The sequence below is a fragment of the Blastococcus sp. SYSU DS0619 genome, assembly GCF_054051035.1.
In genome coordinates this window covers 1-57,097 of record NZ_JBJHAM010000007.1, presented here as the reverse complement: position 1 = coordinate 57,097, position 57,097 = coordinate 1, and the positions used below count along the sequence as shown (strand labels likewise).

General features: G+C 74.7%; 50 protein-coding genes (1 of these 50 cut by a window edge). 15 read left to right on the top strand and 35 right to left on the bottom strand.

The genetic code is table 11. The features are described 5' to 3' along the window. Window positions 1-878, bottom strand: the 5' portion of a protein-coding gene (locus tag ACI79T_RS10940) for an MsnO8 family LLM class oxidoreductase (RefSeq protein ID WP_456610088.1). 112 nt of this gene lie to the left of the window's left edge; the window shows 878 of its 990 coding nt (coding positions 1-878); its start codon is at window positions 876-878; its stop codon lies off the left edge, out of view. A gap of 357 nt (window positions 879-1,235) precedes the next feature. Between ACI79T_RS10940 and ACI79T_RS10935 the strand changes: the two genes are divergently transcribed. The 3 genes from ACI79T_RS10935 to ACI79T_RS10925 all read left to right on the top strand — a co-directional run bounded on the left by ACI79T_RS10935 (window position 1,236) and on the right by ACI79T_RS10925 (window position 4,646). Continuing rightward, complete coding sequence (locus tag ACI79T_RS10935) at window positions 1,236-3,362, top strand: DEAD/DEAH box helicase (protein WP_456610087.1); 2,127 nt, start codon at window positions 1,236-1,238, stop codon at window positions 3,360-3,362. Between the two features lie 130 nt (window positions 3,363-3,492). Further along, window positions 3,493-4,230, top strand: coding sequence for an HpcH/HpaI aldolase family protein (locus ACI79T_RS10930; RefSeq protein WP_456610086.1), 738 nt, complete (start codon window positions 3,493-3,495; stop codon window positions 4,228-4,230). Between the two features lie 107 nt (window positions 4,231-4,337). Next, window positions 4,338-4,646, top strand: coding sequence for a hypothetical protein (locus ACI79T_RS10925; RefSeq protein ID WP_456610085.1), 309 nt, complete (start codon window positions 4,338-4,340; stop codon window positions 4,644-4,646). Window positions 4,647-4,671: 25 nt separating this feature from the next. Here ACI79T_RS10925 and ACI79T_RS10920 read toward each other — a convergent pair whose 3' ends face one another. From ACI79T_RS10920 to ACI79T_RS10895, 6 genes are all read right to left on the bottom strand, one after another. Continuing rightward, window positions 4,672-5,970: a D-arabinono-1,4-lactone oxidase gene (locus ACI79T_RS10920; RefSeq protein ID WP_456610084.1), complete on the bottom strand. Its 1,299-nt coding sequence runs from the start codon at window positions 5,968-5,970 to the stop codon at window positions 4,672-4,674. A 794-nt stretch (window positions 5,971-6,764) separates the two neighbouring features. Further along, window positions 6,765-8,342 carry a fibronectin type III domain-containing protein gene (locus tag ACI79T_RS10915; protein WP_456610083.1) on the bottom strand — a complete coding sequence of 526 codons (1,578 nt, stop codon included), beginning with the start codon at window positions 8,340-8,342 and terminating at the stop codon, window positions 6,765-6,767. 194 nt (window positions 8,343-8,536) lie between these two features. Further along, the gene (locus tag ACI79T_RS10910; RefSeq protein ID WP_456610082.1) at window positions 8,537-9,199 is read right to left on the bottom strand and encodes a hypothetical protein; all 663 of its coding nucleotides are present in this window, start codon (window positions 9,197-9,199) and stop codon (window positions 8,537-8,539) included. Continuing rightward, entirely contained in the window at window positions 9,196-11,172 is a 1,977-nt protein-coding gene (locus tag ACI79T_RS10905; protein ID WP_456610081.1) for a multicopper oxidase domain-containing protein, read from the bottom strand. Before ACI79T_RS10905 ends, ACI79T_RS10910 begins: the two co-directional genes overlap by 4 nt. 447 nt (window positions 11,173-11,619) lie before the next feature. Next, the gene (locus tag ACI79T_RS10900; RefSeq protein WP_456610080.1) at window positions 11,620-13,221 is read right to left on the bottom strand and encodes a hypothetical protein; all 1,602 of its coding nucleotides are present in this window, start codon (window positions 13,219-13,221) and stop codon (window positions 11,620-11,622) included. A gap of 49 nt (window positions 13,222-13,270) precedes the next feature. After that, entirely contained in the window at window positions 13,271-14,794 is a 1,524-nt protein-coding gene (locus tag ACI79T_RS10895) for a sugar transferase (RefSeq protein ID WP_456610079.1), read from the bottom strand. A 149-nt stretch (window positions 14,795-14,943) separates the two neighbouring features. Between ACI79T_RS10895 and ACI79T_RS10890 the strand changes: the two genes are divergently transcribed. Beyond that, a complete protein-coding gene (locus tag ACI79T_RS10890; protein ID WP_456610078.1) occupies window positions 14,944-15,864 on the top strand; it encodes a sulfotransferase family protein in 921 nt (306 codons plus the stop codon). Beyond that, entirely contained in the window at window positions 15,828-17,111 is a 1,284-nt protein-coding gene (locus ACI79T_RS10885) for a glycosyltransferase (protein ID WP_456610077.1), read from the top strand. The genes ACI79T_RS10890 and ACI79T_RS10885 overlap by 37 nt, the downstream gene beginning before the upstream one ends. Here ACI79T_RS10885 and ACI79T_RS10880 read toward each other — a convergent pair. From ACI79T_RS10880 to ACI79T_RS10865, 4 genes are read right to left on the bottom strand one after another with little or no spacing between them, the layout of a single operon-like run. Further along, complete coding sequence (locus ACI79T_RS10880; protein WP_456610076.1) at window positions 17,041-18,291, bottom strand: glycosyltransferase family 4 protein; 1,251 nt, start codon at window positions 18,289-18,291, stop codon at window positions 17,041-17,043. The two genes, ACI79T_RS10885 and ACI79T_RS10880, sit on opposite strands and share 71 nt — an antisense overlap. Then, window positions 18,252-19,178 carry a sulfotransferase family protein gene (locus tag ACI79T_RS10875; RefSeq protein WP_456610075.1) on the bottom strand — a complete coding sequence of 309 codons (927 nt, stop codon included), beginning with the start codon at window positions 19,176-19,178 and terminating at the stop codon, window positions 18,252-18,254. Before ACI79T_RS10875 ends, ACI79T_RS10880 begins: the two co-directional genes overlap by 40 nt. Before the next feature lie 3 nt (window positions 19,179-19,181). Further along, a complete protein-coding gene (locus ACI79T_RS10870) occupies window positions 19,182-20,579 on the bottom strand; it encodes a lipopolysaccharide biosynthesis protein (RefSeq protein ID WP_456610074.1) in 1,398 nt (465 codons plus the stop codon). Further along, window positions 20,576-21,985, bottom strand: a complete 1,410-nt coding sequence (locus tag ACI79T_RS10865; RefSeq protein ID WP_456610073.1) for a hypothetical protein — start codon at window positions 21,983-21,985, stop codon at window positions 20,576-20,578. Before ACI79T_RS10865 ends, ACI79T_RS10870 begins: the two co-directional genes overlap by 4 nt. Before the next feature lie 154 nt (window positions 21,986-22,139). Between ACI79T_RS10865 and ACI79T_RS10860 the strand changes: the two genes are divergently transcribed. Continuing rightward, window positions 22,140-23,018 carry a sulfotransferase domain-containing protein gene (locus tag ACI79T_RS10860; protein WP_456610072.1) on the top strand — a complete coding sequence of 293 codons (879 nt, stop codon included), beginning with the start codon at window positions 22,140-22,142 and terminating at the stop codon, window positions 23,016-23,018. 48 nt (window positions 23,019-23,066) lie between these two features. Then, complete coding sequence (locus ACI79T_RS10855) at window positions 23,067-23,984, top strand: hypothetical protein (RefSeq protein WP_456610071.1); 918 nt, start codon at window positions 23,067-23,069, stop codon at window positions 23,982-23,984. Between the two features lie 21 nt (window positions 23,985-24,005). Here ACI79T_RS10855 and ACI79T_RS10850 read toward each other — a convergent pair whose 3' ends face one another. Together ACI79T_RS10850 and ACI79T_RS10845 are read right to left on the bottom strand one after the other, a co-directional pair. Then, complete coding sequence (locus tag ACI79T_RS10850) at window positions 24,006-24,959, bottom strand: UDP-glucuronic acid decarboxylase family protein (RefSeq protein WP_456610070.1); 954 nt, start codon at window positions 24,957-24,959, stop codon at window positions 24,006-24,008. Window positions 24,960-25,089: 130 nt separating this feature from the next. Beyond that, window positions 25,090-26,805: a peroxidase family protein gene (locus tag ACI79T_RS10845; RefSeq protein WP_456610179.1), complete on the bottom strand. Its 1,716-nt coding sequence runs from the start codon at window positions 26,803-26,805 to the stop codon at window positions 25,090-25,092. A gap of 239 nt (window positions 26,806-27,044) precedes the next feature. Between ACI79T_RS10845 and ACI79T_RS10840 the strand changes: the two genes are divergently transcribed. After that, window positions 27,045-27,353, top strand: a complete 309-nt coding sequence (locus tag ACI79T_RS10840) for a GNAT family N-acetyltransferase (protein WP_456610069.1) — start codon at window positions 27,045-27,047, stop codon at window positions 27,351-27,353. A 15-nt stretch (window positions 27,354-27,368) separates the two neighbouring features. Here the strand turns inward: ACI79T_RS10840 and ACI79T_RS10835 are convergent, their stop codons facing one another. Continuing rightward, window positions 27,369-28,361, bottom strand: coding sequence for a YihY/virulence factor BrkB family protein (locus ACI79T_RS10835; protein ID WP_456610068.1), 993 nt, complete (start codon window positions 28,359-28,361; stop codon window positions 27,369-27,371). Window positions 28,362-28,568: 207 nt separating this feature from the next. Between ACI79T_RS10835 and ACI79T_RS10830 the strand changes: the two genes are divergently transcribed. Beyond that, entirely contained in the window at window positions 28,569-29,243 is a 675-nt protein-coding gene (locus ACI79T_RS10830) for a response regulator (RefSeq protein WP_456610067.1), read from the top strand. Window positions 29,244-29,258: 15 nt separating this feature from the next. Here the strand turns inward: ACI79T_RS10830 and ACI79T_RS10825 are convergent, their stop codons facing one another. Next, window positions 29,259-30,920: a GAF domain-containing protein gene (locus ACI79T_RS10825; RefSeq protein WP_456610066.1), complete on the bottom strand. Its 1,662-nt coding sequence runs from the start codon at window positions 30,918-30,920 to the stop codon at window positions 29,259-29,261. A gap of 324 nt (window positions 30,921-31,244) precedes the next feature. Then, window positions 31,245-31,676, bottom strand: a complete 432-nt coding sequence (locus ACI79T_RS10820; RefSeq protein WP_456610065.1) for a flavodoxin domain-containing protein — start codon at window positions 31,674-31,676, stop codon at window positions 31,245-31,247. A gap of 287 nt (window positions 31,677-31,963) precedes the next feature. Here ACI79T_RS10820 and ACI79T_RS10815 point away from each other — a divergent pair, with 287 nt between their 5' ends. The 3 genes from ACI79T_RS10815 to ACI79T_RS10805 all read left to right on the top strand — a co-directional run bounded on the left by ACI79T_RS10815 (window position 31,964) and on the right by ACI79T_RS10805 (window position 35,460). Beyond that, window positions 31,964-32,953, top strand: coding sequence for an ATP-binding cassette domain-containing protein (locus tag ACI79T_RS10815; RefSeq protein ID WP_456610064.1), 990 nt, complete (start codon window positions 31,964-31,966; stop codon window positions 32,951-32,953). Next, on the top strand, window positions 32,950-33,786 hold the full coding sequence (locus tag ACI79T_RS10810; RefSeq protein ID WP_456610063.1) for an ABC transporter permease: 837 nt from the start codon (window positions 32,950-32,952) through the stop codon (window positions 33,784-33,786). Before ACI79T_RS10815 ends, ACI79T_RS10810 begins: the two co-directional genes overlap by 4 nt. Window positions 33,787-33,882: 96 nt before the next feature. Next, on the top strand, window positions 33,883-35,460 hold the full coding sequence (locus ACI79T_RS10805) for a phospholipase D-like domain-containing protein (RefSeq protein WP_456610178.1): 1,578 nt from the start codon (window positions 33,883-33,885) through the stop codon (window positions 35,458-35,460). An 89-nt stretch (window positions 35,461-35,549) separates the two neighbouring features. On the opposite strand, the gene ACI79T_RS10800 is transcribed toward ACI79T_RS10805, so the two are convergent. Next, window positions 35,550-36,218, bottom strand: coding sequence for a cysteine hydrolase family protein (locus ACI79T_RS10800; protein ID WP_456610062.1), 669 nt, complete (start codon window positions 36,216-36,218; stop codon window positions 35,550-35,552). Between the two features lie 179 nt (window positions 36,219-36,397). On the opposite strand from ACI79T_RS10800, the gene ACI79T_RS10795 reads away from it, so the two are divergent. The 3 genes from ACI79T_RS10795 to ACI79T_RS10785 all read left to right on the top strand — a co-directional run bounded on the left by ACI79T_RS10795 (window position 36,398) and on the right by ACI79T_RS10785 (window position 39,876). Then, window positions 36,398-37,258 (top strand): fumarylacetoacetate hydrolase family protein, encoded by an 861-nt coding sequence (locus ACI79T_RS10795; RefSeq protein ID WP_456610061.1) that lies wholly within the window; start codon window positions 36,398-36,400, stop codon window positions 37,256-37,258. Window positions 37,259-37,343: 85 nt separating this feature from the next. Then, a complete protein-coding gene (locus ACI79T_RS10790) occupies window positions 37,344-38,930 on the top strand; it encodes a Na+/H+ antiporter NhaC family protein (RefSeq protein ID WP_456610060.1) in 1,587 nt (528 codons plus the stop codon). A 154-nt stretch (window positions 38,931-39,084) separates the two neighbouring features. After that, window positions 39,085-39,876 (top strand): SRPBCC family protein, encoded by a 792-nt coding sequence (locus ACI79T_RS10785; RefSeq protein ID WP_456610059.1) that lies wholly within the window; start codon window positions 39,085-39,087, stop codon window positions 39,874-39,876. 119 nt (window positions 39,877-39,995) lie between these two features. Here the strand turns inward: ACI79T_RS10785 and ACI79T_RS10780 are convergent, their stop codons facing one another. The 18 genes from ACI79T_RS10780 to uraD form a co-directional block, all read right to left on the bottom strand. Further along, a complete protein-coding gene (locus tag ACI79T_RS10780) occupies window positions 39,996-40,202 on the bottom strand; it encodes a hypothetical protein (protein WP_456610058.1) in 207 nt (68 codons plus the stop codon). A 23-nt stretch (window positions 40,203-40,225) separates the two neighbouring features. Beyond that, window positions 40,226-40,681 (bottom strand): hypothetical protein, encoded by a 456-nt coding sequence (locus tag ACI79T_RS10775; RefSeq protein ID WP_456610057.1) that lies wholly within the window; start codon window positions 40,679-40,681, stop codon window positions 40,226-40,228. A 49-nt stretch (window positions 40,682-40,730) separates the two neighbouring features. Beyond that, on the bottom strand, window positions 40,731-41,774 hold the full coding sequence (locus ACI79T_RS10770) for an isopenicillin N synthase family dioxygenase (protein ID WP_456610056.1): 1,044 nt from the start codon (window positions 41,772-41,774) through the stop codon (window positions 40,731-40,733). Then, complete coding sequence (add, locus tag ACI79T_RS10765; protein ID WP_456610055.1) at window positions 41,771-42,826, bottom strand: adenosine deaminase; 1,056 nt, start codon at window positions 42,824-42,826, stop codon at window positions 41,771-41,773. Before add ends, ACI79T_RS10770 begins: the two co-directional genes overlap by 4 nt. A gap of 74 nt (window positions 42,827-42,900) precedes the next feature. Further along, on the bottom strand, window positions 42,901-43,755 hold the full coding sequence (locus ACI79T_RS10760) for an ABC transporter permease (protein ID WP_456610054.1): 855 nt from the start codon (window positions 43,753-43,755) through the stop codon (window positions 42,901-42,903). Beyond that, a complete protein-coding gene (locus ACI79T_RS10755) occupies window positions 43,752-44,543 on the bottom strand; it encodes an ABC transporter permease (protein WP_456610053.1) in 792 nt (263 codons plus the stop codon). The genes ACI79T_RS10760 and ACI79T_RS10755 overlap by 4 nt, the downstream gene beginning before the upstream one ends. Beyond that, on the bottom strand, window positions 44,540-45,367 hold the full coding sequence (locus ACI79T_RS10750; RefSeq protein WP_456610052.1) for an ABC transporter ATP-binding protein: 828 nt from the start codon (window positions 45,365-45,367) through the stop codon (window positions 44,540-44,542). The genes ACI79T_RS10755 and ACI79T_RS10750 overlap by 4 nt, the downstream gene beginning before the upstream one ends. 34 nt (window positions 45,368-45,401) lie before the next feature. Continuing rightward, window positions 45,402-46,460, bottom strand: a complete 1,059-nt coding sequence (locus ACI79T_RS10745; RefSeq protein ID WP_456610051.1) for an ABC transporter substrate-binding protein — start codon at window positions 46,458-46,460, stop codon at window positions 45,402-45,404. A 179-nt stretch (window positions 46,461-46,639) separates the two neighbouring features. Then, window positions 46,640-47,116, bottom strand: coding sequence for a nucleoside deaminase (locus ACI79T_RS10740; RefSeq protein WP_456610050.1), 477 nt, complete (start codon window positions 47,114-47,116; stop codon window positions 46,640-46,642). Further along, a complete protein-coding gene (locus tag ACI79T_RS10735; RefSeq protein WP_456610049.1) occupies window positions 47,113-49,776 on the bottom strand; it encodes a molybdopterin-dependent oxidoreductase in 2,664 nt (887 codons plus the stop codon). The genes ACI79T_RS10740 and ACI79T_RS10735 overlap by 4 nt, the downstream gene beginning before the upstream one ends. Beyond that, window positions 49,773-50,588: an FAD binding domain-containing protein gene (locus tag ACI79T_RS10730; protein ID WP_456610048.1), complete on the bottom strand. Its 816-nt coding sequence runs from the start codon at window positions 50,586-50,588 to the stop codon at window positions 49,773-49,775. The genes ACI79T_RS10735 and ACI79T_RS10730 overlap by 4 nt, the downstream gene beginning before the upstream one ends. Continuing rightward, entirely contained in the window at window positions 50,589-51,404 is an 816-nt protein-coding gene (locus tag ACI79T_RS10725; RefSeq protein WP_456610047.1) for a MurR/RpiR family transcriptional regulator, read from the bottom strand. Next, on the bottom strand, window positions 51,401-52,642 hold the full coding sequence (locus ACI79T_RS10720; protein WP_456610046.1) for an allantoate amidohydrolase: 1,242 nt from the start codon (window positions 52,640-52,642) through the stop codon (window positions 51,401-51,403). Before ACI79T_RS10720 ends, ACI79T_RS10725 begins: the two co-directional genes overlap by 4 nt. Beyond that, a complete protein-coding gene (locus ACI79T_RS10715) occupies window positions 52,639-53,868 on the bottom strand; it encodes a pyridoxal-phosphate-dependent aminotransferase family protein (protein ID WP_456610045.1) in 1,230 nt (409 codons plus the stop codon). The genes ACI79T_RS10720 and ACI79T_RS10715 overlap by 4 nt, the downstream gene beginning before the upstream one ends. Further along, window positions 53,868-55,244, bottom strand: a complete 1,377-nt coding sequence (gene allB / locus ACI79T_RS10710; RefSeq protein ID WP_456610044.1) for an allantoinase AllB — start codon at window positions 55,242-55,244, stop codon at window positions 53,868-53,870. Before allB ends, ACI79T_RS10715 begins: the two co-directional genes overlap by 1 nt. Beyond that, on the bottom strand, window positions 55,217-56,113 hold the full coding sequence (gene pucL / locus ACI79T_RS10705; protein WP_456610043.1) for a factor-independent urate hydroxylase: 897 nt from the start codon (window positions 56,111-56,113) through the stop codon (window positions 55,217-55,219). The genes allB and pucL overlap by 28 nt, the downstream gene beginning before the upstream one ends. Then, a complete protein-coding gene (gene uraH / locus ACI79T_RS10700) occupies window positions 56,113-56,427 on the bottom strand; it encodes a hydroxyisourate hydrolase (protein ID WP_456610042.1) in 315 nt (104 codons plus the stop codon). Before uraH ends, pucL begins: the two co-directional genes overlap by 1 nt. Continuing rightward, window positions 56,424-56,921: a 2-oxo-4-hydroxy-4-carboxy-5-ureidoimidazoline decarboxylase gene (uraD, locus tag ACI79T_RS10695; protein ID WP_456610041.1), complete on the bottom strand. Its 498-nt coding sequence runs from the start codon at window positions 56,919-56,921 to the stop codon at window positions 56,424-56,426. The genes uraH and uraD overlap by 4 nt, the downstream gene beginning before the upstream one ends. Window positions 56,922-57,097: the final 176 nt, after the last annotated feature.

Sequence of the window (57,097 nt, the reverse complement as noted above, 5' to 3'; positions counted from 1 at the left end):
TCGGCGAGGCGCGCCGCCACCTGCGCCGGGGTGCCGGCGATCGCGGCCGCCGCGGTCCGGTCGAGGTACTCCTGCTGGCGGGGTGTGCGCTGGGCGGTCCGCACGGCGGCGACCGGTTCCAGCGCCGGGAACGAGCCCGTGGTGCGGGCCCGGGCCATCGCCCACGCCTCCGGCAGCAGCAGCGCGGCTGCCTCCGCGGCGGTGTCGGCGACGAGCACGTCCAGGCTGATCGCCACCCGCGGTTCCGGGTGCTGCGGCGACGGCCGGAACGCGCGCCGGTAGCCGGCCAGAGCGGTCAGCCCGGGCTCCGGATCGCCGCCCACGCCCAGCAGCGGCCCTCCGACGATCACCGGCAGCCCGAGCGCGGCGGCCACCTCCAGCCCGCGCCCGGTGGCGAGCACGTGCATCGGCACCGGGCCGGCCGGCTGCGGGTGCACGGTGATCTCCGCCGTCCCGGTGAGGAACGCCCGCAGCTCGGCGAGGTCGGCGGCGAAGTCGCGGTCGGTCTCGCGCAGCGCGCGGCGCACCGGCGCGGTGAAGCCGGGGGAGCGGCCCAGCCCGAGGTCGATCCGGCCGGGCGCGACGGCGGACAGGGTGGCGAACTGCTCGGCCACCACGAGCGGCTGGTGGTGCGGCAGCATCACGCCGGCCGAGCCCAGCCGGATGGTCGCCGTCCGGCCGGCGAGGACGGCCAGCAGCACCGCCGGGGCGGCGCCGGCGATCCCGGGCACGCCGTGGTGCTCGGCCACCCAGAACCCGTCGAACCCGAGCCGCTCGGCGTCGGCGGCGCGGCCGGCGGTGCCGTCCAGCGCGGCGGTGTCGGGTTCCCCGATCCGGGTGCGGGACCGGTCCAGCAGGGAGAGCCGCACGTCGATCACGACCGCTGCAGCGCAGGCCCGCCCGGACCTGTTCCGGCCGCGGCCCGGAAAGCCCATCCGGGCGCCGTCCGTCGCGTCGCGCCCTCAGGGGCTAGCATCGTGGCGTACCGACCCCGGGGCGCGCCCTCGCCCGCGCGGCGACGTCGTCCCTGATCAGCCGCCCCGGTCGTCGACCGGTGGCCGGGCCGCCCCTCGGGTGGGCCGCCGTGCGGTGCCGGGTCGTCGCCGGTCCGGAGGACCGCGCCGCGTCTCGAGCGGCCGCGAGCGCGCTTCCGGGGACACCGGCCGCCCGACCGCGGGTCCGGGGGGCGGTACCGCGCTGCGGCAACAACGCCGGGCGCTGCGAAGGAGGAGTACGTGGCTCGACGAGGCCAGTCCCGGACGGGCACTCGCCGCACCGCTCCGCGGAGCCAGCGACGCGTCCGGGACGGTGACGTCATCGGCGTGCTCGCCCGCACCGTCCGCGAGGTGGAGGCCGCCGCCCAGCGCAGCCGCGTGACGCCGTCGGTGCGGACGAAGTTCCAGGCCGTGGCGCTGATGCTGCGCGAGGAGCGCGCCCGCGTGCGGGACGACGCGACCGTCAGCGAGTCGCACCGGGCCGAGCAGCTCAAGCGGCTGGACGGCGTGGCCACCATCCTCGCCACGACCGCCGTGCGCGACGCCGGGCTGCTGGCGCTGCTCTCGGAGGACGCCGTCACCTCGGACGCGGCCCGGGCGCTGCGTCGGGAGCTGTTGAAGGACGCCGGCATAGAGCCGGCCCCCGAGGAGGCGCCGGCGCCGGAGCCCGTGGCCGACACCCCCGCCGTCCCCGAGCGCCGGGTCGTGCCGCAGTCGGTGGTCTCCCGGCAGCTGGCCAACCCCTTCCTCGCGCCCGACTTCTCCGCCGCTCCGCAGCGCCCCGTCCGCCCGCGCCGGCTGGCCGGCTGGGAGCTGCTCGGCCCGCTGCTCAGCTCCTTCGAGCGCGCCGGGAGCGGTGACGCCGCGTGCATGCCGCTGCCCACGCCGGCCTGGCTGCCGGTCCCGAAGGACCTGGAGCTGATGCCGCACCAGGCGCAGCTCGTCGCGGCTGCCGCCGCCGGGCACCGGACGTTCCTGCTCGCCGACGAGCCGGGCCTGGGCAAGACCGCGCAGGCGCTGCTCGCCGCCGAGGCCGCGGACGCCTATCCGCTCCTGGTGGTGGTACCGAGCGTCGTCAAGACCAACTGGGCGCGCGAGGCGGGGCTCTGGACGCCGCAGCGCGCGGCCACGGTCGTGCAGGGTGACGGCGAGACCATCGACGGCTTCGCCGACATCGTCATCGTCAACTACGAGGTGCTCGACCGGCACGCGGGCTGGATCGGCGACTTCGGGTTCCGCGGGATGGTCGTCGACGAGGCGCACTTCATCAAGAACAAGTCCTCGCAGCGCTCGCGGAACGTGCTCGAGCTCGCCGAGCGTCTCCGGTCCCGCACCGTGCGCCCGCTGCTCATGGCCCTCACCGGCACGCCGCTGATCAACGACATCGACGACTTCCGCGCCATCTGGCAGTTCCTCGGCTGGATCGACGAGTCGGGCCCGCGCGGCGAGCTGCTGGACGCCCTCGAGGACACCGGGCTGACCCCGGCAGATCCCGGCTTCTACCCGGCCGCCCGCCGGTGCGTCGTCGACATGGGCATCGTCCGGCGCCGCAAGGTCGACGTGGCCGCCGACATCCCCGCGCGCCGCATCGCCGACCTCCCGGTGGAGCTGGACGGGGCCGTCGGCCGGTCGATCCGCGCGGCGGAGCAGGAGCTCGCCCGCCGCATGGTGACGCGGTACGAGACCGCGCTGGCCAACCGCTCGTCCGACGACGTCGGCGAGGGCATCGACGCCGACCTCGTGCGCCAGGTGGCCCGGTGGGAGCTGAAGGAGGCCACCACCGCCACGGCCGGCGAGAACGTGTTCGGCATGATGCGGCGCATCGGCCGGGCGAAGGCCGGCCTCGCCGCGGACTACGCGGCGCAGCTGGCCCGCAGCGCCGGGAAGGTGGTCTTCTTCGCCAAGCACGTCGACGTCATGGACGCCGCGGAGGAGACGTTTACCCGCCAGGGGGTGCGGTACGCCTCGATCCGGGGCGACCAGACGCCGTCCTCGCGGCAGAAGAACATCGACGCCTTCGTCAACGACCCGGACGTCGCCGTCGCGGTCTGCTCGCTCGTCGCGGCCGGGGTGGGCCTCAACCTGCAGGTCGCCTCCAACCTGGTGCTCGCCGAGCTGTCCTGGACCGACGCCGAGCAGACCCAGGCCATCGACCGCAGCCACCGGATCGGTCAGACCGAGCCGGTGACCGCCTGGCGGATCATCGCCGCGCAGACCATCGACGCCCGGATCGCCGAGCTCATCGACAGCAAGGCGGGGCTCGCCGCCCGGGCGCTCGACGGATCGGACGAGGAGGTCTCGTCGTCGGCGGACGTGCAGCTGGAGGCGCTCGTCGCCCTGCTCACCGACGCGCTGGCGGCGCGGTAGGTCAGCGGCGCAACGGTTGCCCCCGCCGGCCGTGCCGCGCGGCGGTGCCGCGGTGGCGCCGGGCGCACCGTCCGCGCAGGATCGCCCTGGCCGCGGCGGGTCGGGCGGTGTCGGCGGAGAGGGAATCGGGATGGCGATCGGCGAGGTGGAGCTGCGGCAGCGGTGGGCGCGGGGGGAGCCGTGCCACGGCCTGTGGAACATGCTCCCCGGTGCGGTGACCGGCGAAGTGCTGGCGCGGACCGGCGCCGACTTCGTCGTGGTCGACCTGCAGCACGGGGCCACGGCGGAGGGCGGGCTGCCGGGGACGGCGGCGGCCATCACGGCGGCGGGGTCGGTGCCGCTGGTGCGCACCCGCAGCGCGCTGTTCCCCGACGTCGGCCGGCCGTTGGACCTGGGCGCCCGCGGCGTGATCGTGCCCAACGTCCGGGACGCCGATCACGCCCGCGAGGTCGTCGCCGCCTGCCGGTACGCGCCCGCTGGTGGGCGGTCCATCGGCCGGCTCTCCGGCGGTGCGGACGAGCCGCTGATGATCGTGATGGTGGAGGCGGCGTCCATGCTCGCCGATCTCGACGCCGTGCTCGCCCTCGAGGGCCTGGACGGGGTCTACGTCGGCCCCGGCGATCTGGCGCTGTCCCTGGAGCTGACCGGCGACGGCCACCGGGCCGAACTGCGCGGCGTCCTGTCGTCGATCATCGCCCGGGCCCGTGCCGCCGGCGTCCCCGTGGGCGTCCACGCCCGCAGCGGCGAGGAGGCGGCGGGCTACGCCGCCGAGGGCGCCACCATCGTGACGGTCGCCGTGGACGCCGTCTCCCTGGCCGAGGCCACGGGGGGCCACCTCCGGGCCGCGCGGGACCGGTCACCCGGATGACGCCGCCCGGTCGCCCGCGGTGGCGGGCGCCCGGGCAAGGAGTCGATCCGGTCACGATCCGGGCGGCTGCCGTGTGGCTCGCCGGAGAACGGGCACGGACCTCTCCTGTGATGTACCGCGCCGCAGCAGCTCTGCCGTTCGACGACCGGGACCGGGTGACCGCCGGTCTGCGGGGCCAGCTCCGCGTGATGGCCGCTGCCGCGGGCGCGGACCCGGACTGGTCGACGTTGCGGGTGGAGGGGCCGGCCCGGGGCGCGGAGTACCGCGGCACCGGCCTGTCGGAGTGGGCCGCGACCGTCGTCGTCTCCGGCGAACGCTGCCTGCTCGACGACCGGTTGCTCGACGCGCTCCTCCCGACGGTCCCGCGGCGGCAGGCGGCCACCTCCGAGGAGACCTCGCCCCTGGCCGTGGGCTGACCTCGGCGGCGGCCCGCCGGCGCGGTCAGCCGAAGGCGGCGACGGTCCGGTCGAGGTAGTCGTTGCGGAAGGCCCCGCGCGGGTCGGCGCGGCGGACGAGCTCCCGGAAGTCCGGCATCCGGGGATAGAGCCCGGCGAGCTCGTCGGCGTCGGTGGTGAACAGCTTCCCCCAGTGCGGACGGGCACCGAACGGACGCAGCGCCTGCTCGATCACGGGTAGCAGGGCGCGCACCTGCGCCTCCTCCGGGAGCCAGGTGAAGTGCAGCGCCAGGACGTCGTCGCCCTGCGCGGGGCTGAGCCACAGGTCGTCCGCGGCCACGGTGCGGAGCTCGCTGACCTGGAGCAGCGGGGCGATCCTCGGAGCGAGGGCGCGCAGCGCGTCGCAGGCGTGCCGTGCGTGCCGTCGGGGGACGAAGTACTCGGTCTGCAGCTCGTCGCCGTTGCTGGGGGTGAACCCGGTGCGGAAGTGCGGCAGCCGCTCGTGCCACTCGCCGGGCAGCCCCAGCTGGTCGGTGAGGTTCTCGACCGGCGTGCCCGGCAGCATGTGGGTCGGGACCGTGGCGGACCGGGCGCCGAAGAACTCCTCGGGCGCGACGTCGTGCTCGTCGGTGCGCGCCTTCACCCACACCTGGGTCACCTCGTGCCAGTCGGTGAACACGCTCACGCTGTAGGCGGCGTCCGCGACCGCGTCGAAGTCGGCGAACAGCCGGTCCCAGGTGAGCCCGACGTAGACGTTGGTGCGGACCTGGAACGCCGGCTGGAACCGGAGCCCGATCCGCGTCACGACGCCGAGCGCGCCGAGGTGGACGACGGCGCCGGCGAACTCCGGGTCCCCGGGCGCCAGGGTGACGAGCTCGCCGTCGGAGCGGACCATCTCCAGGCCGGCCACGGCGGTGCTCAGTGAGCCGTTGCGGTTGCCCGAACCGTGCGTGCCGGTGGCCGTGGCCCCCGCGACGGTGATGTGCGGCAGCGAGGCGAGGTTGTGCAGGGCGGAGCCGTGCTCGGCCAGGCGCGGCACCAGCTCGCTGTACCGCGCGCCCCCCGGGACCCAGGCGATCCCGCCCACGCCGTCCGGGGACCGCTCGAGCTCGACGTCCCCGGGCAGCCCCTCGAGGGTCACCAGGTCGGCGGTGGTGTCGGCGATGTCGTTGAAGCAGTGCCGGGAACCGAGCGCCTTGACCCGCCGGCTCCCGGCCACGATCTCCTGGAGTTCGGCGACGCTGGTCGGCCGGTGCAGCCGCGCCGCCCGGTAGGCGACGTTCCCCGCCCAGTTCGTCGCCGGCCCGGCCGCACTCGCCGGGGCGGGCGACACCCTCTCCTGCATGGTCTGCTCGCGATCTGCTGGGGGACGGACGTCCGTGCCGTCCGGCGTGCTCGGTGAGGGCCGACTCTGCACCATCGGGCCGGCGGTCCCGGCGGGCGGCCCCGTTCCGCCGCCCGGCCCCCGGCCACGCCATCCGTACATGTCTCCGGGTGAGGGGGGTATGGCCGGGGCCGTCGGATCAGCTCACCGAGGAGGAACCGTCATGGGACTCGTGTCCGGATTGATCAAGGCGAACCTGCTGAAGCGGCTGTTCAGCCGGCTGAGCGGCCGCCGCACGCGCTGACGAGCCACGGCCGGTCCGGTGCCGCACCGCGGGCACCGGGCCGCCGTCGTCCCGGCCCGTCCTAGGTCTCGACGTCCATGTGGCGCACCCGGCCGCCGTCGAAGGCGTAGACGTGGCGGACGTCGGAGCGATCCAGCACGATCCCGCTCGGATCCCGGACCACCTGCCGGACGCCGACCTCGACGGTGCCGTCGGCGCGCTCGGAGATGCTGGTGGCCCGGACGTTCGGGCGGATGCCGGCCCACTGGCGCTCCCAGTAGCGGCGGACGGCGTCGTGCCCACCACCCGGCCGCCCTCCCAGCCGTTGGGCCAGTCGACGTCGGGCCCATCGCCGCCAGCACCGTGTCGATGTCGCGCGCGTTGAACGCCGCGTAGAGCGAGCGGAGCAGGGCCTCGCGGTCCGCGGTCATGGGTGCTTGCCCTCCTGGAGGCGTGTCGGGGCATGTGTCCGAGGGCCCGGCACTGGCGGTGCCGGGCCCTCGGGGTCAGCGGGTGTCCCGCGCGGTACCGGTCACGGCGCCGCCGGGGTCACGTACACCGGTGCGGACGGCGCGCCCGCCCCGGCGCCGTTCACCGCGCGCACCCGGACCGTGTGCCGCTCACCGTTGAGTAGGCCCGTGACCACGGCCTGCGTCGCATCCGGCGCGGCGGTCGCCCGGAAGACGGTGCCGGCCGGATCGACCGCGGTCACCAGGTAGCGGACCAGCGGCGTGGTCCCGAGGTGGGCGGGTGCGGTCCAGGTGACCGTCACCTGCCCGTCCCCGGGAGTGGCCTCGACGCCGGTCGGCGCGCCGGGCAGGGCGGCCGGGTCGGGGGTGGTGCCGCCACCTCCTCCACCCGAGCCCGGCGGGGTGGCCGCGCCACCCAGGACGGTGACCGGGAGGGTGGCCGTGGTCCCGGCGCCGTCCTTGACGGTCACCGTCGCCGGCGGCGCCGCGCTCGGGACCGTCACCGGGGCGGCGGAGGTGAGCATCACCGCGGCACCGGCGCTCCGCAGGCCGACGACCTCCAGCGGGTACGTCGCCGGGGCGACGGCGGTGGCCGCCACGGTGAGGCTCGTGCCGTCGTAGCTGGCCTGGCTCACCGTCACCCCGTTGATCCGGTAGGTCTTGCTGCTGACCGGGTTGTCGCCGAGGTTGCGCACGGTGACCTCGGTCGGCAGGGCAGCGCCGGGCTGCAGCGCGATGCGGGCGTAGTGCCGCTCGCTGCCCGGGTCGTGCACCATCGGGGTGGCGGCGAAGCGGCCGTCCTGGCCGGTGACCTCCAGCTGCGTGCCCCTGCTGGTCGCGAACACGTCGAGGAAGCCTCCGTTGACCGCGGCGCGGTCGACGGTGAGACCGGTGTTGGTCGCGACCTTGCCGGAGACGCTGAACAGGTCGGTGGTGCCCTCCTGCAGGGTGCCCTGCCAGGCGGTGAACCTGTTGTAGTTCATCGGGCTGCCGGTCACCTGGTGCAGCACCGCGGGATTCCCGAGGTAGCCGGCCGGCGGGTTGGGCAGCACGCCCGGCCGCCAGCGCAGGAACGGCCCGAAGTTCCCGGCCAGCGGGGTGTCGAAGTTGTTCAGCGCCGGGGTGACGTCCTGGACGAACCGGCCACGGCCGCGCGCGTCGGTGTCGACGGTGAGCGTGCCGAACGGGTGCTGGAACCGGTAGGTCGTGCCGGGGGCGGCGTCGTCGACGTCCACCCGGATGCGGGCGAACACCGTCTGGTCGCCGGGCTCGACCTCCTCGTTCATCCAGGCGCCCTCCAGGCCGAGGGTGAGCGTGGCCTCCCCGCCGCCGCGCAGGGGGAGCTCCGCCGACACGAGCTGGTAGAAGACCTCGGACGGGAAGTTGGTCGGGAACGACAGGGGCGCCGACGGGTTCGGCACGTGGTCGGCCGGGATGTCGCACAGCGGGTTCTGGTGGTCGACGCACGGCTCCAGCCGCCGTCCGGCGCTGTCCTCGTACCAGGCCGGGAAGCCGTGCGCCGGGTTCACCGGCCCCGCCTTCACCAGGTGCCCGGGGTTGGGCACGGTGATCTCGTCGGCCGCCAGGGACGACGGCGCCAGGCCCACCGGCAGCAGGAGCGCCGCGACGGCGAGCAGCACGGGCCGGCGGTAGCGGCGATGCGGTGGTCGGCTGCCGCTCCGCGGGGGTGCGGTCCGGCGTCGGACGGGAGGGGTCATCAGGTGCTCCGTGGGGCTCGTGCGGTCCACCGGCACCACGGCGGTGCCGGCGTGGCGGCGTGGACGCCGGGGGACGGGGACGTCGGGAGGGAAGACGTCGGGACGGGGAGGGGCAGCTACGCCAGGACGCCGGTGAACCACAGCGCCCAGGCGAGGACGCCGAGGGCGAGCAGTGCGTCGACCGTGCGCCGCCGCCAGGCGGCCGGCTGGAGCGCGGCCAGCGCGGCGACCAGGAGCAGTTCGGCGGCGACGGTGACCGGGCCGAGCAGGCCGGGTGCGTGCCGGGCGGGGGCGATCTCGCCGGCCATGGCGACCGGGCCCGGGGACCGGATCGCCACGCCGTCCGAGAGGTCCACCCCGGTCACGGGGTCGATGCCCGGCAGGTGCGTCGCCTCGCCGTGCCCGCCGCCGTGCGCGCCGTCGGCCACCGCGAAGGCGTCGAACAGGCTGGTGGTGTGGGCGACGAAGTACAGCCCGATCAGCGCTGCGGTGCCGCCCAGGGCGAGGGTGACCACGCGCAGTCCCGGCCGGAGGCCCGACCAGCTGCTGAGGAGCAGCCAGGCGGCCAGGCCCAGCTGCGCGAGCCCCACGAGCAGGAAGAACCCGACCGCCAGCTCCCCGGCCTCGAGGTGGTCCACCCCGACGACCAGGTGCAGCCCGCCGGCCACCCCGGCCCCGAGCGCGCCCGTCCCGAGCCAGCGGGCGACGGTCCGGTCGGCGTGCGGCGCGGTCGCCGCGGGGACGGTCATGTGCACCGCGGTGGCCGGCGGCGTGCTCACGGTGCGCCCGTCGGGGTCGGCGTGGTGGTGGTCGTGGCGGTGGTGGTCGGTGTGCTGGTGGTGGGTGCGGCCGTCGAGGTGGGCGCGGTGGTCGTCGGGGCCGAGGTGGTCTCCGAAGCCGGCGCGGTGGTGGTGGGCGACGGCTCCGCCGTGCTCTCCGGCTCCGTCGTGCTCGTCGGCTCGGTGACGGTGGGCTCCGGAGCCGCCGGCTCCTGCGGCACCAGCGGGGGCGCGGGCAGCGGCCTGGGCGGTTCGGTGTTGATCGAGTCGCAGTCGATGTCGTGATGACCCACCTGGTACTGGATCATCATGTCGTGGTCCTCGTGCGACAGGTTGTGGCAGTGGATCATGTAGCGGCCGTCCTCGTGCTCGAAGCGCATGAGCAGGCGGACCGTCTCCTCCTCGCCCACGTAGACGACGTCCTTGGGTCCGCGCTCCTCCGGCCGCGGCGGCTGGCTGACCCCGTTGATGCTGCGGCTGAGCACCCGGAAGTCGACGAGGTGGACGTGCAGCGGGTGGAACCAGCCGGTGGACGTGTTCTCGACGTCCCAGATCTCGATGGCGTCCCGCGGGACGGTGGCGAAGACCCGCTCGTAGTTGGACCGGACGACGTCGTCCCACGTCTGGTCGTTGATCTTCCACAGCCCGTTGCTCCGGTGCAGCTCCATCCGCCGGACCGCCGACCGGTCGGCGGCCTTGAGCGTCATCACCGGGTGGGCGGCGCCCAGGGCGTTGGGGGACAGGTTGCCGTCGAAGCTCGTGACGCCGCGCCCGACCTCGAACTGCATGATCTTGCCGGTGTGGTCGAAGTCCCGGGCGTTCTTGACGCCGTCGTTGAGCAGCTGGACCTTGGCGCCCTTGAGGTCCTTGAAGTCGAGGATGAACTCGAGGCGCTCGGCCATGCCGATCGTGAACTCGGTGACAGTCTGGGCGGTCTGCATGAAGCCGCCGTCGGTGGCGATCACCTTGAACGGCATGCCGTTGCTCATCCGGAGCTTGTAGCCGCGCGCCAGTGAGCCGTTGAGCATCCGGAACCGGTACTTGCGCGGTTCGACCTTCATGTTCGGCCAGGGCACGCCGTTGACCAGGATCACGTCGCCGTAGAGCCCGGACTCGTTGTCGTCGTCGAACATCAGCTGGCCGGCCGAGGTGAACATGACGTCGCTGAGGATCAGCGGGAACTCGTACTGCGGCTTCCCCTCCGCGGCCTTCTGCCGGTCCCAGCGCGGGATGCCGAGGCCGATCTCCAGCTCCTCGTCGACGACGTGGTACTGCGCGGCCAGGCCCATGTACACGTTCTGGGCGGTGTGGTGCACCCCGTGGTCGTGGTACCAGAGCGTCCGGGGCGTGCAGCAGTTCGGGTACTGGTAGTTCTTCCACTCACCCGGGTTCGTCAGGTCGCCGGCGTAGCCGTCGAACTGCGGCTTGGACGGCGAGCCGTGCAGGTGGGTCGACGTCCACGGGACGTAACCCAGGGTGGGGTGGCGCTTGGGCAGCTCGTTGAGCACCTGCATCACGGTCCGCCGGGGGATCTTCCGGCCCGGGTCGTCCGGGTGCGGCTGCAGGTAGGTGCGGATCGTCGGCCCCGGGACCGACTTGTTGTAGCCCCACATCCTCGTCCAGAGCCCGGGCACGATCTGGACCTGCACGTTGGTCTGGGTGATGCGGTAGTAGTCGGTGCCCAGGTACTCCGAGCCCCGGATCGGCTCCCCCGGGTAGTGGGCGTTCCCCGGCACCGGCACGTAGTCGTCGGGCACGTACCCGTAGACGTCGCTCCGCACGTCGTCCCGGACGGTCGGCGCCAGCACGGGAGGGGCCTTGAAGGCCGCCGCGTACGGCCTGGGCATCGAACTCTCGGACAGCTCGGACGCGGATGCCGCCGACACGACGCCCTGGAGGGGCAGCGCGAGCGCGGCGGTGCCCGCCGCTGACAGCTTCAGCACGTCACGTCGGTTCAGGCTGGGCGTTTCCATCGGTACGGCTCCTCGGCGAGTCACTCTGTGGCACCGGAAATGCTTCTGCTTCCGCCCCGTCCGCCACAGCCGCACCGAGGGGGTGGGCGGTCCCACCATTTGGGGGGTGCATTACCGCGACACGCTTTCGAATTCACTGCGTGCGAGCACGCCATTTCCGTGCGTCCCCGGTGCGCGCGTGACCTCGGCATGACCTGCGCCGTAGCGCCCTGCATCGGGTCCGGCGCGCAGGCGCCGGTGCGGTCATGGGAGCCGTTGTGCCGTTGCTGACTTTTGGTCAGTACGGTCGGACGACGGGTGACGCAACGGTGGTTGTCTGCGTTGACGAAAATGGCGCGAGAATGGCCCGGCGCAGCGGCGGTGACATCGCCGCCGCGGCGTGTCGGGATCCCACCGAAGAGCCCACCGGGAAGCCCGCCGCCGGGCCACGGCGGCGCGCCTGGGCGGTCAGGCGCCGCGGTTGCCGATCAGGGTGGTATCGGCGGCGCGGTCGGTGACGGGCTCGGCGTGGCCGACGCCGGTGAAGTCGTTGCCCTCGATGACGACCCCGCTGGACGTCGGTGACACCCGGACCGCCCGCGCGGTCGCGGCGCCCGGGGCCGCCTGGAAGGTCGAGCCGGCCACGCGGGCCCCGGAGACGCCCAGCAGGTCGACCGCCCAGAGGCTGTCCAGGCCGGTGAACCGGCAGTCCTCGACCGACAGCGCCGTCACCTCGGTGACCGGGCCGGCCACGAGGAGCCGCTTACCGGGAGCACCGACGAATGTGCAGCCGGCGAAGCGCGGCTGGTCGGTGCCGTCCACGACCACGGTCGTCGGCGCCGCCCCCGACGGCGCGGTGAACGTGCAGCCGTCGAACGTCAGCCGGCTGATGTTCGGACCACCCACGCGCAGCGGGCTGTTCACGGCGTTCAGGACGTCGGTGCGGGTGAACGTCACGTCCCGGATCGCACCCTGGGACGCCGGGTCGGTCTGCACCCGGATCTCCTGGGTGGACGCGTCCGCGGCACCGGACATGTCCACGGTGCAGTCGGTGAAGGTGACCCGCTCTATGGCGCCCCGGCTGTGGGTGTTCTTGACGACGATGCCGCGGTTGGCGCCCGCGCCGTGACAGTCGCGGAACGAGCAGTCGGCGACGGAGGCGTCCATGTCGGTCGTCCCCGGCTCGCCTCGGGTGAACTCGAGCAGTGCGACCATGAACCGGCTCACCGAGCTCGCGCCGGTGCACCCGACGAAGCTGCCGCGGAGGATGCTCCGGTTGTAGAGGGAGGGCTCGGCCTCCGGGTTGCCGATGGGCACGAACTGGTAGCAGTCGTCCCCGGATTCGACGTGGCAGTCGGTGCCGAGGAAGTCCGCGCCCCCGAAGACCCGAATCCCGCCCGTCCCGGTCTCCTGCGCGCTGTTCCTGATGGTGACCCGGTGGATGCGGCCGCGGTCACCGCTGTACATGATCGCCTGGCCGCCGGCGTAGGTGTCGATGGTGAAGTCGCTCAGCAGCACGTCGTGCCCGTACAGGCCGATCACCACCCCGGTGCAGGTGTGGTCCCGGGCGCCGATCGTCCCGGATCCGGTGATCCGCACCCCGCTCGAGGGCACGGCCAGGTCGGCGTTGCGGAGGAAGGCGTCCTGCAGGCCGACGGGCGCGGCCCAGTCCTTCAGGAGGACCGACCCGCGGGCGAGGTGCACCTGCGCGCCGGACGGCACGGTGAGGCCGGTTGTGCAGCGGTAGACGCCCCGGGGGACCACCCCGACCACCCCGCGCCGGGCCGTGGCGTCGATGAACCGTTGCACCGCCCGCGTGTCGTCGTCCCGGCCGTTGCCCTCGGCGCCGAAGTCGCGCAGGTCCAGGACGTCGTCGTCGTGGCTCCGCGGCAGCAGCGGTGTGGCGCCGGCCGCTGGGGGCCCCGAGGAGCCGGCCCCGGGAAGCAGCGGGGCCGCCAGCCCGGCGCCGCCGAGGAGCAGGAGCCCGCGCCGGCTCAGCGACGGGCCGGCCGGCCGCTGCGGGCGGTCCGGGGTGGGGGTGGCTCCGGTGTCGGTGCGGTGCTCGCGCATGGGCTTCTCGTCTCGGGACGGCGCACCGGCTGCGGCCGGGGACGCAGGGTCAGGGCTGGCAGCCGGCCACGGTGCGGACGGCGGTGTGGAGGGCCTGCCGCTGCACGGCGGCCACGGTGCGGATCAGGATGACGACGTCGCGCCAGAGCGACCACTGCTCGATGTACACGTTGTCGAACCGGGCGCGCTCCTCGATCGAGGTGTCCCCGCGGAGGCCGTGGATCTGGGCCCAGCCGGTCAGGCCGACGGTCAGCCGGTGGCGGTCGCGGTAGCCGTGCACCGAGTCGGCGAACTGGGCGGCGTAGGCGCACTCCTCCGGCCGCGGGCCGACGAGGGACATGTCGCCGCGCAGGATGTTCCACAGCTGGGGCAGCTCGTCGAGGCTGGTCCGCCGCAGCACGTTCCCGAGCCGGGTCTGCCGCTGCTCGACGTCGACCTGCCGCGCGTGCATCGTGCTCCGCGTCGAGCCGGGGGACCCGCTGCGGTCGGGCGGTGCCTGTGCCGTGGGCGTCCGGAGGGTGCGGAACTTCAGGATCTCGATCCTCGTGTCGTCGTGTCCGGTCCGGGGCTGCCGGAACAGGACCGGGCCGGGGCTGCTGATCCGCACCGCGGCGGCGAGCAGGGCCATGACCGGCGCGAGCAGGACGAGTGCGATCCCGGAGACGACGACGTCGATGCCGCGCTTCACCCGCCGGGCGCCCCGGCGCAGCGCGGCCCGGCGCACCCGGTGCAGCGGGATGCCCCACAGGTCCTCGACGTCCGGTCCGCTCGGGGACATGCCGACGTCGAAGAACCGCGGGACGACGTAGACCTCGATGTCGCGCAGCGCGGCGCTGCGCACCAGGTCGACGAGCTCGGCCTCGCGGGTGGGGCCGTAGGCGACGACGACCCTGCGCACCCCGTAGGTGTCGAGGACCAGGTCGAGGTCGGCCAGGTGGCCGAGGGGCTCCCGCTCGTCCAGCGGGCTGCCGTCGGTGAGGAAGCCGACGCCGCGCAGGCCGAGCTCGGGGTGCTCCTGCATCGTGGCCAGCAGGGCCATGCCCAGCGGGCCGCCCCCGACGACCAGGGTGGGGTCCTCGACGACCCGGGCCCGCCGGGCGCTGCGGACGACCGCGTAGCCGGCGCCGCGGCCGACCACCACGCACGGCACCGCCCACGCCGCGTGCAGGGCCAGGGTCGCGCCGGCCGAGGTGGCGAACGGGGCCACCAGGAGCAGCGCCACGCCCACGCGGGGGAGGAGGCGGGGCGCCTCGTCCAGGGCGGAGAGGGTGATCCGCGCGCGGGAGGCACCGGTGCCGGCCAGCACGACGAGGGCGACGGCGACGAACGCCGCACCGGCGGGTCGCGCACCCCCGAGCCAGGCCATCGGCAGCGCCAGCGCGACGGCGTCCAGGACGAGCAGCCCGGCGCGGACCAGGTGCGCGGAGTCCCGCACCTCCCGCTCGGGCAGGTGGAGACCGGTCGCCGCACCGAGGGCGTCGGGGTCCGGCACGGCACGGGCTCCGGCGGGCGACGTCGCCCGTGCCGCCGGACGTCGGCCGGCCCGGCGCTCCTGGTACGACACCTCGGTCATCCCGCCCCCGTCTCCGTCCCCGTCCTGTCCGCTCAGGGTTCCGGCGTCCGGGGGGTCGGGAACACCGCCACCCGTGGGTGCGGCCGACCCCCAGATCTGGGGGTCCGCGAGCCGGCCCGTGCCGGGTGCCCGCCGGTAGCATCCGGCCGATGGCGGCCCCGGACTTCCTGGTCATCGGGGCAGCGCGGAGCGGGACGACCGCGCTGACCTCCTTCCTCGGCGAGCACCCGGACGTCTTCGTCTCCCGGCCGAAGGAGCCGCACTTCCTCGCCTTCCCGGAGGGCCCCCCGCGCTTCACCGGCCTGGGCGACGACGACCTGGTCAACCGGTTCGCGGCGCCCGGCGAGCAGGCCTGGCGGCGACTGTTCGAGGGCCGGCCCGAGGCGCGCCGCGGCGAGGGGTCGGTGACCACGCTGGCCTACCCGGGGGCCTCGATCCCCGCCGTCGAGCGGTACTGCGCGCCCGGCTGCCGGCTGGTGGTCTGCCTGCGGGACCCGGTGGACCGGGCGTTCTCCAGCTGGCTCTACCTGCGGTCGCGCGGCTACGACGCCGGGACGTTCGAGGAGTGCCTGGCCGCCGAGGAGGAGCGCACCCGGGCCGGGTGGAGCCACATGTGGCAGCTGGCCCGCCTCAGCCGGTACGCCGAGCAGCTCGCGCCGTTCGGAGCCGCGTTCGGCGACCGCCTGCTCGTGGTCGTCCAGGAGGAGTTCGCCGCGGACCCGGGCGGGCAGCTGCGGCGGGTGCTGGAGTTCCTGGAGGTGGACCCGGACGTCGACATCGACCCGACGCGCCGGGTGAACACGGCGGGGCTGCCGCGCAGCCGGGCGGTCACCTCCGCCCTGAACACGCTCCGACGCTCCCCGCGCCTGCGCCGGCTGGTCACCGCGGCCGTGCCGCCACGGCATCGGGAGCGGGTCCGCTCGGCGAACCTGGGGCCGACCACGATCGACCCCGCGACGCGGGCCAGGCTGGCCGCCGCCTTCGCCGACGACGTCACGCACCTGCAGGACCTGCTCGGCCGCCGGCTGACGACGTGGCCGACCGCCGCGCGGGCGCGGGGGACGGCGTGAGCGACCGGATCAAGGTGCTGCAGCTGACCGGCATCACCGTCGGCGGCTCGGCGGAGCACCTCCTGCAGCTGGCCACCCGGCTGCCTCCGGACCGGTTCGAGACGACGATCGCGTTCTCCGGCGGCGGTCCGCTGGACGACCGGATCCGCGGCTGCGGGCTGCCCGTGCTGGACTACGCCCCCTCGCACGGCAGCGGGCACTTCAAGCAGGCGACGCCGGACGGCCCGGCCGAGCTGCTGCGCCAGTTCCTGCGGCTCCGCGCCGACATCCGCCGCTCCCGCTACGACGTCGTCCACACCCACACCTCGGTGGCCGGGGCGATGGGCCGCGTGGCGGCCTGGTCCGCGGGCACGCCGGTCCGGGTGCACATGCTGCACGCCTACGCCGGGCACGCCGGCGTGCCGCAGCCGAAGCGCTCGCTGTACCGGCTGGTCGAGCGGGTGCTCGGCCTGTGCACCACGCACTACGTCGCCGGCTCGCGGTTCATCCGCGACGTCGGCGTCCGGTCCCGCCTGTTCCGGGCCCGGGACTGCACGGTCATCCCGTACTCCACCCGGATGACCGTGGGCGACGCCACCGCGGCCGACCGCGCCCGTCTGCGGGCGGGACTCGGGCTGCCGCCGGACGCGCCGATGATCGCCCTGGTGGGCCGGATCGAGGACCAGAAGGGGGTGGACCTGCTGGTGCGGGCGGTCCCCGCGGTGCTCGCCGAGGTGCCGCGGGCCCACGTCGTCGTCGTCGGTGACGGCACCCGGCGCGGAGAGACCGAGGCGCTGGCCGGCGAGCTGGGGGTCGCCGGCCACGTGCACTTCAGCGGATGGCGGGACGACCTCGCCGACGTGATGCGCGCGATCGACGTGCTCGCCCTGCCGTCGCGCTGGGAGGCGTTCGGCATCGTCAACCTGGAGGCGATGTCGGCGGCGAAGCCGGTGGTCGGCTTCGCCGTCGAGGGCATCCCGGAGGTCGTCGTCGCCGGGGAGACCGGGCTGCTGTCACCGCCGGGCGCCGTGGACGCGCTGGCGCGCGACCTGGTCCGCGTGCTGACCGATCCGGAGCTGGCCGCCCGGCTCGGCGCCGCGGGGCGCCGGCGGTTCGTCGAGCAGTTCACGCCGGAGCGGATGGTGCAGGCGCACGTCGAGCTCTACGAGCGGCTGGTGGCCCGGCGACGCGACCGGCTCACCCCGGTCCGCCGTGTCCTGGACCGGCTCCGCCGTCCGGGGGGAGCACGCCGCGCACCAGCCGGCTGAACGTGCGGCCGAGGTCCTCGACCCGGTAGTGGGCGCGGATCAGGGCGGCGCCGGCGGCGCCCATGGCCGCGCGCTCGCCCGGGAGCATCGTCGCCAGCTCGGCGATCCGCGCCCGTACCGACGCCGCGTCCCCGGTCCGGGCCAGCAGCCCGTCCCGGCCCGCCGCGAAGACCGGCGGCTGCCCGGAGCAGTCGGTGAAGATCGTCGGGCAGCCGGCCGCCATCGCCTCCATCACCGCGAGCGGCAGGGCCGGGCCCTCCCAGCGGGCGGTGTGCACGTACCCGTCGGCCGCGGCGAGCAGCCGGGCGACGTCGTCCCGCCAGCCCAGGAAGGTGACGGTGCGCGCGAGGCCGAGCTCGCGCACCTGCCGGTGCAGGGACCCCGCGTAGTCCTGCGTCCGCCGGGCGGCGACGGAGTCCCCGGCCGAGCCCACGAGGGCGACGCGGACCGGCGCGGAGAGGCCGTCGAGCGCCGTCAGCAGGACGTCCTGGCCCTTCTGCGGGTCGAGCCGGCCCACGTTGAGCAGCAGCAGGTCGTCCGCGCCGGCCCCCATCTCCGCCCGGACCCCGGTCCGCTCCGCAGCGCTCAGCTGCGCCGGGGGAGCGATGGCGATGCCGTTGGGGAGAACGACGGTCCGCCCGGCCGGCACGCCGAAGCCGGTCATCTCGTCCTGCACCACGGCCGAGGTGCACACCGCCAGCGTGGTGCAGCGGGCGACGACGGCCCGGTAGCTGCGCCGCTTGACGGCGGCCAGCGGTCGCGGTCCCCAGAAGTGGTGCTGGTTCTGCACCATGAGCACCCCGGGCACCCCGGCGCGGGCCGCGGCGAGCAGCGCCGGGGCACGGTCGCGCTGGTTCACCCCGATGACGCAGCGCCCGCGCTCGCGGCGCACCCGGTCGGCCAGGGCGGGGACCAGGCGGGGATCCCAGGGCCGACCGAGCCGTTCCTCCAGCACGGTCCCGACGCCGAGGGCGGCCAGGTCGGGCAGGACGCTCGGGCCCGTGCGGGGGACCGTGCCGTGCACGAGGGTCAGGTCGAAGCCGTCGGCGCGCAGCGCCCGCGCGAACTCCAGCGCCATCCTGGCCGCGCCCGTGCGGTCGGGCAGTCGCAGGGTCATGACCAGCCGGCCGGCGGAGCCGGTCACCGGGCGCCGCCCGCGGGCCGGTCCGGCGACCGCCACGCGGCCACGTCCAGCCCGGTGACCTGCTCCAGCAGGTCGAGGTCGGGGGCGAAGCGGGCCACCAGCGCGCGCCGGGTCTCCGGGCGGTAGCCGATCCGCACGATGTTGCCGGCGACGATCCGCCGCCGCAGCGCCCGGCGCAGCGCCGTCGGGACGACGGGGGAGAGCAGCTTCTTCAGCGGGTGGTGCGTGCTGACCACCCGGCCGAGGAACCGGCTGCGCGGCTCGCCGGAGCGGTGCGGGTCGGGGGAGACGGTGCGGGGGACCGGCGGCACCCCGAGGTGGGCGTACACCCGGGCGAGGACGGCGTCGGGGTCGGCGGTCAGGTCCTCGTGCCGCAGCACCAGCAGCTGGTCCCGCGGGAACACCTCCAGCACCCGGTGCAGCTGCTCGCCGTACCGGCTCATCGCCGTGTAGTGCCAGATGTGGTGCCACCCCGCGGCGATCCGGCGGTCCTCGTCCTGCAGCGCCTCCTCGAAGGTGGGGCACGGCTCCCACCCGCGGGTGCGCATGAAGCCGTAGGCCGACAGCGCCCGGTCCACCGGGTCGCGCAGGACGCACACCAGCCGCGCGTCGGGCGCCATCTCCCGGACACGGGTCACGGCCTCGGGGAAGTACATGGTCGAGACCGATGCCTCGCCGCGGAGCTGGCCGGGCCGGGCGTCCCGGTACAACCGGAGGTAGGCGTCCCGGTCGGGCACCGCGAGCCGGTTGATGGTCTGCCGGTCACCGGGCCCGGTGAACGCCGGCGTCGTCCCGGCCACCGCGAAGTGGTGCGGCTCCTTGGGCTCGGTGAGGAACAGCCCGGGGTGCTCGGCCAGGTACTGGTACAGCGCCGTCGTGCCGGATCGCGCGGCGCCGATGACGAGGAACTGCGGTCCGGGCATGCCTCATCTCCTGGTCGGGAGCGCGGTCGTGCGGATGCCGAGCGACCGGGAGGCCGCCCGGGCGAGGTGCAGATTGCGCGCGGCCATGGCCACCGCGGCGGCCGCGGCCACCCCGGTGCCGCCCCAGGCCGAGCCCCACCACACCGCCAGGCCGGCGAAGGCCAGGGCCGCGGCCAGGGCGCTGAGGGCGACGGTGCGCTGCCGGCCGGCGTGGGACAGCAGGACCGAGCACGGCCCGGTCCAGGCGTTGACCAGGACGCCGGCGCTCATCACCAGCGCCGGGACCAGGGCGGCCGCGTACGGCGCCCCGAACAGGGCCGGCAGCAGCGCGGGGCCGGTCGCCGCGAGCAGCACGACCGCCGCCGCGGTGGCGGCGGTCGACCAGACCGCGAACCGCCGGACGGGCTCCTGCAGCGCCGGCAGCCGGCCGGCGCCCGAGGCCGCGGCGATCCGCGGGGCGAGGGCCCGCATGCCGATGGCGGTCGGGACCGCGATCAGGACGGCGATCCGCACCGCCACCGCGAAGACCGCCACCTCCTCCACCGGCGCGACCACGGCGAGCAGCCAGACACCGGACTGCGGCAGGGTCACCGACGCCAGGGTGGCGAGGGCGAACGCGCGGCCCGAGCGCAGCAACCGCCACGGCGACCCGCCCCCGTCCGGGCTCTGCGCCGCCCCGGCGGGCGCCGCCTCGGCCGGTCCGTCGTCGGGCACCCGGCCGGCCGCGTGCCGGCCGACGGCGTCCCCACCGGTGTCGCGGACCAGGAGCAGCAGGGCGGCGACGACGACCACCGTCTCGACCGCGACCGTCCACGCCACCGCGGTCCGCGCCGACAGGGTGGTGGCGGCACCGGCCGCCCCGAGCAGGAGCACCGCGACGAGGACCACCCGGCGGACGTGCTCGCCGAACACCAGGGCCGCCCCGAACCGGGACCGGGCCCGCAGCACGTTGACCAGCACCGGGCCCAGGGCCGCCGCCGGCAGCCAGAGCGCCACCAGCAGCACCAGCGGCCGGTACGCCGCGGTCGGGGTGCCGGCCGCGGCGGTCGCCGGCCCGATCACCCACTGCCACAGCGCGGCGGTGCCCAGGACGCCGACGACCTGCGCCAGCACCAGCCGGCGCAGCAGGACCGCGTGCGTGCGTCGCGCGCGCTGGGCGACGGCGATGGTGGCCACCTGGGTCAGCCCGAACTGGGCGAGAACCGCCAGGAAGGTCAGCCAGCTCAGCGCCCAGGACAGCGCACCGAACTCGTCCGCCGGCAGGACGCGCGCCCCGACCACCGCGACGAGCAGGGCGCTGACGACGGCGGCCAGCTGGCCGACCGCGACCAGCACCGTGTCCCGGCGGAGGGCACGGCGCTCGACGGCGTGCCCTCGGTCGTCGGTGAGCGGGGAGGTCACCGGGTGGACCCCGTCGGCTCGGCGGCGACGCCGCGGTCCCCGGTCGGCCGCGATCGCGCCGGGGAGGTCTCCCCGCCCTGGCGCGCCCGCCGGACGAACAGGTCGACCAGCACCGTGAACACGAGGAGCGGCAACCCGATGGCCACCCACTTCGGTGCCGACGTCGCCCACACGCCCCCGGGGAACACCCGGATCATGAAGACCAGACTGAAGCCCCAGACGAGCGGATCGTGCAGGAACCGGCGGAACGCGAACTGACCGGCCCGGGCGACCAGGCCGCTGAGCAGCCCGCCGAGGACCACGCCCGGGTGGCCGAGGTTGACGTACCAGTCGCCCACCGGGGTGGCCGGGAAGCCGTTGTTGCGGTCGACGTAGGTCCGGGCCAGCTGCACCGCGGGGGAGACGAAGGGCTCCTGCGGACCGACCAGCACCGACGGCGCGGCGGCGACCGACCCGGCCAGGAAGTCGGCGCCACCGGCGAAGTCGAACCGGTCGGGCCAGTCGTCGAGGTAGAGCAGCAGCGCGTCGTAGAAGGTGTTGTTCGTGGCGACCGCGACCTGGCGGACGGCGCCCTGCCCCTCGATCGTGGGCGCCAGGTCTCCCCACAGCACGGTGTCGCGGGCGGCGCGCAGCGTGAAGGCGACCGCCAGCGCGAGCACCGGCACCAGCAGGAAGCGGAGTCGCCAGCGCGGATCGCGCAGCCACTGCCCGTCCGGGCGGCGGCCGGCGTGGCGCCCGGCCCGGCCGAAGATCAGCCCGCCGGCGAGGAGGGCGAGGACGGAGAGCACCGGCACGTCGCGGGCCCCCCACGTCCAGCTGAGGTAGCCGTTGACCGCGACCAGCCCGAGGACGAGCAGCCGCTGCGGCGCGGCCCGGCGCACCGAGAAGAAGGCGGCGACACCGAGCAACGCGGCCAGCAGGGGGAAGGTGCGCAGCGCCCGGCTGTCGGCGATGTCGCGGTCGACCTTCGACGCCTGCAGCAGACCGGCGGGACCGCCGTACCGCGTCCACAGCGCGACGGTCACGACCGCCGCGGCAGCGGTCAGGACGACGGCGAGGACCACCAGCGTCCGCGCCGAGAGGGGGCCGCGGGGCTGCGGGAACACCACCGACACGGGGCGGACGAGCGGGCCCGTCAGACGGGCGCCGGCCCACAGCGCCAGCAGGAACAGCACCACCACCGCCTGGCCGCGGAGCAGGAGGAGCTCGGTGTCGCGCTCGGCGAAGAGCAGCGTGGGGAACGGGCCGTCCAGGCCCAGGGCCAGCACCAGGGGGCGCCACAGCAGCTGCAGCGCCAGGTAGTAGAGCACCAGCGCCATCGCGTCCAGCGGATGGGAGACGAGGCTGCGGTAGACCAGCGCCCACACGACGACGGACGCGGCCACGGCGAGCAGCGGCAGGATCACGACCGCGTTCCCGCGTCCAGCGAGGGGCCCACCGCGTCCTCCGACCGCCGCCGTCCCTCGACGGCGGATGGTCGGCGAGGCTAACGCAGCCGGACGCGTTCCGGGACGCCTCGGCGTCTCCCCGTACCGGCCCCCGGCACCTACCATCCGGCGGATGCGTCCGGGCCCGAGGCTGATGATCGTCGGTGCGCCCAAGAGCGGGTCCACCGCCCTGTTCCACTACCTGGCCGGCCATCCCGACGTGCGCAGCCACGTGCACCGGGAGATGCCGTTCTTCGGCCGGGACGACGAGTTCGCGCGCGGGTGGGCGCACGCCGTCGCGAAGTACTTCCCGCCCGGAGCCGGGGAGGCGCCGCTGATCGCCAAGCACACGATGGCGATGTACGACCCGCGGGCGGTGCGCCGCATCGTCGACACCACGCCCGCGGTCGTGGTCGCCGTCCTGCGCGACCCGGTGCCGCGCGCGTACTCGCACTTCCACTACGCGCGGCTGCGCGGCTGGGAGGAGGCGGCCACCTTCGAGGAGGGGCTGGCGCGGGAGGCGCACCGGGCGGTCAGCGCACCGCCCCGGGCCCGGGACCTGCAGTACGCCGGGAACGGGATGTACGCCCCGCACGTGCGGGCGCTGAGGGAGCTCGTGCCGCCCGAGCGGCTGCGCATCCACCTCTCCGACGACCTGCGCGACGGCGCCGCCCGGATCTGCGCCGAGCTGGCCGACCTGGCCGGGCTGGCTCCCTACGAGCCGGACGTGGCGACGGGGCACAACGAGGGGCGGTCCGCCCGGTCGGCGCGCTTCGCCCGGGCGTTCCTCGCCGCCCAGCGGCCCGGGAGCCCCGCCCGCCGGCTGCTCGCCCGGGTCCCGAGCCGGACGCTGTACCGCATCCGTCACCTGGTCAACCGGTTGAACGAGGGGCCGGCGTCCTACCCGCCCATGCATCCGGAGACCGCTGCCCGGTTGCGCGCACGCTTCGCCGGACCGAACGATGCCCTCGCGCGCGAGCTCGGACGGTCGCTGGGCGCCTGGGGACCATGACGCGCGGAAGACCCCGGAACCGCGGCTCGTGCCGGTACGTTCTCCGCCGTGCTCGAGACCGCACCGGACGGAACGGTGCCCGCAGCCACGGATCGCGCCGGCGGCGTCCACCGGGAGGACACCGTCCGGCCCGGAGCAGCGGAGCACCTCGCCGCGCTCCGGCGCCACTGGTTGCTCGCGCTCGCCACCTTCCTGGTCGTGCTGGTGCTGGCCCTCGCCTCCCTGTTCGTCGTCGGCCCGGTGTACCGGGCGGAGGCGGAGGTGCTGGTGCGGACGGAGGACAGCCGCCAGCTCTTCCCGCGGACCGGCGGCACCTCGGCGGGTGCCCTGGTCCGCTCACCGGCAGCCGAGCTCGTCTACGTGGGCAGCGACGTCTTCCAGGAGCGGGTCGTCGAGGTCGCCGGGGACGAGGCCGAGGTCGAGGTGCGCGGCGCCGCCGACTCGAGCGCGCTGCTCTTCGTCGCCGAGGCGGGGAGCGCCGAGGGGGCCCGGGACGCGGCGCAGACCTGGGCCGAGACCTACGTGGCGGTCCGGCACGCGAGCGACGTCGCGGAGACCGCGGCGCTGCGGGACCTGCTGATCGCCGACCGGGACGCGCTGCGGGCGCGGCAGCAGGAGATCCTCCAGCCGGTCGCCGCGCTGGACGAGGCGGTGGCCGTGGAGACCGACCCGGTCGAGCTCTCCCGGCTGCTCAACCAGCGGCTGGCCATCCAGCGGACGCTCAGCTCGGAGCTGGACCCGGTGGAGACGGAGCTGCGCCGGTTGAACACCCAGATCGCCGGCCTGGACGTCGACCTGCGCGTGCTGGAGGACGCCCAGGCGCTGGCGTACGTCAGCAGCGCGGCCGAGCTGCCCGACGAGCGGGTGGACGGATCGCTGCGGCGGAACCTGCTGGTCGGCGTCGTCGCCGGCCTGGTCCTCGCCGGCGGCGCGGTCGCCGCGGCGCAGGCGCGGGGCCGCCGCTGAGCGAGGGACGGCCCGCCTCCCTCAGCGGGCGGTGCGCACCACGTCCGGGTGGGTGGAGAACCAGTCGATGGTGCGCTTGAGGCCCTCGTCGAGCGAGACCTGTGGTTCCCAGCCCAGCGTCCGGCGGGCGAGGCCGATGTCGGGCTGGCGGACCGTCGGGTCGTCCTCGGGCCGGGGGACGAACTCGATCGTCGAGGCGGAGCCGGTCAGCTCCCGGATCCGCCGGGCCAGGTCGATGACCGGGAACTCGTGCGGGTTGCCGATGTTCATCGGTCCCGGCTCCGGGGACAGCAGGAACCGGACGAGCCCCTCCACGAGGTCGCTGACGTAGCAGACCGACCGGGTCTGGCTGCCGTCCCCGGCCACGGTGATCGGCTCGTCGGCCAGGGCCTGCCGGATGAACGTCGGGATGGCCCGGCCGTCGCGCGGCCGCATGCGGGGGCCGTAGGTGTTGAAGATCCGCACGATCGCGGTGTCCACCCCGTGGGTGCGCCGGTAGGCCGACGTCAGCGCCTCCGCGAACCGCTTCGCCTCGTCGTACACCCCGCGCGGGCCGACCGGGTTCACGTTGCCCCAGTAGGTCTCCGGCTGCGGGTGGACGAGCGGGTCGCCGTAGGTCTCGGACGTGGAGGCGAGCAGGAAGCGGGCGTTCTTCTCCTTGGCCAGCCCGAGCGAGTGCAGGGTGCCGATCGAGCCGACCTTCATCGTGTGGATGGGCAGCTCGGCGTAGTCGATCGGGGACGCGGGGGAGGCGAAGTGCAGGACGTGGTCGACCGGCCCCGGCACGTGCACGTAGTCGGTGACGTCGGCCCGCACCAGCCGGAAGCCCGGGTGCTCCAGCAGGTGCGCCACGTTGGCCGGCGACCCGGTCAGGAAGTTGTCCAGGCACAGCACCTCGACGTCGCGGTCGAGCAGCGCTTCGCACAGGTGCGACCCGAGGAAGCCGGCCCCGCCGGTCACGACAGCACGAGACATCGGGAGTCCTCTCCGACTGCAGCAGATGATCCGTGGGCGGGCACCGTAGCCCGTCCGGCCGCCTCCTGGGCCACCTGATGCGGCCGACGGTGATCACGGCGGGAAGGCCCGCCTCGAGCGACGCCGGACCTCACGGGGTGAGGAGGTTGTCCGAGCCGACCGGGGAGGTCGCCTCCGGGTTGATCTCCTCCTCGGGCTCCAGCGGGAGGGGGCCGGTCTCCTCGACCTCGTCCTCGGGCTGGACGATCCGCGAGCGGGGGTCGAGCGCGTCGGCGAGCAGGATCAGGTCGCCGATGGTCTTCTTCTCCTGCCACTGGAACGCGGGCTTGAGGTTGAAGTAGGACTCGGGGTCCAGCGCCATGATGCCGAGGATGGTCTCGGCGACGATCCGGCCGCCGACCGGGCCGAGCTTGCGGCCCCTGGCGACCAGCTCGGCCTCCTTGAGCACGTAGTACCAGAGCGGCGCCTTGCCGCCCCAGCCCGGCTGCTTGAGCCCCAGCTCCGCGTTCGTCAGCGGGGTGATCCCCATGGCGGTGGCGACGTCCTGCCCGCACGGCAGCCCCAGCCGCTTGCCGCGCAGCAGGTTGCGCTCGGCGAGGGCGACGATCGCCTTGGCGGTGGGGGCGACCACGGTGGAGGGCAGCGTGAACAGCGGCAGGGACAGCTGGGTGTCGATCAGCCGGGCCATGTTGCGGTCGTCCGGCGGCTCGAGGCCGGGGATGTCGAAGAAGTAGTTCCAGTCGCACCACAGGTCGTGCGGGATCGGCCGGTTGCCGCGGAGGTCCTCGAAGCCGTCCGCGCCGAAGATCGGCACCGTGTGGCCGTCCTGCATCTCGTACTCGGCGCGGATCATGCTGTGGCCGAAGCGGTACGCGGCCCCCGAGTACTCGATCGGCATGTACGGGTTGCCGGGGTGCTCGGGCCGGTAGAAGGTGCCGGTGAACGTGATGGTGCCGTCGCGCTTGATCAGGCTGCTGACGACGTCCCGGCCGACGATGCGCGGCAGGTAGTCGTTGACGATCAGCCACTGGTAGTGCCAGCGGGTCTGCCGGCGGGCCTGGGCGTAGGTCATGCCCTGGTCCATGAAGCGGTTGTGCAGCCGGATGAAGACGGTGTGCAACTGGGCGACGACGAGGTTCTCGTCGTTCCGCGGGTCGCCGAGGTAGGCGGCGCCGACGTCGTCGCGCGGCAGGTCGACCAGGTCGTCGTGCGCCCAGACCCGCAGGTAGCCGTAGCGCTCCGGGTCGTACAGCTCGGGGCTGCCCTTGATGCCCTTGCCGTAGACGCTGCCCAGGTCGAACCACGGGGTGTCGTAGTTCCGCATGGCCATCGGGTCCTGCAACCGGTGGGTGAGCGGCGTCTTGTCCAGGGTCATGTCGTGGTCGACGAACTGGCCGAAGTAGATGTAGCCGGCCGGGAGGCCTGGGTTGTCGAAGGCGACGTCGCTGTCCCGCACGTCGGACAGCGGGGGCTTGCCGTCGTTCATGCTCGCCGCGAGCCACAGCAGCAGCCCGTCGGTCGGGGCGAACGGCGGCAGGTCCTTGAACATCAGCCCGAAGCGTGCCTCCAGCTTCCGGTCGATCCGAGCGGCGATCTCCGCGCCGCGCGGGTCGCCGACGGCGTGCGCGGCGGTCTCGGCGGGCGCATCGGGGACCGGTGGGGGCGCGGCCGGGTCGGTCTCCGGCAGCACCTCGGCGCGCGCCGTGCCGGCGAGCCCGCCGACGACGGGCACGGCCGCCATGGCGAGCGCTCCGGCGAGAAAGCCGCGCCGGGCCATGCCGCGCGCCGTGCCCGCCCCGCTGAACGGGCAGCCGCCCGCGGCCCGGGAGTCCAGCTCCACCCTCATCGCCTCCACGCGTGATCCGGGCCCGGCGGCCCGTGACAGGTGGAGCGTCGCGACACCGGAGGCGCCGCGGCAGACGCGTCCGTGGGGTCGGCGGACCCCTAGATCTGGGGAGGAGAGCATCCCGCCCGGCGGGCCTGGTCATCGAGGCCCGCAGCAGGTGTACTCACGGCAGAGCTCCGTCGTGCGCACGTGGACGAGCCGGCGAGGCGAGCTCGGCGAGGAGAGGAGATCCCGTGCAGGTGACGGTCACGGACGCTGCTGCGCAGCACCGCTACGAGGGACGCGTCGACGGGCAGCTGGCCGCGATCGCGGAGTACATCCGGACGCCGGAGCTGGTCGTCCTCACCCACACCGAGGTGCTGGCCGGGCACGAGGGCCGCGGCATCGCGTCGGAACTGGTCCGCCAGGCGCTGGACGACATCCGACGCCAGGAGCTGAAGGTGCTGCCGCTGTGCCCCTTCGTCGCCAGCTGGATGGCGCGGCACCCGGAGGGCTACGGCGACCTGGAGTACCGCTCCCGCACCACGCTCACGTCCCCGACGGCCTGAGCGCCGGCCCTCGGTTCAGCGGTCGCCCGGGTACGGCGGGGCGCTGTCGGCCACGACCGCACCGCGCTCGCCGAGCGGCCGGTCCGGGCCCACCGTGGAGTCGCGGGTGGTCTGGCGTTCGGTCTCCGCGTTGATCGCCGCACCTACGATGATCAGGAAGACCGTCGCCCAGAGCCACAGCATGCTGATCGCCACCCCGGCGAGGGACCCGTACGTCGTCCGGTAGCTGCCCAGCTGCTCGACGTAGGCGAAGAGCCCGATGGTGGCCGCCAGCCAGAGCAGCGTCGCGATGGCCGAGCCGGCGGAGATCCACCGCAGCCGGGCTCCCTTCCGGTCGGGGGCGAACCGGTACAGGGCGGCGAGCACCACGGCCATGAGGACCGCGAGCGCACCCCAGGTGAGCACCGGTGCGCCGGCCTGCACCGGGTCGGGTGCTCCGGCCAGCCACCGCGAGGCGGTGCCCGACCCGGCGATGACGGCGCCGAGGAGGACGGCGCCGGCGAGCACGAGCAGGAGGGCGAGGCCGGCGCGGCGCAGGAAGCCGCGGGTCTCGGTCTCGTGGTAGGCGAGCGTCAGCCCGTCGACGAGGTAGGTCATGGCCGTCGTCGCGGTCCACAGCGCCACGAGGAGGCCGGTGAGCCCCCGCCAGGTGAGCACCTGCCCTGAGGCGGTCGTGATCGTGGTGAGCTGGTCGGCCACCATCGGCTCAAGCTCGCTGGGCAGCATCTCGGTCACGTCCGAGAGCTGCGCGAGCGCCTGCTCCGGGGTGTTGACCGCGCCGTAGACCGAGATCGCCGCCACCAGCACCGGGGCGATCGACAGGAGCGCGAAGAACGCGACGCCGGCGCTCTGCACCATGAGCCGGTCGCTCAGCACGTGCCGCACGACCCGCCGGAGGACCGAGCGCCAGGAGCGGGCGGACAGGCCGCCGGGGGAGCGCGCGTCGTACGACGGGGCACCGCGCCCAGCCGTGGCCGCGGCACGCGCACCCCCGCCGCCCGAGGTCATGGCTCATCACACCCGCGGTCCGCGCCGACCGCAACACCGCACCGCGCCGCCCCTCCGCCCGGGGAGCGGCGGCCGGGTGGTCGTGCCAGGTCGGGACCTTCGGCCCTCCGCCGTCCGGTTTCCTAGCGTGGCCGGGACGGGGGCGCCACGGGGTGCCTCCGGACTGCCGCGCCCGGGAGCGGGCGGACACCTTTGCAGGATGGACCCGTGAGCACCGAACAGCCGAGCACCATCAGGGTCTTCCTGCTCGACGACCACGAGGTCGTCCGCCGGGGCGTCGCCGACGTCCTGGAGAGCTCCGGTGAGGTCACCGTGGTCGGGGAGGCCAAGAACGCCGCGGAGGCGCTGGTCCGGGTGCCGGCCCTGCAGCCCGGCGTCGCCGTGCTCGACGTGCGGCTGCCCGACGGCGACGGGGTCACCGTCTGCCGGGAGCTGCGGTCCCGCCTGCCCGACCTCAAGGCCATCATGCTGACCAGCTACAGCGACGACGAGGCGCTGTTCGAGGCGATCATGGCCGGGGCGTCGGGCTACCTGCTCAAGCAGATCCTCGGCCAGGACCTGGTGAGCGCCGTGCGCACCGTCGCACAGGGGGGTTCACTCCTCGACCCGACCGCGACCACGGCGGTCCTGGAGCGCATGCGCCGCTCCGCCGAGCCGGCGGGCCCGCTGGCGAAGCTCAGCGACCAGGAGCGCACGGTGCTCGAGCTGATCGGGGAGGGGCTGACCAACCGGCAGATCGGGGAGCGCATGTTCCTCGCCGAGAAGACGGTGAAGAACTACGTGTCGCACCTGCTCGCGAAGCTCGGCCTCGAGCGCCGCACCCAGGCCGCCGTGCTGGCGGCGGAGCTGCGCGGTACGGCGTCGGGCGGCCGTTCCCGCTGACCGTGGCGGTCCCGCTCAGCGCAGCGGGACGCTCCAGCGGACCCGGGTGCCGCCGTCGGGCAGCGGCGCGACCCGGATCTCCCCGCCGCGCCGCCGGGCACGGTCCTCCAGGTTGCGCAGACCGCTGCGGGCCGCCCCCTCGTCGATCCCGCACCCGTCGTCGACGACCTCGACGACGACGTCGTCCGCGACGTCCAGGGTCACGGTGACGTGCCGGGCGGCCGCGTGCCGGGCGACGTTGCTGACCGCCTCCCGCACCACGGCGAGGACGTCCGCGGCGAGCGCGCCGGAGACCAGGCTGTCCACGGCACCCGACGTGCGCACGGTCGGCCGCACCGCGTCACCCGCCGCCTCGGTCACGACGTCGAGCAGCTGCCGGCGCAGGCTCGAGCTGCTGCCGGCGGCGTCGGTCGAGTGGAGGTCGAAGATCGTCGTGCGGATGTCCCGGACGGTGCCGTCCAGCTGCTCGATGACGCCGTGGATCCGCCGTCGTCCCTCCGGGTCGCCGACCCGGGGGAGGACCGCCTGCAGCGCCAGGCCGGCGGCGAAGACCCGCTGGATGACCAGGTCGTGCAGGTCCCGGGCGATGCGGTCGCGGTCCTCGTAGACGTCGAGCCGGCGGGCCAGCCGCTGGCGGGCGGCCATGTCCAGGGCGACGACGACCTGGTCGGCGAACGCGCTCACCAGGGGGATCAGGGGCTCCGGGAAGGCCGGCTCCCCGGCACGGCGGGCGAGGACGACGACGGCCCGGCCGGCGTCCGCGCCGTGCAGGGGCACGCCCAGGCACGGGCCCCACGAGATCTGCGGATCCGGACCGGAGCGGTCGAGCGACGAGAGATCCATGGCGATCACGGAGCCGCCGTCCTCGACGGCCTGGAGCAGGGGGCTGTCCGCCGGCTCGAGCCGGGTCCCGGCGGGATCCGCCAGGTCCAGGACGCTGCGCCGGGCGAGGACCGTGTACCGGCCGTCCGCCGGGTCGGGCCCCGACAGCACCCAGGTGGCTTCAGCGCCGGTCAGGTCGGTGAGCCGCTCGGCCACGACCCCGAGCGCCTCGTCCGGGGACGTCGTGCCCAGCAGCGACTCCCGGATGTCGGACACCGCGGTGGCCCAGCGACGGCCGGTCTCCGCCTCCTCGAACAGCCGGGCGTTGTCGATCGCGATCCCGGCGGCGCCGGCGAGCGCGGTGAGGACGGCCTCGTCCTCGGCGGTGAACTCGCCGGAGGCCTTCTCCGTCATGTAGAGGTTGCCGAAGACCTCGCCGCGGACCAGCACGGGCACCCCGAGGAAGGTGCGCATCTGCGGGTGGTGCTCCGGGAGGCCGACCGACGAGGGGTGCTCCCGCAGGTCGGCGATGCGCAGCGGGTGCGGCTCGGTGATGAGCTGCCCCAGCACCCCCTTCCCCGCGGGCAGCGAGCCCATCCGGGCGGCCAGGTCGTCGTCGATGCCGACGTGCAGGAAGGCGGCGAGCCCGCCGTCCCGGCCGAGCACCCCGAGGGCCCCGTACCTGGCGTCGACGAGGCCGGTCGCGGCCTCCACGATCCGCCGCAGCGTGGCGTCGAGGTCCAGGCCGGTGGAGACGCTGAGGAACGCGTCGAGCAGGTGCTGCACCCGTGTCTGGGTGCGGGCGACCACCGCGAGCCGTTCCTGGACCTCGTCCAGCAGCTCGGTCAGCCGCATCCCCGAGAGGGCGGACGGGGATCCGGTGGCCGCCGGCTCCCCGGGTCGTGTGGAGGGTGTGCGGTCGCGCGCCCACGGCCGGTTCTCTGCCACGCCGGCCAGCCTGCCACCGGCCGGTGCGGGGTGGAGAGCGGCCCCGGGCCGCCCGGCGGCCGGATCGCCCGGAGCCGACCGGTCGTTCCGCTCCGCCGGGTGGCCGGCCTCTCGTCCGGACCGGTCAGGGCCGCACCGCGGGGGAGGACGACAGCGCCGTGGCGATCTCCTCTGACCAGGCGGAGACGGCCGGCCGGTCGCGGAAGTCGCCGACGGGCGCCCGCATCGCCGTCACCATCGCCCGCTCGCCGAACGACGGGCGGGCCTTGTCCAGCCGGCCGGGAAGACCGCCTGGCCGCGCGCACCGGTCAGCTCCGACAGCGGCTCCACGTCGTGCGGCACGTCGGGTGGGAACGGGGGCTCGCCGATCGGGCCGCTGGAGAACAGCCACACCGGCCTGGTGCGCAGCGCCGACGTGTGCGTCGCGGCGTACTCCCGGGCCGGCTCCAGCCAGCGGCCGACGTACACGGCGCTGCCGAGGACGACGGCGTCGAAGCCGGCCGGCTCGGGCTGCTGCTGAACGGGCACCGCGACGGCGACCAGCCCGGCCGCACGGCCCGCGTCGCTCTCGTCCAGGGTGCGCGCGATCGCGGTGGCGACGTCCGCCGTGGCGCCGTGCCGGCTGGCGACCGCGACGAGCACCCGCAGGGTGTGGTCGCTCACCGGACGGCCGCATCGACGAGGGGGCGGTGGGGTGCGGGGATCGTCATGTCGGGTGCTCCGTCGGTGCGGTGGGGCCTCCGGTCGACGCCGACGCTGGATCCGGTGGTGCCCCGGTCCGCAGGGCCGCGGGACCGCTCCCGCCGGGACGAAGGTCCCGATCCCCAGGGCGCGACGCCGGCTCCCCGGAGCTGCCCCGCCCGGAATTCGCTGGCGTGCGATGAGTTCACCGCCCACATTCGGTCGGACCCCGCAGAGATGCTCCTCCGGATCCGGACGTAGGGAAGCCGATGACCACGCAGCACCCGCTCGCGATCGACGCCACCGGGCTCGGCAAGTCCTTCGGGCAGACGCGTGCCGTCGCCGGGGTGGACCTCGCCGTGCCGGCCGGCACCATCTACGGCGTCCTCGGCCCCAACGGCGCCGGGAAGACCACCACCATCCGCATGCTGGCCACGCTGATCCCCCCGGACGCGGGGAGCGCCCGGGTCCTCGGGCACGACATCGTGTCCGAGGCCGACACGGTCCGCGAGCTGGTCAGCCTCACCGGCCAGCTGGCCTCCGTCGACGAGGAGCTCACCGGCCGGGAGAACCTCGTGCTGCTCGGCCGGCTCCTCGGGTACTCACGTGCCGCGGCCAGGGACCGCGCGGACGAGCTGCTCGACGCGTTCGACATCGCCGAGGCCGCCGGCCGGCTGGTCAAGCACTACTCGGGCGGCATGCGCCGCCGGCTGGACATCGCGGCGAGCATCGTCGTCACCCCACGGCTGATGTTCCTCGACGAGCCGACGACCGGCCTCGACCCGCGCTCGCGCAACCAGGTCTGGGAGATCGCGCGGGCGCTGGTCGCCGAGGGGACGACGATCCTGCTCTGCACCCAGTACCTCGAGGAGGCCGACCAGCTCGCCGACGGCATCGCCGTGATCGACCGGGGCCGGGTCATCGCCGAGGGCACGCCGAGGAACCTCAAGGCATCGGTCGGCACCGGTTCCCTGCACGTCCGGCTGGTCGACCCGGGCCGGCGGGCCGCCGCCGCCGAGCTGCTGGAACGCGCGGTCGGCCCCGTCGTGCTGGAGGCGGAGCCGGCGGCGCTGTCGGTGAGCGGAGCGGACGCCGGGCAGGCGGCGATCGCCGTCGCCGAGCTCACCCGTGCGGGCGTCCCGCTCGCGCACTTCACGCTGCAGCAGCCCAGCCTCGACGAGGTCTTCCTCGCGCTCACCGGGCACGTCGCCGAGGAGACGTCCCCGCCCTCCGACACCCTGCAGGAGCACCGGTCATGACCACCACGACCAGCCCGACCGGCTCCGCCGACACCGCGGCGGTGCGGCGGGCCATCTCGTCCACCCCCCGGCCTCCCCGGCCGGGCCGGCTGTCCACGGCGGTGACGTTCGGCTGGCGGGGCATGCTGAAGGTCAAGCACGTGCCCGAGCAGCTGCTCGACGTCACCGTCACGCCGGTGATGTTCCTGCTGATGTTCACGTACCTGTTCGGTGGCGCGATCGCCGGCTCCACCAGCGCCTACCTGGACTACACGCTGCCGGGCCTGCTGGTCATGTCGGTGCTGTTCACGACCGTCTACTCCGGGGTCGCGCTGAACACCGACCTGACGAAGGGGGTCGTGGACCGCTTCCGGTCCCTGCCCATCTGGCGCCCGGCGCCGCTGGTGGGTTCGCTGCTCGGCGACAGCGTCCGCTACCTGGTCGCCGGGACGGTGATCATCGTCGTCGGCGTCGCCCTGGGCTTCCGGCCCGACGGCGGCGTCCTCGGGGCGCTGGCGGCCCTGGCGCTGGTCGTCGCCTTCTCGTTCGGCCTGTCCTGGGTCTTCTCGGTGCTCGGGCTGCTGATGCGGTCGCCGAACGCGGTGATGAACGCCGGCTTCATGGCGATCTTCCCGCTGACCTTCCTGTCGAACGTCTTCGTCGACCCCGCCACGCTGCCCGGCCCCCTGCAGGCGTTCGTCGACGTCAACCCCATCTCCGTCCTGGCCACCGCGTCCCGGTCGCTGATGGCCGGCGAGCCCGACAGCGCGGCGATCCTCGTCTCCCTCGCCGTCGCGGCCGCGCTGGCCGCGGTGTTCCTGCCGCTGACCACGAGGCTGTACCGCAGCCGCTGAGCGGTCGGTGACCGGCCCGGCCGGTGCGGCCGGGTCGTGTCGTGGAGCAGCCCGGTCGTTGGCTCCGTCCGCAGCGGCGGGCACACTGCCGGTGTGATGGACGGCGCCGAGACCACGACGGAGCCCGATACGGATCCGGGTATCGGGCTGCCTGCCTCCGGGCACACCGACGCCGATGGCGGCCAGGAGCAGGGCGCGCGACTGCTGATCCCCGGCGAGACGTGCTGGCGGATCGAGCGGGCCACCCGCTTCGCGATCTTCGTCGACGCCGCCGACTACTTCGCCACCGTCAAGCGGGCGGTCCTGCGCGCCGAACGGCGCGTGCTGTTCATCGGCTGGGACTTCGACCCGCGGATCCAGCTCGACCCGTTCGACGGCAGCCGCCCGGACGACGACCGGCTGGGCGCCGTGCTCGAACGGGCCGTCGAGGAGAACCCACACCTGGAGATCGGCGTCCTGCAGTGGGACCTCGGCATGCTGCGCGCGCTCGGCCGGGGGCTCAAGCCGATCGTGCTCCTCGACCGGCGCACCTCCGACCGGCTCACCTTCGCCGTCGACACCCACCACCCGGTCGGTGGCGCCCACCACCAGAAGATCGTCGTCATCGACGACTGCCTGGCCTTCGCCGGCGGCATCGACATCACCGCCGACCGCTGGGACACCTCCGACCACGCCGACGGCAACCCGCACCGGCGACGCCCGGGCGCCGGCCGGGCCGAGGGCCGGTTGACCGGGCCGTGGCACGACTGCACGAGCATCATGACCGGGCCCGCCGCCCGCGCGGTCGCCGAGCTCGCGTGCGAGCGGTGGGAGAGCGGCACCGGTGAGCGGCTCGAGCCCCTCACCGAGGACCGGGACTGCTGGCCCGAGGACGTCGAGCCGCTGCTGACCGACGTCGACGTCGCGATCTCCCGCACCCGGCCCGAGCACGGCGGCGCACCGCTGGTGCACGAGATCGAGCTGCTCTGGCTGGCCGTCATCGCCGCGGCCCGCCGCTCGATCTACATGGAGAGCCAGTACTTCGCCAGCCGCCGGATCGCCGAGGCGATCGCCGAGCGGCTGCGCGAGCCCGACGGCCCCGACGTCGTCGTCATCAACCCCTGGACCGCCGACGGGTGGCTCTCCGAGAAGGCGATGGGCACCGCCCGGGCCCGGGTCCTGGAGATCGTCGCGGACGCCGACGTGCACGACCGGTTCCGGCTGTACACGCCCGTCACCGAGCAGGGCGAGCACATCTACGTGCACGCCAAGGTGACCGTGGTCGACGACCGTCTGCTGCGCATCGGGTCCAGCAACGTGAACAACCGCTCGATGGGCCTGGACACCGAGTGCGACCTGGCGATCGAGGCGGTGGCGGGGCAGCCGGGTGCCGACCGCCTCGCCGAGACCTTCGTCGGCTTCCGGAACCGCCTGCTGGCCGAGCACCTCGGGTGCGCGCCGGACGACGTCGCCGCGGCGGTCGCCGAGACCGGTTCGCTGGTGCAGGGCATCGAGCGGCTGCGCCGGCCGACCGGCCGCTCCCTGGTCCTGTTCGAGCCGCCCGCGCTCGGGCCTGCCGACCGGGCGCTCGCCGAGTCCGAGGCGATGGACCCGGAGAAGACGCCCAACCGGTGGCGCCGCGTGGAGCGGTTCTTCGCCCGGCGCCGGCGGCCGCGGGCGCGGGTGCGCTCCTGACTCCGCGGCCGGCCCCGAGCGGCTCGGCTCGGCGGCGGCGGCGAGGTAATGGGGCGAGGTGATGGGGCGCGGGGCTGACGCCTTCCGGCTCAGCTCCGGTGGTCCGTCGTCAGCCGGCGGAGGATCTCGTCGCTGCTCGTGGTGAGCACGCCCATCCGGTCCGCCTCCTGCAGGTGGATGGGCAGCACCCCGGAGACGGCGTCCGCGGCGACCAGGGTCCGGTAGTCGTGCTCGCTCGCGCCGTAGACGGTCGCGCGGGGGCAGTTCGGGTAGTTGCAGCCGGCGACCACGACGGTGCTCACCCCGAGCGACCGCAGGTGGGCGTCCAGGGGCGTGCGGTGGAACGCGCCCCACCGCGGCTTCCACATCGCCCACTCGCCGGGCGCGAGCAGCTGCAGCCGACCGGACAGCAGGTCCGGGGCGTCCAGCGGGGGTGCGCCGGGCGGTCGGAGCCCGGGGGCGAGCTGTGACCCCGCCGAGCCCGGGCGGACCACTGCCGCACCCGACGCGATGAGCCTGCGCCGGGGGAGGTCGACGTCGGACCCCTCGTAGAGCCGGACGACGTGCACGACGGGCCGGCCGGCGTCCCGGAAGCCCCGTACGAGGCGGGAGACGGTCGGCACGACGGCGCTGGTGCCGGCGACCGGGCTGCTGCCGTCGTCGAGGAAGTCCACCTGCGTGTCGATGACCAGCAGCGCCGCCCGGTCCAGCTCCGGGGCGACGAGCGGATCGACGTCCGTGGGCCAGTCGGGGAACACGGCCGTCACCTCCGACCTGCTGCAGGGGCATCCGCCGCGGACCGGTCGGCCGCGCCGTTGCGATGCATCTTGACCCACCCGGGTGGCCTCTCCAAGATGCGCGGTGTGATGCAGCCCACACAACCGCGCCGCTCGATCGGTGCCATCCCCTCGACGGCCGGCACGCCGGAGCGCGTGCGATGAGGCTGGTGTCCTTCCACGGGGACGACGGGCCCTGCCTGGGGGTCGAGACCGGCGCCGGGGTCGTGGACGTGACGGACTCCGGCGTCGACGGCGCACGGGCGTCGGTCCGGTCGGTCGCCGCGGCCGGCCCGGACGCGCTGCAGCGGCTGCGGCAGGCGGCGGAGGCGGGGGACCCCGTCCCGATCGAGCAGCTGCGGCTCGCGCCCGCGGTGCCCGACGCGGGCAAGATCATCTGCGTCGGCCTGAACTACCGCAAGCACGCGGCCGAGGGCGGCATGCCGGTGCCCGAGCGACCGATCTACTTCGCCAAGTACGCCAACAGCCTGGCCGCCTCCGGTGCCGACGTCGTGATCCCTGCGGTGGCCGAGCAGGCGGACTACGAGGTGGAGCTGGTCGCGGTGATCGGCCGCCGCGCCAGGAAGGTGAGCACCGGGCAGGCGCTGGACCACGTCTTCGGCTATGCCACGGGGAACGACCTGTCGGCCCGGGAGCTGCAGATGCGCAGCACCCAGTGGATGTACGGGAAGGCGATCGACGGCTTCGCACCACTGGGGCCCTACGTCGTCACCGCCGACGAGGTGCCCGACCCGCAGGCACTCGACCTGCGGACCTGGGTGAACGGCGAGCTGCGGCAGAACTCGAACACCAGGGACATGGTGTTCGGCGTCGCGGAGCTGGTCAGCGACCTGTCCCAGATCATGACGCTGGAGCCCGGGGACGTCGTCTACACCGGCACTCCCGAGGGCGTGATCCTCGGCATGGCCGATCAGGTCTGGCTCCGGCCGGGCGACGAGGTCGTCTGCGAGATCGAGGGCCTGGGGCGGCTGGTGACCCCGCTGGTCGCCGACCCCGGCTGAGCGCGACCCCGCCCCGGGGCCGCCGGCCAGAGGCACCGCCGTAGGTCGGGGCGACATCCCACACCCGCACCACCGAGGAGGGCTCGTGGAACCGTCGATCCTGTCGCTGCTGCCACCGCTCGTGACGATCGTCCTGGCGATCGCCACCCGGAAGATCCTCATCTCCCTGAGCGTCGGCATCGTGCTCGGTGCCCTGATGTACGCCGAGTGGGACGTCCTGGCCGCGCTCGAGTTCGTGGGTGAGGCGGCCGCGGGGCTCGTCGTCGCCGAGGGGGAGATCGCCGAGGAGCTGTACATCCTCGCCGCAGTCGTCCTGATCGGCGTCCTGACCTCGCTGATCTACGTGTCCGGCGGGCTGCTCGCGTTCGCGTCCTGGGCCGTGCACCGGGTGCGGACCCGCAGCCAGGCAAGCTTCGTCCCGGTGGCGACCGGCCTCGTCATCTTCTTCGACGACGCGTTCAGCAGCCTGGTCGGCGGCACCGTGAGCCGGTCGATCACTGACCAGCACCGCATCTCCCGCGCCAAGCTGGCCTACCTCGTCGACTCCACCGCCGCCCCGGTGATCATCCTGGTGCCGATCTCCGGCTGGGCCGCCTTCATCGCGGCCACCATGACCGGGATCCTCGACGAGAACGAGGTCGCCGGCCTCAACGGGTACGAGGCCTACCTGCAGTCCATCCCGGCGATGCTGTACCCGATCACCGCCCTGCTGCTGGTCATCGCGGTGGCGTGGTTCAGCATCGACCTCGGCCCGATGCGCCGACACGAGCGGAGGGCGATCGAGGAGAACGTGCTCTTCGACCCCGCGCGGGGGATCCCGCCCGGCGAGACCGACCGGGATCTCCCGGTGCGCGAGGACGGCCGCGTCCGCGACCTGGTCTGGCCCATCCTGACGTTGATCGCGGTCACGGTCGCCGGCGCGCTGTGGATCGGCATCACCGGAGCCGAGGGCTCGCTGGCGCCGATGGACGTCCTGGCCGCCACCGACGTCATCCTGGCGCTGTTCTACGGCACCATCGTGGCCTGCCTGGTGGCCGCCGCCATGCTGCTGGTCCGTCGCACACCGGGCAGCGTCATCGGCAGGGCGGCCGTGTCCGGGATGCGTTCCATGTTCTTCGCGGCCGCCGTGCTGTTCCTCGCGTGGATCACCGCCGAGGTCATCGGGGAGCTGGGCATCGGCGAGTACCTCGCCGGCGTCATCGACGAGGCTCTCCCGCTGGCGCTGCTGCCGGTCATCCTCTTCGTGCTCGCCGCGTTCATCGCCTTCTCGATCGGCAGCACGTTCGGGACCTTCGGGCTCCTGCTGCCCATCGCGGCCGAGATCGCGCTCTCTCTCGACAGCCAGCTGCTGATCCCGGTCTTCGGGGCGGTGCTCGCCGGCGCGATCTTCGGCGACCACACCTCGCCGCTGTCGGACACCACGATCCTGTCCTCGATCGGCTCCGGGGTGAATCTCATCGATCACGTGACCACCCAGCTGCCGTACGCCTTCGTGGCCGCCGCGGCGTCGGCCGTCGGCTACCTGGCCGCCGGGGTCACCCAGAGCACCGGCCTCGGCCTCCTGGCAGCAGTGCTGGCCCTCGCTCTCGCCGTCCTCCTGCTGAAGAGGCGCAGCGGCGGCGGGCAGGACGTCCCGGTGACCGCACCCCGGGAGAGCCGGGTCGAGAGTTGACCCGGCGTCGGCGGTGAGGGGCCCGCGACGCCTGCCGGAGGCCGTGGAGCTGCCCGGATTCCTGCTCTTTCGCCGCCTTCGGGCGTTGGCCCGCCGCTGGGCGGGTAGCGGGAAGGCTCGGTACCAAGCAGCTGACGAGCGAGAGGACTGAGCGATGACGACGAAGGCTGAGAAGTCGATCCAGGTCGACGTACCGGTGACCACCGCCTACAACCAGTGGACGCAGTTCGAGGACTTCCCGCACTTCATGGGCGGGGTCGAGTCGGTGCACCAGCACAGCGACCAGAGCCTGCACTGGACGGCCGAGATCGCGGGCGTCCGGCGCGAGTGGGAAGCCACCATCATCGAGCAGATCCCGGACCAGAAGATCGCCTGGGCCGCGAAGGACGGCGCGACGAACGCCGGGGCCGTGCGCTTCGAGCCGGTGGGCGCCGGCTCCACCCTGGTGCACCTGTCGCTGGAGTTCGAGCCGGAAGGGCTCGTGGAGAAGGTCGGCGACAAGCTGGGGCTCGTGGAGCGGCAGGTGGAGGCCGACCTGAAGCGGTTCAAGAGCCTGGTCGAGAGCGAGGGCTACGCCACGGGTGGCTGGCGAGGGACGGTCAACCCAGGGGCGGACGTCGGCACCCCCGGTGCGAACGCCGCCTTCACCTCCCGGGGGGACAGCGGCAAGGCGGGCGTCTCGGGCAAGGTGAAGGCCGCCGCCGGCGTCGCTGCCGCCGGAGCCGCCGCGGCCGCCGGTGCTGCGGTGGCCGGGTCGAAGAGCGGCCAGCAGGAGACGGCGCCGCAGGGGAACCGACCCGAGGACGTCGCCGCCGTCCGCCAGCCGCCGACGGAGGTGGTGGTGGAGGAAGAGGTCGTGGTCGCGGAGCCCGCCCCGGGTCGCGCCACGGGCACGTCCACCGAGGGCGGCGAGACGGGCACGGCCGACCGCGGCGACGGCCGATGACCGGCGGCGCCGGTCGCTGATCCGCATGGTCGGTGGAGGGACGAGCGCCCTCCACCGACCGGCGGCCCGGCCGGGCGGTCAGCTCGCCTGCAGCAGGGTGTGCTCGCTCGGGCAGCCGGTCACCAGGCGACCACGTCCTCCGGGCGCTCGATGTGCACGCCGTGGCTCGACCCCGGCCCGGTCAGCAGCTCGAACCGCGCCCCCGGGACGGCATCGGTCCAGAGCAGCAGCGATCCCGACGTCCCCATGACCAGCAGCAGCGGATGTCCCTCGCCGCGGATCTCGTAGTTCAGCCTGACTCCGGTCCGGACGGCCGTCTGCGGCATGGGAACCCGGACGGCGCCGGGGGTCAGTCCGTCTCGGCGGGTGTGGGCAGCAACCAGACCGCCCCGGCCAGCGCGCCGTAGAGCAGCGCCGGCCCGGTGTGCGGGAGCCGCTTGCCGGCGGCTGCCCGGGCCTGCCCGCGGCGGAAGGCCTTCCGTTCCGCGCCGACCACGCCGGCGATCGAGCCGGCGACGACGGCGGCGCCGACCCCGATCACGACGGCCCTCTTCCCGGCCGGCAGCGCGCCGAAGGCCGTGGAGAGCGGCGGCTCGCCGGCGGCCTGCAGCTCCTCGCGGGTGGTGGCCCAGGTCGCCCGCAGCTCGGGCACCGCGGCGGCGAGTGCGACCGCCGAGATCCCGGCCTTGGTCCAGCCGCGCGCCGTCCGGGAGGAGATGAGATCGGGCAACGCGTAGTGGACGGCGGTGGCCACTCCGGTGATCAGGGCCTGGAACGTCGGTGACTGCGTCGGTCCGGTGGGCATGCCGCCATCCTGCCGTCCGACGCCGTCGTCCGGTGCCTCGTCGGTCCGCCTACCTCGCGGCCAGGACGCGCGCCGCCTCGCGCTCCGCCTCGGTGTTGGCGACGCCCGCCCGCGAGCCGGCCAGCTTGGCCCGGATGTGGCCGCCGACGGTGATGGGCGGGTACGCAGAGGTGCCGTCGGCGGCCAGGCAGGTGGGCAACGTCTCGATGACGGCGTCGATGTTGCCGTCGTGGAAGAACGCCGCGGAGCGACGCCGCTCGATGCGCCCGTCGACGATCGGCGGCTTGACCCGGTGCAGGGTCGACATCCACCGCTCGTTCGTCCACCGGGACATGAGGTCGCCGAGGTTGATGAGCAGCGCGCCGTCGGCGGGCATGACGTCGTGCCAGGCGCCGTCGCGGCCGAGCACCTGCAGGCCCCTGACCTGGTCGGCCCACAGCACGGTGACGATGCCGTAGTCGGTGTGCTCGCCCATCCCGGTGAGGTCGCCGTCGAGCGTCACCTCGCCCGGCGGCAGGGCGTAGTTGTTCATCCGCAGCACGTCGAGGCTGTGGTCGGTGTACCGCTCGAAGAACCCGGCCGGGAGCCCCAGCGCGTCGGCGAACATCGTGGTGAGCGTCCGCGCCACGCGGCCCGCCTCGGCGAAGTAGGCCGACACGGCCTCCTGGAAGCCGTCGGACTCCTCCGGCCACACGTTCTCGGCGTAGTCGACGGCGGGCAGGTCGACGCCCGGGTAGTCGGTGTGGGCGGCGCCGACGTTGAAGGCCTCGAAGAAGTCGTGCATCCGGTTCGACGGAGCGAGGCCGAGGCTGAGGCTCAGCGACTCGGTCTTGGGCGGGCTGTAGCCGCGGTTGATCTCCGGGGCCGTCCGGTACGCCGTCTTGGCATCCGCCGGCAGGGAGAAGAACGAGTCGAGGGCGGCCGCGAACGCGTCCGTGGTCTGGGTGGGCACCCCGTGGCCGACGATCTGGACGAAGCCGACGGTGCGGGCGGCCTCGTCGAAGGCGCGGGCCGCCGCCTGCCGGCGCTCGGCGGGGCCGTGCGGGTCGACGTAGGCGGAGATGTCGACGACGGGCACGGAGAAGTCGGTCATCGGGAGGGCTCCTCGGTCGGGTCGGGTGCTTCGGTGGGTGTCGGGGGAGGGGCGTCCGGCGTGGCGGCCACCATCGCCGCCGCGCGGCGGCGCAGGGATGCCTTGTCGGTCTCGTCGAGCCAGCAGGCATCGATGGCGTTGGTGGTGAACGCCGCCAACTGGTCGCGGCGGTAGCCCAGCGCGTGGGCGAGCACCCGCAGGTCGTGCGTGGGGTCGGTGCCGAACATCGGTGGGTCGTCGGAGTCGACGGTGACGCACAGCCCGGCGTCGACCATCTGCCTGATCCGGTGGTGGGTGCCGTCTCCGCTGCCGGAGTAGCGGCCGATGTCGGAGCTCACGGGCGTGCAGGTGAACGGGATCCGTTCGGCCACGCACCGGGCCGTGATCTCCGGGTCGTCGACGACGTGGTAGCCGTGGTCGATCCGGCTGCAGCCGAGCTCGTCCAGCAGGGTGAGCACGTGACCGGGAGGGCCGGACTCGGAGTGCGCCGTCCGGCCGAGGCCCGCGCGGCCGGCCAGCCGGTACGCCTCGACGAACCGCCCGGGTGGGCCGTTGACCTCGGCGTAATCCAGCCCGATGCCGACCACCTCGTCGATCCGGTGCTCGATCACCTGCTCGACCAGCTCGACCGCCTCGGCGCCGCTGCGCTCCCGGTTGATGCCGATGACGAGCCGGGCGTCGATACCGGTGTCGGCGTGCGCGTCCCGCAGCCCCGCGACGACCCCCTCGAGGATCCGCGGGTAGGGCACGCCGGGGTGGCCCGGCGGGCTGAGCTGGATCTCGCGGTAGAGGACGCCGTGGTCGGCGCCCCCGGTCGTGAGCGACTCGTAGGTCACCCGGTGGAAGTCGTCGACGTCGCGGATGACCGAGCCGACGACGTCGAGCACCCGGAGGAACTCGCCGAGATCCTCGTAGCTGTCGTGGTCGTAGAGGTCCTCCGGTCCCCGCTCGAGCGGCACCCCGTGCCGGGCGGCGAGGTCGGCGACCGTCTGCGGCGACACCGTGCCGATGAGGTGGCAGTGCAGGCTGACCTTGGGGAGCGCGGCCACCATCGCGTCGACGGCAGGGTCCCTCGGTACCGGCCTGGAGTGCGGTGGGTGGCCCGGCGGACGCGGGGAGGTGGTCGTCACGCGCGGTCCCCCTGGCCGAAGCGGCTGAGGACGGCGGCCTCGACGAGCTGGGCGACGAGGTAGAGCAGCAGGGACACGACCGTGATGACCACGACGAGGGCCCACACCTTGCCGATCTGCGAGCGCGCCGCGGCCGAGACCACCGCGTACCCGATGCCCTGGCCGGTGGCCAGCCACTCGGCCAGCAGGGCCCCGGTCATCGACCCGGGCACGGCGATCCGCACCGCGGCGAAGAAGGCCGGCATTGCGGAGGGGAGCGCGACCTTGCGGAGCACCGTCATCGGCGAGCCGCCGTAGACCAGCACCAGGTCCCGCATCTGGGGGCTCACCGACCGGAGCCCGACGACGATGGTCACCAGCGCCGGGAAGAGCACCACGACCGCGCTCATCACCGCCACGATCGGGTAGCCGCGGCCGACCAGGAGGATCAGCATCGGCGCCAGGGCGATCAGCGGCACCGTCTGCAGGACCAGCGCGACCGGCATCACCGCGCTCTCCGCGGCGCGGAACCGGACCACTGCGCCGGCCAGCACGATCGCGGCCAGCATGCCGGCGACGAAGCCGATCCCCGCGTCGAGCAGGGTCTGGCCGAGCAACCCGGCGATCTCGGCCCGCAGCGCGGGGGCGTCCTCGTCGACGACGAGGATCTCGACGACGTCGAGCGGCCCCTTCCCGACGTAGCTGGAGACGTCGAAGGCCCACAGCGCGGCCACCCAGAGCCCCACGACCACGGCGAGCACCAGCGCCATCGTCCCCACCGCCCGCAGCGTGGCGGCCAGCAGCGGGTGCCGGCCCGACCTCCCCGGCGTGCCCTCCGCGGCGGGGCCGCGCACCAGCAGGTCGGCGGTCATGCGGCACCTCGCGACCAGGGGGTGACGACCCGGCCGAGGAGGGCGAAGAGGCCGTAGAAGAGACCGGCAACGACGGCGCAGCCGAGGCCGATGGCCCAGGCGCCGGCCACGTCGACGTTCTGCTGGGCGATCTTCAGCGTGATGGCCACGCCGCGCTGCACGCCGCCGACGTACTCGCCCAGGATCGCGCCGAGGAACGCCAGCGGCGCCGCCACGCGCAGGGCGGCGAGCATCGCCGGCAGCGCCGCGACGAGCCGCACCTTGGTGAGCTGGCGGAGGGGCCCGCCGCCGAAGACCCGGACGACCTCCAGGCTCGCCGGGTCCGCCGACCGGAGGCCGAGCACCGTGCCGACGACGGTGGTGAAGAAGACCGACAGCGCCGCGAGCGCCGTGGCCGTGCCCGCCCGCTGCCCCTCCTCGGGGTTGCCGATGACGATGAAGAGCACCGGTGCGATGGCGACGAGCGGGACGCAGTAGGTGATCACCGCGATCTGCATGACCAGCTTCTCGAGCGCGGGCACGAGGAGCGTCACGGCGGCGAGCGCGACCGCCGCGCCCGTGCCGTAGCCGAAACCGACCGCGGCCTCCTGCAGGGTCATGCCGAAGTGGGTGGCGTAGAAGCTCCAGCCGCGGTCGGCCGCCGCGCCCACGACACCGCCGGGGGAGGGGATGCGGGCGTCGGCGAGCAGGGTGAGCACGAGCAGCTGCCAGACCGCGACCACGCCCAGCAGGCCGAGGACGCCGAACCCGGCCGACCGCAGCGAGTCGCGGTCGAGCAGGCCGGTCACCCCTCCGCCGTCCCGCTGCCGAACAGCAGCTCGGAGGCGTGGTCGTGCAGCGCGTGGAACTCCGGCGTCCGCATGATCTCGGGGTGGCGGGGCCGCGGCAGGTCCACGTCGATGACCTCGACGATCCGGCCGGGCCGCGCGCTCATCACCGCCACCTGGTCGGAGAGGAAGATCGCCTCGGAGATGCCGTGGGTGACCATCAGCGTGGTCGCCGGCTGCTCCGTCCAGATGCGCAGCAGCTCGACGTTGAGCCGTTGCCGCGTCATGTCGTCCAGGGCGCCGAACGGTTCGTCGAGCAGCAGCACCGACGGCTTGACGACCAGCGCACGGGCGATCGACACGCGCTGCCGCATGCCGCCGGAGAGCTGGGCCGGCTTCGCCTTCTCGAACCCGGTCAGGCCCACCAGGTCGATCAGCTCGCGCACCAGCGCGGGGTCGGGCCGGGTGCCGGCCACCTCGAAGGGCAGCCGGACGTTCGCCTCGACCGAGCGCCAGGGCAGCAGGGCCGAGTCCTGGAACGCGATGCCGAGGGCGTGCGCCCGGCGCAGCTCCGGCGGCGTCATGCCGTCGACCAGGGCGGTGCCGCCGGTGGGCTGCTCCAGGCCGGCGAGGATCCGCAGGATCGTGGACTTCCCGCACCCGGAGGGGCCGAGGAGCGAGGAGAAGCTGCCCTGGTCGGTGTGCAGCGTGGCGTCGGTCAGGGCCTGCACCTGCTTGCGGCCGGTGCCGAAGGACTTGGTGAGGCCCTGGAGGTGGATGCCGGTGCCCCCGGCCGGCCGCGGGGCGGCCGGCCGGAGGGTCTCGGTCTCGGAGAGCGAGGTCATGGGTGATCCGGTCCGATGTCGGAGGGACGGTCGGTCAGGCGGCGCTGGGCACCTCGACCAGCTCCGGCTTCTCCTCGAGCAGTTCCTGGAGCAGCGAGAGGTCGAAGAGCTGCTCGGCGTCGGTGAGGTCGATGCCGGCGGCGGCGAGGGTGGCCAGGTTCTGCTCGATCAGCTCGTCGGTGATGGTGAGCAGCCCGTTGGACTCGACGTCGGGGGTGACGATGAGGGTGCTCTGCACCTCCGCCTGCTGGATCTCCTTGGCCAGGTCCAGGTCCAGGTCGGCGCCGTACTCCTCGACCGCGAGCCGGGCGCCCTCCTCCGGGTCGCGCAGGTAGTCCTGCCACCCCCGGATCTCGGCCTCGAGGAACGCCTTCACCTTCTCCGGGCTCTCCTCGATCATCTCGTCGGTGGTGATGATGCTCTCGGCGACGAACGGCAGCCCGTTGTCGGCGAAGGGCAGGTTGGTCACCTCGTAGCCGGCGTTCTGCACGGTGATCGACTCGTTGGTCAGGTAGGCGAGGAACCCGTCGACCTCACCGTCGATGAGGGGCGCGGGGTCGTACTCGACCGGCACCTTCTCCACCTGCGCCGGGTCGATGCCGTTGACCTCCAGCAGCGCGTCGAACAGCGTCTCGTTGCCGCCGGCCTGGACGCCGATCTTCTTGCCGACCAGGTCCTGCGGGGTCGCGATGTCGCCGCCGTCGGCGAGCGACAGGATCGTGAAGGGGTTCTTCTGGAACTTGGTCCCGACGATCTTCAGCGGAGCGTCCTCCTCGGCGATCACCTGCGCGGCCGCGACGGCGTTGCTCAGGCCGAAGTCCGCCTCGCCGCTGGCCACGAGGGTCTCGATCGGGCCGGGGCCCGGGTCCATCGAGACGCCGGAGAATCCCGCGTCGGTGTAGTGGCCGTTGGCGTCGGCGAAGTACTCGCCGGCGAACTCGGCGTTCTTGATCCACGACAGCTGGAGCGTCACCGAGCCGAGGTCGCCGCCTTCGGCGGCGGCGGTGTCGGTCTCCTCGGAGCCGCCGCACGCCGAGAGGGCGAGGACGGCGCCGGTGAACGCTGCGGCGGTGCGCAGAGCGCGCTTCTTCATGGGCGTCTCCTGGTCGGGAAGGGCGGTGGGGCCTCGACGGCGAGGAGGTCTCCCGGTCCGCCGTGTGCTGCTGCTGGACGCTAGGAGCGGCGGGTTTCGGCGCAGGTGGACCGGCGTTTCGGCGCTGTTAAAGAAACGGCCTTCTCACCCTGGAACGGCCGTCTCGCCCGGCTCCGGGGTCAGTAGTCCACGCGGAGGGGGTTGTCGCGCCAGGCCCGGAACGGCGCCACCGAGGTGTCCAGGCGCAGCTCCTGCACCGGGGTCGGCCAGGCCGGCGGCGCGGAGGCGAGCAGCTCGTAGAACGCCCGGTCGTCGAAACCGCCGTCCGCCGCGTCGTCCCGGTTGGCGGCGAACAGCACCCGGTCCAGCCGCGCCCACAGCGCCGACGCGGCGCACATCGGGCACGGCTCGCACGAGGTGTACAGCGTGCAGCCGACCAGCGCGAAGACACCGAGTTCCCGGCAGGCGGCCCGGATCGCGCTGACCTCCGCGTGCGCGGTCGGGTCCAGCTCGCGCGTCACCCGGTTGACCCCCGTCGCGACGATCGCGTCCCCCCGGACGACGACCGCCCCGAACGGACCGCCGCCGGCGGCCACGTTCGCCGTCGCCAGGTCGACGGCCTGCTGCAGCCACTTCGCATCGGTCGCGGACGTCATCTGCTCTCTCCTCGGGTCAGGCGCCAGATCCGGTCCCTGCTCATCGGCAGGCCGTGCGGGCGCACCCCGATGGCGTCGCGCACCGCGTTCGCGATCGCCGGTGCCACCGGGTTGTAGGGGGCCTCGCTCATGGACTTGGCGCCGCGCGGGCCCAGGACGTCGTAGGTGTCGGCGAACAGCACCCGGGTGGCCGGCACGTCCCCGATCTGCGGGGTGCGGTAGTTCCGGAAGGACCGGGTGCGGACCTCGCCGTCGACCACGACCACCTCCTCCTGCAGCGCGGAGCCCACGGCCTGGGCGACCCCGCCCTCGACCTGGCCGCGCAGCTGCTCGGGGTTGATCACCACCCCGGCGTCGACGGCCTGGACCGAGTCGAGCAGCCGCACCTCACCGGTGGCCGGGTGCACCGCGACCCGGACGGCGTGCACGTTGAAGGCCACCGACCGCCGGGTGCCGTCGCTCCGGCCCGTCGCCGCCAGCGGCTGCTCCAGCCGGCCGAGGGCGGCCGCGCCGCCCAGGGCCTCCAGCCGGCCGCGCACCTCCTCCGCCGCGCGCTGCACGGCCAGGCCGGCGACGACGGATCCGGTGGACCCGAACGCGCCGGAGTCGTAGCCCGAGGTGGCGGTGTCGGAGGTGACCAGGCGGACCCGGTCGGGGGAGATGCCGAGGGTGTCCGCCACGAGCTGCGCGTGCACCGTGGCGGTGCCGTTGCCGAACTCGGCCGTGCCGACCTCGACGGTGGCGGTGCCGTCCACCCCGAGGACGACCCGGGCGGAGGAGTGGTGGCCACGCGGTGGGATGGTCGCGATCATCGCCAGCGCCATCCCTTCCCCGACCGCCCAGCCGTCGGCGGGCGGATCGGCCGGGCGGGTGCCGGCCAGCGCCTGCTCAGCGAGGTCCAGGCACTGGTCGAGCCCGTAGCTGCCGAACTCCAGGTCGGTGGCGGGCGGACCGTTGACGACGAACCCGTCGCCGGGCACCACGACGTTGCGGCGGCGCAGCTCGAACGCGGTGATGCCCACCTCCCGGGCGAGCTCGTCGAGCGCCGACTCGATCGCGAAGATCACCTGGCCGAGCCCGTAACCGCGGAAGGCCCCGCTGGGCGGGTTGTTCGTGTAGACGGCCTCGGCGTCGACCCGCTTGCTCGGGCAGCGGTAGACGGCGACCGATTCGTGCACGCCGTGGAACATCACGCCGGGGCCGTGGTTGCCGTACGCGCCGGTGTCGCTGAGCACGTCGACCTGCAGCGCGGTGAGCCGGCCGTCGGCCCCGGCGCCCACGGCCACCGAGACCCGCATCGGGTGGCGCACCGGCACGGCGGCGAACTGCTCCTCGCGGGTCAGCTCCAGCTGCACCGGTCGGTGGTCGCCGCGTTCGGCGAGCCGCAGGGCGGCCAGCGCGACGACGTCCTCGACGAGCAGCTCCTGCTTGCCCCCGAACCCGCCGCCGACCCGGGCGGCCACCACTCGCACGCCCGCCGGGTCGCGGCCGAGGATGCGGGCCAGCTCCTCGCGCACGAGGAACGGGACCTGCGTGCTGGTGCGCACCACGAGCGTCCCGTCGTCGTCGACCCAGGCCCGGGCCCCGTGGGTCTCGAGGCTGGCGTGGGTGACCCGCCCGGTGGTCCACGTGCCGCGGACGGTGTGCCTCGCGGCACCCAGGGCGGCGGCGACGTCGCCGACCTCGCCGTGCGTCGCGGCCACGACGTTGCGGCCCGGCTCGGCGATGCGCGAGGCCGCGGGGTCCTTGTCGCCGTGGAGGAGCGGCGCGCCGGGTGACCGGGCCGCCTCGGGGTCGAAGACCGCCGGCAGCGGCGCGTAGGTGACCTCCACCAGGGCGGCGGCACGCTCGGCCAGGGCGGCCGAGACCGCCACGACCGCCGCCACGCGCTGCCCACGGAAGCGGACGACGTCGTCGAGGAGGCGGGTGTCATCGGGGTCGTCCAGCCGGTTCTCGTGCCGGGCGGTCGAGTACAGCACCTCCGGGGCGTCGCGCGAGGTCAGCACCAGCTCCACGCCGGGGAGCGCCTCCGCGCGGGAGGTGTCGATCGCGACGATGCGGGCGTGCGCCTGCGCGGAGCGGACGAGCCGCACGTGCAGGACGCCGGAGTCGGGCAGGTCGAGGGTGTAGGGCTCCTGCCCGGTGACGATCCGGGGCCCGGCCGGGGCGGCGAGGGAGGAGCCGAACACCCCGAGGCCGGTCGGGCAGCCCGACCCGGTCGCCACGTTGACGCGGCCGGCCAGCGCGTCGCGGATCGACCGGTAGCCGGTGCACCGGCACAGGTTCCCCTTGAAGCACCGGTCGAGGTCCGCGACCGGGACGGTCCCGTCCTCGTCGGCGAGCGCGGTCGCCGTGACCACCCAGCCCGGCGTGCAGAAGCCGCACTGGAAGGCCGCCGCCTCGACGAAGCGCCGTTGCACGGGCGAGAGCTCCTCCGGCGTGCCGAGCCCCGCCGCGGTGGTCACGGCCCGTCCCTCGGCGCGGGCCGCCGGCGTGATGCACGAGTGCACCGGTGCGCCGTCCAGCAGCACCGTGCAGGCGCCGCAGTCACCGGTGTCGCAGCCCTTCTTGACCGCGGTGCCGCCGCACTCGCGGATCCAGGTGCGCAGGCACTGGCCGGGGGCGGGGCGCCCGGGGACCGCCGTCCCGTCGAGGTTCACGCCGCCGCTCCGGCGAGCTCGGCGCACACCTCGGCCGCGAGCAGCCCGGTCTGGGCGGCGCGCCAGTCGGCCGCACCGTGCGCGTCGTCGTACCAGCCGACCTCGGCCCCGGCCCGCGCCACCGCGCGGTGCACCTCCTGCTCGGTGGGTGCGGGGGGCAGGACGAGGACCACCGGCCGGGGCACCGACGCCGTGAGGGTCAGCACGACGGCGTCGGGCTCGCGGCGGCCGACGACCAGCGCTGCGCTGCGGCCGTACGTCGTGAGCGCGGAGCGCCGGAACGCGCTCGGTGCCCGGAGCGCCCGGCCGGGCAGCTCGACGGCGCGGAGCACCTCGCCGGGCAGCAGGGCGACCGTCCCGGCGCCGCGCACGAACGCCGGGACGGGCTCGCGGCGCTCGCCCCCGTCGGGCGTCCAGATCGCCACCTCGCCCGCGAGGGCTGCGGTCAGCGAGATCATCGCGCCGGCCGGCAGCCCGAGGCACAGGTTGCCCCCGACGGTGGCGGCCGACTGGACCTTGGCCGACATCAGCAGCGCGTCGCCGCAGCGCCGCGCGAGCGCGAGCGCGGGCGACGGCCACGGCGCCTGCCGGGCCTGCTGGATCGTGCAGGTCGCCGCCAGCCGCAGACCGCCGTCGGGCAGCGCCTCCCACGCCGGCCAGGCCATCGCCGTGAGGTCGACCAGCCCGGTGACGTCCGGCTGCCGCTCCGAGAACAGCCAGGTGCCGCCGGCGAGCAGCCGCTCACCCGGTCGCAGCGCCAGGCTCCCGCGGCCCTCCGCGCTCCGGTAGCTCTCCACCCAGGCGAGGTCCATCTACTCCACCTCCGCGAGACGGGCGTACGTGGTGCTGATCGAGGAGATCCGGTCCTGCCCGGCCCGGCCCGCGCGCGACAGGACGCCGTCGGCGAGCACCGCGACGACGCTCATGGCCGCGGCATAGGAGTCGTAGGCCAGCGATCCCTGGACCGGGCATTGCAGCCACACCCGGGCGGAGCCCGCGTGGCCGGCCGCGGTCGGGTCGCCGATCAGCACCACGTCGGCGCCGGTCGCGGCCGCCGTGGCCAGGAACCCGGAAAAGCCGGCCGGCCGGCGGCGGAAGCCGACCGCGACCACCGCATCGCCTCTGCCCAGGTCGGCCAGCTCCTCGCCGAGGACCTGACCGGGCAGGGGGGCGAGCGAGACCCGGGGGCGCGCGTGCACGAGCTGCTCGCGCAGGTGCAGGGCGACCGCATGGCTGTTGCGCCAGCCGACGACGAGCACCGAGCGGGCGTCCGCGAGCACCGCCACGGCGTCGGCGACCCCTGGCTGGAGCACCGCGGCGGCGACGGCGGCCGCCTCGGTGTCGGCGTGGGCGACCAGGTCCGGCGGCTCCGCTGCCCGCCGCGGCTCGCCCGCGCTGCGCAGGCCGCGGAGGTGGTCGCGGACCTCGTCGAAGTCGGCGAAGCCGAGCGAGCGGAACAGCCGGCTCATCGTCGCCTTCGAGACCCCGGCGAGGGCTGCCAGCTCGGCGGCGCGGTAGGTCGCGAGGTCGTCCAGGTGCTCCAGGAGCGTCTCGGCGGCGCGGCGCTCCTGGGACGTCAGCCCGGGGTGGCACCGGGCGATCCGCTCGTCGATCCGCAGCCCCGTCACGGCCGGGCCCCCACGGCCGCCGCGACCCGCCGGACCGCCGCCTCGAACGCGTCCAGCCCCCGGGCGACGTCGACCTGGCGGACGTCCTCGTCGGGGGAGTGGCTGATCCCGTCGGCGCAGCGGAGGAACAGCATGCCGACGTCGGTCACCGCCGCGACCGCCATCGCGTCGTGGCCGGCGCGGCTCCACAGCCCGAGGGGTTCCGCGGCGCCGCGGTCGTCGGTGGCGCCGATCCCCGCGATGACCGCCTGCTGCAGCCACGGGGCGCAGGGCACGGCCGGAGCGCGGTGGGTCTCGACGACCTCGAGGGCCAGGCCGCGCCGGTCGCAGATCGCCCCGATCTCGGCGCGCACCACCTCCCACATCGCGTCCCGCTCCTCGTCGGTGGCGGCGCGCAGGTCGAGGCTGAAGTCCGCCCGGCCCGGGATGACGTTGACCGCGCCGGGCCGCACCTCCATGCGGCCGACCGTGGCGATGCAGTCGCTCTCCCGGGCCAGCCGCTCGACGGCGAGGACCGCCTCGCTGGCGCCGACCAGCGCGTCGCGGCGCCGGGCGTACGGGGTCCCGCCCGCGTGCCGGGCCTCGCCGACGACCGAGAGCTGGAAGCGCCGGGCGCCGGCGATGGCCGTGACGAAGCCCAGCGAGCGGTCGGCGGCCTCGAGGTAGGGCCCCTGCTCGATGTGGGCCTCCAGGTAGCCGACCAGCTCCTCCGGCCGCCGCGCCGCGTGGCCCACGCGGGACGGGTCGAGCCCGAAGTCGCCGAACGCCCGGCGCAGGGTGACGCCGTCGGCGTCGCGCAGGTCCCACCAGGCCGGGTTCCAGCTGCCGGCGACCGCCTGGCTGCCGAGCAGCGCCGTGCCGAACCGGGCACCCTCCTCGTCGCTGAACCCGACCACTTCCAGGGCGAAGGGCAGGTCCGTGGTGCGCAGCCGCTCGGCGACCGCGACGGCCATGAGGACGCCGAGCATCCCGTCGTAGCTCCCGGCGTCGGGGACGGTGTCCAGGTGGGAGCCCAGCACCAGCGCGGGCAGGCCGGGTGAGCCGCCCTCGCGGCGGCCCCACTGGTTGCCGGCTGCGTCCTGCCAGGTGCGCAGCCCCGCGCGCGCCATCCACGTGGCGGTGAGCCGGTTGGCCGCGGCGTGCTCGGGGGTGAGGTGCGCGCGCTCCAGGTGGTGCGGGCTCGCGGACAGGCGGTCGAGCTCGGCGCAGCGCGCCAGCACCTCGGTGGCGGTGGTCATGCCGTGTACACCTCGTGCGCGGCGCCGACCCCGCCGCCCGCGGTCACCGGCACGCCGGCGCCGCGGAGCACCTGCTCCAGCGCGGCCAGCGTGGTGAGGACGGCGTCCCGGCGGGCGTTGTAGCCCATCGTGCCGATCCGCCAGACCCGGCCGTGCAGCGGACCGAACGAGGTGCCGATCTCGATGCCGAAGTCCTCGAGCAGGGCGGCGCGGACGCGGTCGCCGGGCACCCCGTCCGGGATGTGCACCGCGACGACGTTGGTCATCTTGTGCGCGGCGTCGCCGAAGACCTCGAGCCCCAGGCCGCGGACGCCGGCGAGCATCGCCCGGCCGTGCAGCGCGTGCCGGGCGACCGCGGCGTCGATGCCCTCCTCGACGAGCAGCCGGGCGCACTCCCGGGCCGCGTAGAGCATGGTGGTGGCCTCGGTGTGGTGGTTGAGCCGGCGCGGCCCCCAGTACGCCATCACCTGGGCCAGGTCGAGGTAGTTGGACCCGATGCGCGCGCCGGAGTCGACGTCGTCGTCGGCGCGGATACCGGCCTCGACGTGGGTGCGGCCCTCGATCAGCGCGGCCGCCCGCGGCGAGAGGGTGATCGGCGCGCTGCCCGATGGCCCGCTGAGGCACTTCTGCAGTCCGGCGGTGGCGACGTCGATGCCCCAGGCGTCGGTCTCGAACGGGTTGCCGCCCAGCGAGGCGGTCGCGTCGCAGTAGAGCAGCACATCGTGCCGGCGGCAGATCTCGCCGAGGTCGGCGAGCGGCTGGCACATCGTGGTGGAGGTGTCGCCCTGGACCACGGCGAGCACCTTCGGCCGGACCCGGACGACGGCGTCCTCGACGGCCTCCGGGGAGAAGACCTCACCCCACGGCACCGCGATGGTGTGCACCTCGGCGCCGCACCGCGAGGCGATCTCGGTCAGCAGCGCACCGAACCGGCCGAAGACCGGCACCAGCACCCGGTCGCCCGGCTCCAGCAGCGACACCAGCGCCGCCTCGATGCCGGCGCGGGAGGTGCCGTCCACCAGGAGCGTCTGCTCGTTGGCGGTGCGGAACACCGCCCGGTAGAGCGCCATCGTCTCGTTCATGGTCTGCGTCATGAACGGGTCGAACTGCCCGACCAGCTGCGCCGACATCGCCCGCAGCACGCGCGGGTCGACGGTGATCGGGCCGGGCCCCATCAGCAGCCGGGGCGGCACGTCCAGTTCCGGAGTCGATCCGGCGGCGTCCATCAGGCACCCCTCGTCAGCTGGTCGCCCCACCCGCGGTCGGGCAGGTCGGGGTCCACGCGCCGGCCGCGCACCACGGTGGTGGTCACCCGGCCGGGGAAGGTGAGCCCGTCGTAGGCGGAGATCGGATTGCGGTGGGCCAGCCGCTCGGCGGCGACCACGGTGTCCTCGGCGGTGTCGTGGACGACCAGGTCGGCGTCGGCGCCGACGGCGATCCGGCCCTTGCCGGCGAGCCCGACGAGATCGGCGGTGTTGCGGGACATCCACCGGCTCACCGTCGCCACGTCGATCCCGCGCCGGGCGGCCTCGGCGGCGACGGCGGGGAACCCGACCTGCAGGCCGGAGACGCCACCCCACGCCTGCTGCAGGTCGCCGCCGCCACGGGTCTTCTCCTCGGCGGTGGCGGGCGAGTGGTCGCTGACGACGCAGTCGATGACGCCCTCGGCCAGCGCGGCCCACAGCTCGTCCCGGTTGCCGGCGTCGCGGATCGGCGGGCAGCACTTGAACTGCGGTGCGGCATCGGGGATCTGCTCGGCGCTGAAGGTGAGGTAGTGCGGGCAGGTCTCCACCGTGATCGGCAGCCCCTCGTCCCGCGCGGCCCGCACCAGCGGCAGGGCCCGGGCGCTGGACAGGTGCAGCACGTGCACCCGGGCGCCGGTGTCGCGCGCGCCGTCGAGCACCTGCCGGATCGCCCGGGTCTCGGCGTCGTCCGGCCGGCTGAGCAGGAAGTCGGCGTAGGCCCGGCTCGGTCGCGCGGGTGCCGCCGCGAGGGCGGCGGCGTCCTCGGCGTGCACGACCACCAGGCCGCCGAACCCGGCGGCCGAGCGCAGCACCCGGCCGAAGGCGGCCGGGTCCAGGGGCGGGAACTCGTCGACGCCGCTGGGGGAGAGGAAGCACTTGAAGCCGAGGACGCCCGCTGCCCACAGCGGTTCGAGGTCACCCTCGTTGCCCGGCACCGCGCCGCCCCAGAAGCCGACGTCCACGGCCAGCTGACCGGCCGCGGCCGCCTGCTTGCGACGGAGGTTCGCCACGGTGGTGGTCGGCGGGACGGAGTTGAGCGGCATGTCGACGAGCGTGGTGACGCCGCCGAGCGCCGCCGCGTGGGTCGCGGTGGCGAACCCCTCCCAGTGCGTCCGGCCCGGCTCGTTGACGTGCACGTGGGTGTCGACGACGCCGGGCAGCACGGTGGCCGTGTCGGGCACGTCGAGGGCCGGCGTGCTCCCGGCGTCGTAGGGCTCGATCGCCGCGATCCTGCCGTCGGCGATGCGCAGCGTCGCGGGCCGCACGGTGTCGCCGACCAGGACCCGGCGTGCCCGGACGGTCGGGATGCCGGTCCCGTTCGGGGCGGCGCTCACGCGAAGGCCGGCACGCTCGTCCACGCGCGCGGCTCCTCCGCGACGCCGGCCCGCTGGACGGTGGCCTGGATCAGGCCGTAGGGACGGTCGGCGGCGAGGAAGACCTCGCCCCCGTTGGCCATCCCGAACGGCGTCAGGTCGACCTCGAAGTGGTGCTTGTTCGGGCAGCTGATCCGGATCTCCGCGACCTCGGGGACGGCGTCCATCGCCGCGGCGCCCATGGCGTGGATGGTCTGCTGCAGCGCCAGGCTGTGCGTGCCGGCGAAGGCGTCGGCCAGCGCGGCGCGGATCGCCGCGAAGGCGGCGTCCCAGTCGAGCGCGGTGCTCGAGTACCGCCACCACGCGGTGACGCTGGTGGCGAGGATCCGGTCGGTCGTCTCGGCCAGCGTGGTGAACCGGTCACGCGGGAAGCCGGAGAACTCGCTGCCGGTGCTCTTCAGCACGGTGAGGTCGGTGAGCCCGCCGAGCACGAAGGTCTCCGCCCCGTCGGTCTGCACCACCGCGGTGCGGGTCTCCCGGCCGGTGCGGGCGAAGGAGTGGCCGCTGCCCGGCGTGCCGGCGCCGATGCGCTCCCACCCGTACTGCTCGGCGCTCAGCTGCGTGCCGGTCACCCACGGCTGGACGCGCCAGTGCGCGGCGAGGGCGAGCAGGAACGCCTCGGGGGAGGCCACGCCGTGCTCCTTCGCCAGCGCGTAGACGGTGTTCTTCTGGGTGTCGGTGGCGTGCACGTGCGCGTTGTCGCCGTCGGTGTAGGCCGGGGCGAAGTCGCCGCGCAGCTGGGTGCTGACGTTGAGGTCGGCGATCGCGTGCACCGGGGTGTCCCGCTGGATGCGGACGAGGCGGCACTCGGCCTTGCCGTACTGGTTGGCGCCCAGCACGTAGGAGTTGCTCATCAGGACCCCCGGTAGGTGGTGTACGCGAACGGGCTGAGCAGCAGCGCCACGTGGTGGTGCTCTCCCTCGGTGACGGTGAAGCCGACGGTCACCGAGGGGTGGAACGTCTCGCGTTGCTGGGCGGCGAACCACGCGCCGGTCTCGAACCGCAGGGCGTGCACGCCGGCGGGCAGGTCGGCGTCGAACCGCGCGCGGCCGTCGGCGTCCGTCGCGCCCGGCACGGTGCCGCCGTCGGGCAGCGTGAGGACGACGTCGATGCCGGCCGCGGGCCGGCCGAGGACGGCGTCCAGGACGTGCGTGCTGACGGTGCTCATGGGGTGACCAGTCCTTCCAGGCGGAGCAGCGCGATCTCGGCCAGCTGGGCGCGCGTCACCGCCAGCTCCGTGGCGGGGTCGTTGCCGAGGCGCTGCTCGAGCAGGTCCAGCAGCTCCGGTCCGGTGCGGCCCGCGGCGCGGACCAGGTAGATCCGGCCGAACCGCTCCTCGTAGCGCCGGTTGCCCTCGGCGAGGCGCCGCTGCAGCTCGGCGTCGGCCCGGTCGACGCCGGCCTGCTCCCGGCTCGACAGCGCGGCCCCGGGCCCGTCGCCGGCCGCACGCTCGCCGATCCGCGGGTGGTCGGCGAGGGCGGCCGTCACCTCGGCGTCGGTCCAGGCGGCGGCGTGCTCCCGGGCGCCGGCGAGCAGCTCCTCGACGGCGGCGTAGGGCCGGCCGGCCACGACGGCCGTCGCGAACGCGGGGATGTCGGCGCACCGCCGGACCGCCGTCGTCGCCTCCTCGGTGGGGAGGGCGTTGAACTCGGCGAGCAGCACGAGGCGAACGTAGGAAACCGGCGTTTCAGCCGCGTTGCGATCGTTTCAGCATCGCGTGTCCTGGCCCGGCGCCGGGTGCCCCGGGCCGGGCGCAGCCGCCCGCGGGGGGGGGGGGGGGGGGGGGGGGGGGGGGGGGGGGGGGGGGGGGGGGGGGGGGGGGGGGGGGGGGGGGGGGG

Bases quoted from the DNA above. Each gene is read 5' to 3' on its own strand.
- ACI79T_RS10930 (WP_456610086.1), top strand. From the start codon at position 3,493: ATGGCGATCGGCGAGGTGGAGCTGCGGCAGCGGTGGGCGCGGGGGGAG.
- ACI79T_RS10920 (WP_456610084.1), bottom strand. From the start codon at position 5,970: ATGCAGGAGAGGGTGTCGCCCGCCCCGGCGAGTGCGGCCGGGCCGGCG.
- ACI79T_RS10905 (WP_456610081.1), bottom strand. From the start codon at position 11,172: ATGGAAACGCCCAGCCTGAACCGACGTGACGTGCTGAAGCTGTCAGCG.
- ACI79T_RS10900 (WP_456610080.1), bottom strand. From the start codon at position 13,221: ATGCGCGAGCACCGCACCGACACCGGAGCCACCCCCACCCCGGACCGC.
- ACI79T_RS10895 (WP_456610079.1), bottom strand. From the start codon at position 14,794: ATGACCGAGGTGTCGTACCAGGAGCGCCGGGCCGGCCGACGTCCGGCG.
- ACI79T_RS10890 (WP_456610078.1), top strand. From the start codon at position 14,944: ATGGCGGCCCCGGACTTCCTGGTCATCGGGGCAGCGCGGAGCGGGACG.
- ACI79T_RS10875 (WP_456610075.1), bottom strand. From the start codon at position 19,178: ATGCCCGGACCGCAGTTCCTCGTCATCGGCGCCGCGCGATCCGGCACG.
- ACI79T_RS10860 (WP_456610072.1), top strand. From the start codon at position 22,140: ATGCGTCCGGGCCCGAGGCTGATGATCGTCGGTGCGCCCAAGAGCGGG.
- ACI79T_RS10850 (WP_456610070.1), bottom strand. From the start codon at position 24,959: ATGTCTCGTGCTGTCGTGACCGGCGGGGCCGGCTTCCTCGGGTCGCAC.
- ACI79T_RS10845 (WP_456610179.1), bottom strand. From the start codon at position 26,805: ATGAGGGTGGAGCTGGACTCCCGGGCCGCGGGCGGCTGCCCGTTCAGC.
- ACI79T_RS10835 (WP_456610068.1), bottom strand. From the start codon at position 28,361: ATGACCTCGGGCGGCGGGGGTGCGCGTGCCGCGGCCACGGCTGGGCGC.
- ACI79T_RS10825 (WP_456610066.1), bottom strand. From the start codon at position 30,920: ATGCGGCTGACCGAGCTGCTGGACGAGGTCCAGGAACGGCTCGCGGTG.
- ACI79T_RS10815 (WP_456610064.1), top strand. From the start codon at position 31,964: ATGACCACGCAGCACCCGCTCGCGATCGACGCCACCGGGCTCGGCAAG.
- ACI79T_RS10810 (WP_456610063.1), top strand. From the start codon at position 32,950: ATGACCACCACGACCAGCCCGACCGGCTCCGCCGACACCGCGGCGGTG.
- ACI79T_RS10805 (WP_456610178.1), top strand. From the start codon at position 33,883: ATGGACGGCGCCGAGACCACGACGGAGCCCGATACGGATCCGGGTATC.
- ACI79T_RS10795 (WP_456610061.1), top strand. From the start codon at position 36,398: ATGAGGCTGGTGTCCTTCCACGGGGACGACGGGCCCTGCCTGGGGGTC.
- ACI79T_RS10785 (WP_456610059.1), top strand. From the start codon at position 39,085: ATGACGACGAAGGCTGAGAAGTCGATCCAGGTCGACGTACCGGTGACC.
- ACI79T_RS10780 (WP_456610058.1), bottom strand. From the start codon at position 40,202: ATGCCGCAGACGGCCGTCCGGACCGGAGTCAGGCTGAACTACGAGATC.
- ACI79T_RS10775 (WP_456610057.1), bottom strand. From the start codon at position 40,681: ATGCCCACCGGACCGACGCAGTCACCGACGTTCCAGGCCCTGATCACC.
- ACI79T_RS10770 (WP_456610056.1), bottom strand. From the start codon at position 41,774: ATGACCGACTTCTCCGTGCCCGTCGTCGACATCTCCGCCTACGTCGAC.
- add (WP_456610055.1), bottom strand. From the start codon at position 42,826: ATGGTGGCCGCGCTCCCCAAGGTCAGCCTGCACTGCCACCTCATCGGC.
- ACI79T_RS10760 (WP_456610054.1), bottom strand. From the start codon at position 43,755: ATGACCGCCGACCTGCTGGTGCGCGGCCCCGCCGCGGAGGGCACGCCG.
- ACI79T_RS10750 (WP_456610052.1), bottom strand. From the start codon at position 45,367: ATGACCTCGCTCTCCGAGACCGAGACCCTCCGGCCGGCCGCCCCGCGG.
- ACI79T_RS10745 (WP_456610051.1), bottom strand. From the start codon at position 46,460: ATGAAGAAGCGCGCTCTGCGCACCGCCGCAGCGTTCACCGGCGCCGTC.
- ACI79T_RS10740 (WP_456610050.1), bottom strand. From the start codon at position 47,116: ATGACGTCCGCGACCGATGCGAAGTGGCTGCAGCAGGCCGTCGACCTG.
- ACI79T_RS10730 (WP_456610048.1), bottom strand. From the start codon at position 50,588: ATGGACCTCGCCTGGGTGGAGAGCTACCGGAGCGCGGAGGGCCGCGGG.
- ACI79T_RS10720 (WP_456610046.1), bottom strand. From the start codon at position 52,642: ATGACCACCGCCACCGAGGTGCTGGCGCGCTGCGCCGAGCTCGACCGC.
- ACI79T_RS10715 (WP_456610045.1), bottom strand. From the start codon at position 53,868: ATGGACGCCGCCGGATCGACTCCGGAACTGGACGTGCCGCCCCGGCTG.
- pucL (WP_456610043.1), bottom strand. From the start codon at position 56,113: ATGAGCAACTCCTACGTGCTGGGCGCCAACCAGTACGGCAAGGCCGAG.
- uraH (WP_456610042.1), bottom strand. From the start codon at position 56,427: ATGAGCACCGTCAGCACGCACGTCCTGGACGCCGTCCTCGGCCGGCCC.